This is a genomic window from Microbacterium oleivorans, assembly GCF_023715745.1.
Classification (GTDB): domain Bacteria; phylum Actinomycetota; class Actinomycetes; order Actinomycetales; family Microbacteriaceae; genus Microbacterium; species Microbacterium oleivorans_D.
Genome location: NZ_JAMBOV010000007.1, coordinates 1 through 55,543, shown reverse-complemented (window position 1 = coordinate 55,543; position 55,543 = coordinate 1). Strand labels below are relative to the sequence as shown.

At 71.6% G+C, this 55,543-nt stretch carries 56 protein-coding genes (1 of these 56 cut by a window edge); 20 read left to right on the top strand and 36 right to left on the bottom strand.

The annotated features are described in order from the left end of the window. The 7 genes from pilM to M3190_RS14685 all read right to left on the bottom strand — a co-directional run. Positions 1 to 460, bottom strand: the start of a protein-coding gene (pilM, locus tag M3190_RS14715) for a type IV pilus biogenesis protein PilM (RefSeq protein ID WP_251583371.1). 560 nt of this gene lie to the left of the window's left edge; the window shows 460 of its 1,020 coding nt (coding positions 1–460); the start codon lies at positions 458 to 460; the stop codon falls past the left edge of the window. Next, on the bottom strand, positions 460 to 1,293 hold the full coding sequence (locus M3190_RS14710) for a prepilin peptidase (RefSeq protein ID WP_251583365.1): 834 nt from the start codon (positions 1,291 to 1,293) through the stop codon (positions 460 to 462). Before M3190_RS14710 ends, pilM begins: the two co-directional genes overlap by 1 nt. Beyond that, on the bottom strand, positions 1,290 to 2,888 hold the full coding sequence (locus M3190_RS14705) for a hypothetical protein (RefSeq protein ID WP_251583363.1): 1,599 nt from the start codon (positions 2,886 to 2,888) through the stop codon (positions 1,290 to 1,292). Before M3190_RS14705 ends, M3190_RS14710 begins: the two co-directional genes overlap by 4 nt. Beyond that, positions 2,879 to 3,502, bottom strand: coding sequence for a PulJ/GspJ family protein (locus M3190_RS14700; protein WP_251583361.1), 624 nt, complete (start codon positions 3,500 to 3,502; stop codon positions 2,879 to 2,881). Before M3190_RS14700 ends, M3190_RS14705 begins: the two co-directional genes overlap by 10 nt. Beyond that, complete coding sequence (locus tag M3190_RS14695; RefSeq protein ID WP_251583360.1) at positions 3,499 to 3,921, bottom strand: type IV pilus modification PilV family protein; 423 nt, start codon at positions 3,919 to 3,921, stop codon at positions 3,499 to 3,501. The genes M3190_RS14700 and M3190_RS14695 overlap by 4 nt, the downstream gene beginning before the upstream one ends. Positions 3,922 to 3,997: 76 nt before the next feature. After that, a complete protein-coding gene (locus tag M3190_RS15450; RefSeq protein ID WP_285876472.1) occupies positions 3,998 to 4,384 on the bottom strand; it encodes a type II secretion system protein in 387 nt (128 codons plus the stop codon). Positions 4,385 to 4,539: 155 nt separating this feature from the next. Further along, on the bottom strand, positions 4,540 to 5,091 hold the full coding sequence (locus tag M3190_RS14685; protein ID WP_251583358.1) for a GNAT family N-acetyltransferase: 552 nt from the start codon (positions 5,089 to 5,091) through the stop codon (positions 4,540 to 4,542). A 166-nt stretch (positions 5,092 to 5,257) separates the two neighbouring features. Between M3190_RS14685 and dnaK the strand changes: the two genes are divergently transcribed. The 4 genes from dnaK to M3190_RS14665 are packed head-to-tail and all read left to right on the top strand — an operon-like array spanning position 5,258 to position 9,163. After that, the gene (gene dnaK, locus M3190_RS14680; protein ID WP_251583356.1) at positions 5,258 to 7,117 is read left to right on the top strand and encodes a molecular chaperone DnaK; all 1,860 of its coding nucleotides are present in this window, start codon (positions 5,258 to 5,260) and stop codon (positions 7,115 to 7,117) included. A gap of 2 nt (positions 7,118 to 7,119) precedes the next feature. After that, positions 7,120 to 7,719, top strand: coding sequence for a nucleotide exchange factor GrpE (locus tag M3190_RS14675; protein ID WP_251583342.1), 600 nt, complete (start codon positions 7,120 to 7,122; stop codon positions 7,717 to 7,719). Positions 7,720 to 7,734: 15 nt separating this feature from the next. Continuing rightward, positions 7,735 to 8,712, top strand: a complete 978-nt coding sequence (locus tag M3190_RS14670) for a DnaJ C-terminal domain-containing protein (protein WP_251583339.1) — start codon at positions 7,735 to 7,737, stop codon at positions 8,710 to 8,712. Between the two features lie 10 nt (positions 8,713 to 8,722). Next, complete coding sequence (locus M3190_RS14665) at positions 8,723 to 9,163, top strand: heat shock protein transcriptional repressor HspR (RefSeq protein ID WP_251583331.1); 441 nt, start codon at positions 8,723 to 8,725, stop codon at positions 9,161 to 9,163. Positions 9,164 to 9,197: 34 nt separating this feature from the next. Here the strand turns inward: M3190_RS14665 and M3190_RS14660 are convergent, their stop codons facing one another. After that, on the bottom strand, positions 9,198 to 9,788 hold the full coding sequence (locus M3190_RS14660; RefSeq protein ID WP_251583329.1) for a hypothetical protein: 591 nt from the start codon (positions 9,786 to 9,788) through the stop codon (positions 9,198 to 9,200). Positions 9,789 to 9,819: 31 nt separating this feature from the next. Between M3190_RS14660 and M3190_RS14655 the strand changes: the two genes are divergently transcribed. The 3 genes from M3190_RS14655 (at position 9,820) to M3190_RS14645 (ending at position 13,477) form a co-directional block, all read left to right on the top strand. Further along, the gene (locus tag M3190_RS14655) at positions 9,820 to 11,034 is read left to right on the top strand and encodes an endonuclease/exonuclease/phosphatase family protein (RefSeq protein ID WP_251583327.1); all 1,215 of its coding nucleotides are present in this window, start codon (positions 9,820 to 9,822) and stop codon (positions 11,032 to 11,034) included. Positions 11,035 to 11,181: 147 nt separating this feature from the next. Next, on the top strand, positions 11,182 to 12,381 hold the full coding sequence (locus tag M3190_RS14650; protein ID WP_251583325.1) for a glycosyltransferase: 1,200 nt from the start codon (positions 11,182 to 11,184) through the stop codon (positions 12,379 to 12,381). A gap of 1 nt (position 12,382) precedes the next feature. Further along, positions 12,383 to 13,477, top strand: coding sequence for a glycosyltransferase family 4 protein (locus M3190_RS14645; RefSeq protein WP_251583542.1), 1,095 nt, complete (start codon positions 12,383 to 12,385; stop codon positions 13,475 to 13,477). Here the strand turns inward: M3190_RS14645 and M3190_RS14640 are convergent, their stop codons facing one another. The 3 genes from M3190_RS14640 to M3190_RS15445 are packed head-to-tail and all read right to left on the bottom strand — an operon-like array spanning position 13,478 to position 14,247. Then, positions 13,478 to 13,684, bottom strand: a complete 207-nt coding sequence (locus M3190_RS14640; protein WP_251583323.1) for a hypothetical protein — start codon at positions 13,682 to 13,684, stop codon at positions 13,478 to 13,480. It lies immediately after the preceding gene. Between the two features lie 24 nt (positions 13,685 to 13,708). After that, positions 13,709 to 14,089 (bottom strand): hypothetical protein, encoded by a 381-nt coding sequence (locus M3190_RS14635; protein ID WP_251583321.1) that lies wholly within the window; start codon positions 14,087 to 14,089, stop codon positions 13,709 to 13,711. A gap of 26 nt (positions 14,090 to 14,115) precedes the next feature. After that, positions 14,116 to 14,247, bottom strand: coding sequence for a hypothetical protein (locus tag M3190_RS15445; protein ID WP_285876468.1), 132 nt, complete (start codon positions 14,245 to 14,247; stop codon positions 14,116 to 14,118). 97 nt (positions 14,248 to 14,344) lie between these two features. Here M3190_RS15445 and M3190_RS14630 point away from each other — a divergent pair, with 97 nt between their 5' ends. The 4 genes from M3190_RS14630 (at position 14,345) to M3190_RS14615 (ending at position 19,015) form a co-directional block, all read left to right on the top strand. Further along, positions 14,345 to 15,328, top strand: a complete 984-nt coding sequence (locus tag M3190_RS14630) for a GlxA family transcriptional regulator (RefSeq protein ID WP_251583540.1) — start codon at positions 14,345 to 14,347, stop codon at positions 15,326 to 15,328. Positions 15,329 to 15,379: 51 nt separating this feature from the next. Next, positions 15,380 to 17,593, top strand: a complete 2,214-nt coding sequence (locus M3190_RS14625) for an ATP-dependent Clp protease ATP-binding subunit (RefSeq protein WP_439958040.1) — start codon at positions 15,380 to 15,382, stop codon at positions 17,591 to 17,593. After that, positions 17,590 to 18,123 (top strand): GNAT family N-acetyltransferase, encoded by a 534-nt coding sequence (locus M3190_RS14620; RefSeq protein ID WP_251583317.1) that lies wholly within the window; start codon positions 17,590 to 17,592, stop codon positions 18,121 to 18,123. The genes M3190_RS14625 and M3190_RS14620 overlap by 4 nt, the downstream gene beginning before the upstream one ends. Before the next feature lie 61 nt (positions 18,124 to 18,184). Continuing rightward, positions 18,185 to 19,015: a UbiA family prenyltransferase gene (locus tag M3190_RS14615; protein WP_251583315.1), complete on the top strand. Its 831-nt coding sequence runs from the start codon at positions 18,185 to 18,187 to the stop codon at positions 19,013 to 19,015. Between the two features lie 16 nt (positions 19,016 to 19,031). On the opposite strand, the gene M3190_RS14610 is transcribed toward M3190_RS14615, so the two are convergent. The 6 genes from M3190_RS14610 to M3190_RS14585 form a co-directional block, all read right to left on the bottom strand. Then, positions 19,032 to 20,153 (bottom strand): FAD-dependent oxidoreductase, encoded by a 1,122-nt coding sequence (locus M3190_RS14610; protein WP_251583313.1) that lies wholly within the window; start codon positions 20,151 to 20,153, stop codon positions 19,032 to 19,034. Further along, positions 20,146 to 20,838 carry a methyltransferase domain-containing protein gene (locus M3190_RS14605; protein ID WP_251583311.1) on the bottom strand — a complete coding sequence of 231 codons (693 nt, stop codon included), beginning with the start codon at positions 20,836 to 20,838 and terminating at the stop codon, positions 20,146 to 20,148. Before M3190_RS14605 ends, M3190_RS14610 begins: the two co-directional genes overlap by 8 nt. Next, positions 20,835 to 21,956 (bottom strand): type III polyketide synthase, encoded by a 1,122-nt coding sequence (locus M3190_RS14600; protein ID WP_251583310.1) that lies wholly within the window; start codon positions 21,954 to 21,956, stop codon positions 20,835 to 20,837. Before M3190_RS14600 ends, M3190_RS14605 begins: the two co-directional genes overlap by 4 nt. Before the next feature lie 97 nt (positions 21,957 to 22,053). Further along, positions 22,054 to 22,737, bottom strand: a complete 684-nt coding sequence (locus M3190_RS14595; RefSeq protein ID WP_251583309.1) for a hypothetical protein — start codon at positions 22,735 to 22,737, stop codon at positions 22,054 to 22,056. Positions 22,738 to 22,798: 61 nt separating this feature from the next. Beyond that, entirely contained in the window at positions 22,799 to 23,371 is a 573-nt protein-coding gene (locus M3190_RS14590; RefSeq protein ID WP_251583308.1) for a nitroreductase family protein, read from the bottom strand. 43 nt (positions 23,372 to 23,414) lie between these two features. Further along, on the bottom strand, positions 23,415 to 24,779 hold the full coding sequence (locus tag M3190_RS14585) for a glucose-6-phosphate dehydrogenase (RefSeq protein WP_251583307.1): 1,365 nt from the start codon (positions 24,777 to 24,779) through the stop codon (positions 23,415 to 23,417). Between the two features lie 79 nt (positions 24,780 to 24,858). Between M3190_RS14585 and M3190_RS14580 the strand changes: the two genes are divergently transcribed. Continuing rightward, positions 24,859 to 26,658: a glycoside hydrolase family 15 protein gene (locus tag M3190_RS14580; RefSeq protein ID WP_251583306.1), complete on the top strand. Its 1,800-nt coding sequence runs from the start codon at positions 24,859 to 24,861 to the stop codon at positions 26,656 to 26,658. Between the two features lie 84 nt (positions 26,659 to 26,742). Next, the gene (locus tag M3190_RS14575; RefSeq protein WP_251583305.1) at positions 26,743 to 28,161 is read left to right on the top strand and encodes a serine/threonine-protein kinase; all 1,419 of its coding nucleotides are present in this window, start codon (positions 26,743 to 26,745) and stop codon (positions 28,159 to 28,161) included. A 49-nt stretch (positions 28,162 to 28,210) separates the two neighbouring features. Here the strand turns inward: M3190_RS14575 and M3190_RS14570 are convergent, their stop codons facing one another. Beyond that, positions 28,211 to 29,296: an ABC transporter permease gene (locus M3190_RS14570; RefSeq protein ID WP_251583304.1), complete on the bottom strand. Its 1,086-nt coding sequence runs from the start codon at positions 29,294 to 29,296 to the stop codon at positions 28,211 to 28,213. Beyond that, positions 29,293 to 30,177: an ABC transporter ATP-binding protein gene (locus M3190_RS14565; RefSeq protein ID WP_251583302.1), complete on the bottom strand. Its 885-nt coding sequence runs from the start codon at positions 30,175 to 30,177 to the stop codon at positions 29,293 to 29,295. Before M3190_RS14565 ends, M3190_RS14570 begins: the two co-directional genes overlap by 4 nt. Before the next feature lie 215 nt (positions 30,178 to 30,392). Here M3190_RS14565 and M3190_RS14560 point away from each other — a divergent pair, with 215 nt between their 5' ends. Further along, positions 30,393 to 30,962 carry an NADPH-dependent FMN reductase gene (locus M3190_RS14560; protein WP_251583299.1) on the top strand — a complete coding sequence of 190 codons (570 nt, stop codon included), beginning with the start codon at positions 30,393 to 30,395 and terminating at the stop codon, positions 30,960 to 30,962. Between the two features lie 61 nt (positions 30,963 to 31,023). Here the strand turns inward: M3190_RS14560 and M3190_RS14555 are convergent, their stop codons facing one another. The 3 genes from M3190_RS14555 to M3190_RS14545 all read right to left on the bottom strand — a co-directional run bounded on the left by M3190_RS14555 (position 31,024) and on the right by M3190_RS14545 (position 33,860). Then, positions 31,024 to 31,686, bottom strand: coding sequence for a response regulator (locus M3190_RS14555; RefSeq protein ID WP_251583297.1), 663 nt, complete (start codon positions 31,684 to 31,686; stop codon positions 31,024 to 31,026). After that, entirely contained in the window at positions 31,683 to 32,942 is a 1,260-nt protein-coding gene (locus tag M3190_RS14550) for a sensor histidine kinase (protein ID WP_251583295.1), read from the bottom strand. The genes M3190_RS14555 and M3190_RS14550 overlap by 4 nt, the downstream gene beginning before the upstream one ends. A gap of 75 nt (positions 32,943 to 33,017) precedes the next feature. Next, positions 33,018 to 33,860 (bottom strand): exodeoxyribonuclease III, encoded by an 843-nt coding sequence (locus tag M3190_RS14545; protein ID WP_251583293.1) that lies wholly within the window; start codon positions 33,858 to 33,860, stop codon positions 33,018 to 33,020. Between the two features lie 52 nt (positions 33,861 to 33,912). On the opposite strand from M3190_RS14545, the gene pyrE reads away from it, so the two are divergent. After that, positions 33,913 to 34,491 carry an orotate phosphoribosyltransferase gene (gene pyrE, locus M3190_RS14540; RefSeq protein WP_251583284.1) on the top strand — a complete coding sequence of 193 codons (579 nt, stop codon included), beginning with the start codon at positions 33,913 to 33,915 and terminating at the stop codon, positions 34,489 to 34,491. A gap of 17 nt (positions 34,492 to 34,508) precedes the next feature. Here the strand turns inward: pyrE and M3190_RS14535 are convergent, their stop codons facing one another. After that, a complete protein-coding gene (locus M3190_RS14535) occupies positions 34,509 to 34,655 on the bottom strand; it encodes a hypothetical protein (protein ID WP_251583282.1) in 147 nt (48 codons plus the stop codon). A gap of 83 nt (positions 34,656 to 34,738) precedes the next feature. On the opposite strand from M3190_RS14535, the gene M3190_RS14530 reads away from it, so the two are divergent. Further along, positions 34,739 to 35,692: an SDR family NAD(P)-dependent oxidoreductase gene (locus M3190_RS14530; protein WP_251583280.1), complete on the top strand. Its 954-nt coding sequence runs from the start codon at positions 34,739 to 34,741 to the stop codon at positions 35,690 to 35,692. Between the two features lie 59 nt (positions 35,693 to 35,751). Continuing rightward, a complete protein-coding gene (locus tag M3190_RS14525) occupies positions 35,752 to 36,003 on the top strand; it encodes a hypothetical protein (RefSeq protein WP_251583271.1) in 252 nt (83 codons plus the stop codon). A 94-nt stretch (positions 36,004 to 36,097) separates the two neighbouring features. On the opposite strand, the gene M3190_RS14520 is transcribed toward M3190_RS14525, so the two are convergent. Next, a complete protein-coding gene (locus M3190_RS14520; RefSeq protein ID WP_251583269.1) occupies positions 36,098 to 36,742 on the bottom strand; it encodes a metal-dependent transcriptional regulator in 645 nt (214 codons plus the stop codon). Positions 36,743 to 36,752: 10 nt separating this feature from the next. Then, positions 36,753 to 38,033: an Nramp family divalent metal transporter gene (locus M3190_RS14515; protein WP_251583267.1), complete on the bottom strand. Its 1,281-nt coding sequence runs from the start codon at positions 38,031 to 38,033 to the stop codon at positions 36,753 to 36,755. Between the two features lie 82 nt (positions 38,034 to 38,115). Between M3190_RS14515 and M3190_RS14510 the strand changes: the two genes are divergently transcribed. Beyond that, complete coding sequence (locus tag M3190_RS14510) at positions 38,116 to 38,757, top strand: TrmH family RNA methyltransferase (protein WP_251583264.1); 642 nt, start codon at positions 38,116 to 38,118, stop codon at positions 38,755 to 38,757. Between the two features lie 122 nt (positions 38,758 to 38,879). Here the strand turns inward: M3190_RS14510 and M3190_RS14505 are convergent, their stop codons facing one another. The 5 genes from M3190_RS14505 to M3190_RS14485 form a co-directional block, all read right to left on the bottom strand. Beyond that, complete coding sequence (locus M3190_RS14505) at positions 38,880 to 40,199, bottom strand: MATE family efflux transporter (RefSeq protein ID WP_251583263.1); 1,320 nt, start codon at positions 40,197 to 40,199, stop codon at positions 38,880 to 38,882. Positions 40,200 to 40,268: 69 nt separating this feature from the next. Further along, positions 40,269 to 41,687, bottom strand: a complete 1,419-nt coding sequence (locus M3190_RS14500) for a rhamnulokinase (RefSeq protein ID WP_251583262.1) — start codon at positions 41,685 to 41,687, stop codon at positions 40,269 to 40,271. After that, on the bottom strand, positions 41,684 to 42,541 hold the full coding sequence (locus M3190_RS14495) for an alpha/beta hydrolase fold domain-containing protein (protein ID WP_251583260.1): 858 nt from the start codon (positions 42,539 to 42,541) through the stop codon (positions 41,684 to 41,686). The genes M3190_RS14500 and M3190_RS14495 overlap by 4 nt, the downstream gene beginning before the upstream one ends. A 7-nt stretch (positions 42,542 to 42,548) precedes the next feature. After that, a complete protein-coding gene (gene rhaI, locus M3190_RS14490) occupies positions 42,549 to 43,715 on the bottom strand; it encodes an L-rhamnose isomerase (RefSeq protein WP_251583258.1) in 1,167 nt (388 codons plus the stop codon). Then, a complete protein-coding gene (locus M3190_RS14485; protein ID WP_251583255.1) occupies positions 43,712 to 44,077 on the bottom strand; it encodes an L-rhamnose mutarotase in 366 nt (121 codons plus the stop codon). Before M3190_RS14485 ends, rhaI begins: the two co-directional genes overlap by 4 nt. A 106-nt stretch (positions 44,078 to 44,183) precedes the next feature. Here M3190_RS14485 and M3190_RS14480 point away from each other — a divergent pair, with 106 nt between their 5' ends. Further along, entirely contained in the window at positions 44,184 to 45,185 is a 1,002-nt protein-coding gene (locus M3190_RS14480) for a LacI family DNA-binding transcriptional regulator (protein WP_251583253.1), read from the top strand. A 150-nt stretch (positions 45,186 to 45,335) separates the two neighbouring features. Here the strand turns inward: M3190_RS14480 and M3190_RS14475 are convergent, their stop codons facing one another. The 6 genes from M3190_RS14475 to M3190_RS14450 are packed head-to-tail and all read right to left on the bottom strand — an operon-like array spanning position 45,336 to position 52,793. Further along, positions 45,336 to 46,334, bottom strand: coding sequence for a phosphotransferase family protein (locus tag M3190_RS14475; protein ID WP_251583251.1), 999 nt, complete (start codon positions 46,332 to 46,334; stop codon positions 45,336 to 45,338). After that, a complete protein-coding gene (locus M3190_RS14470; protein ID WP_251583249.1) occupies positions 46,331 to 47,392 on the bottom strand; it encodes a phosphotransferase family protein in 1,062 nt (353 codons plus the stop codon). Before M3190_RS14470 ends, M3190_RS14475 begins: the two co-directional genes overlap by 4 nt. Next, positions 47,389 to 49,257, bottom strand: a complete 1,869-nt coding sequence (locus M3190_RS14465; RefSeq protein WP_251583247.1) for an ABC transporter ATP-binding protein — start codon at positions 49,255 to 49,257, stop codon at positions 47,389 to 47,391. Before M3190_RS14465 ends, M3190_RS14470 begins: the two co-directional genes overlap by 4 nt. Continuing rightward, positions 49,254 to 50,390: a glycosyltransferase family 4 protein gene (locus M3190_RS14460; protein WP_251583538.1), complete on the bottom strand. Its 1,137-nt coding sequence runs from the start codon at positions 50,388 to 50,390 to the stop codon at positions 49,254 to 49,256. Before M3190_RS14460 ends, M3190_RS14465 begins: the two co-directional genes overlap by 4 nt. Beyond that, entirely contained in the window at positions 50,390 to 51,622 is a 1,233-nt protein-coding gene (locus M3190_RS14455) for a glycosyltransferase (protein WP_251583245.1), read from the bottom strand. Before M3190_RS14455 ends, M3190_RS14460 begins: the two co-directional genes overlap by 1 nt. Next, positions 51,612 to 52,793, bottom strand: a complete 1,182-nt coding sequence (locus M3190_RS14450; RefSeq protein WP_251583243.1) for a glycosyltransferase family protein — start codon at positions 52,791 to 52,793, stop codon at positions 51,612 to 51,614. The genes M3190_RS14455 and M3190_RS14450 overlap by 11 nt, the downstream gene beginning before the upstream one ends. A 360-nt stretch (positions 52,794 to 53,153) precedes the next feature. On the opposite strand from M3190_RS14450, the gene M3190_RS14445 reads away from it, so the two are divergent. Continuing rightward, a complete protein-coding gene (locus M3190_RS14445) occupies positions 53,154 to 55,448 on the top strand; it encodes a rhamnogalacturonan lyase (RefSeq protein ID WP_285876466.1) in 2,295 nt (764 codons plus the stop codon). The last annotated feature ends 95 nt before the right edge of the window (positions 55,449 to 55,543 follow it).

Sequence of the window (55,543 nt, the reverse complement as noted above, 5' to 3'; positions counted from 1 at the left end):
TCGCGCGCAGCTTGGCGTGCGCGAGCGCGCCCACGAGCTCCTCCATGTGCTCCGCGACCGCTGCGACGAGCAGGCCGTGGACGCCCTCTGCATCCTGCCGCGTCGGCACGAAATCGAGTACGGCCTGATCGACGGGGACGGGCAGACGGTCCTGGACCTCGAACGGCAGCGCCTGCCGGATGTGATCGGGATTGCTCAGCTGGGTGGAGTGCTCCCGCACGAGGATGCGGCGATTGCCGACACCGAGCACCACCTCGCGGCTCGAGATGCGGGCATCCGCCCACAGGCGCTGGAGCGCCACGGCCACGGCATCCCGATCGAGGATCTCGGAGTCCTTCGCCGCCCCGGGCGGCAGTGCCACCTCGCCGGCGGCGAGGATCACGGGCGCACGGCCGATCGTCGTCTCGACGGCGCGGACACCCGCCTCCGTGATCTCCAGCGCCACCTGCGTCTTCGCCATCATGCTCCTCCGTACAGCGAGCTGTAGGCCGTGCTCAGGGTGTCCCCGGCGAAGACCCCGATCCACGCGCCGACGACGATCCACGGTCCGAAGGCGATCGCGGTCCGCCGACCGGCGCGCCCGCGGGCCATCAGGGCGATGCCGACGGTTCCACCGACGACGAACGCGGCGAATGCGCCGACGAGAAGCGGTCCCCAGCCGAGCCAGCCGAGCATGAGGCCGACGACCGCGGCGAGGCGGACGTCTCCGCCTCCCATTCCGTCCGGACGGATGAACCTCAGCGCGGCGTAGAACCCGCACAACGAGACCGCGCCGACGCCCGCTCTCAGCAGAGCTCCCCAGTCGGCTCCCGCCAGGCACGCCGCGAGGAGGAGTATCGCGCCGACGAGCAGTGCCGGCCCGGTCACGGCGTGGGGCAGCCGCCGGGTGTCCAGGTCGATGAGCGTCAGGACGATGCCGCACGCGGCGAACCACAGGAATGCGGCGAGCACGAGCAGTCGGGCGGGCAGGGGCGCCGGCGCCGCGGCGGTCATCACCGACCACCACAGGGCGACCGCGGCGAACGCGAGGCCGGTCGTCAGTTCGACCAGCGGATAGCGCGCCGAGATGGTGCCGCCGCACGAGGCGCAGCGGGCGCGCAGCAGCATCCACGACAGCACCGGGACGTTCTGCCACCACAGCACCCGCGCTCCGCAGCCCGGGCAGCGGCTCGGGCGCAGCAGCGAGTGACCGGCGGGGAGCCGGTACGCGACGACGTTGAGGAACGACCCGACGACGAGGCCCAGGACTCCGATGGATGCGACGAACGGCACGAGGAGGTAGAGCGGCGTCATCGTGCCCCCACGTCCCGCCGTGAGACGACGGTGCCGAGCGCGTAGTCCCCGGTCTCCACGACGACGGGCGTCCCGCCGTACCCGCCGTCGGGAGGGGCCATGCCCGGCAGGCCCATGAGCTCGCCCTTGATGGTGATCTGCCCGCCCGAGTTGAAGCCGTTCGTGTACAGCGACCCGAGCAGCACGCCGCCGCCCGAGACCGACAGCCGGCAGGGGGTGTAGACCAGTGAGCGGACGCCCTCGAGGTTGGCGCCGTTGGTGTCGAAGTTGGTCGCCGTCGCCCCGAGCGGGCACGAGGGCTTGCCGTCGGCCACCGTGTCCTCGGTGACGAAGAACACCTTCGGCGCGGCGCCCGCGGCGGATCGCATCGTGAGCCCGGTGGTGTTGAACTTCTTGGCGAGGAGCACGACGTTCGACGCTTTGATCGTCGGCGCGGGGCTGCCCCCGGCGTTCGAGGTCAACTGACTGCAGGCACGGCCGTCCACGACGACCGTGCCGGTGTAGTTGGCGAGGTCCTTCCATCCCTGGTTGGCGAAGGTGCCGTTGTTCTCGTTGAAGTAGCGGCACGAATCCGTCGACATCGTCGAGACGTCACGGAGGGTGATGACGGCAGCGCCCGGCCAGTCGGATGCCCGGTAGACGTAGTCGAACCAGCCGGGCAGGCCCGGAGCGGGGACGGGGCTGATGGAATCGCTCTTCACGACACCTCCGTCGATGCGGCCGCCGTTGATCGACGGCGAGTGCGCCGTCGGGAGCGTGACGCGGCCCTCGATCACGCGGTCGTTGACGGTCACCTCTCCTCGCGCGGTCGCGTCGGCGCGGAACGGCGCGCCGCTCCACAGGAGGTCCAGGGCGCCGTTGACCCGCACGCTCGAGCGCGGGCCTCCCGCCCGCCCCACCGTGCTGTTGATCTTGGACGTCCCGGTGCCGGCCGCCAGGATGTCGCCCAGCACGGTGGTCGCTCCGCCGTTGAAGGTGACGTTGCCCGCGGCGTAGAGGTCGCCCGTGATGTTGCAGCCGTCCGACGACGTGACATCGCCGCCGACGATGAGGTTGCCCGGGATCGTGAGCCGGCAGCCGAATGGTCCTTTCACCGACACGATCTGCGGCTCGTTGCCGCCGTGGGCGAGCAGGGTGACCTGCCCCATGGTCGAGCCCTCGTAGAGCACCAGACCGACGGGCGTGAGCGACGGATCGACGACCTCGGTCGTCTCGGGGACGAGGCTGTACACGGTGCGGACGGTCGCGGACGAACCGTCCGCCGTGCCGATGGCGGTGAGGGTGACCGAGCTCCGGGTCTCGTCGCAGACGACGGTCGCGGTGTAGGACGCGCCGCCGCCGCTGCCGGGGATGTCGCCCGGAGGCACCTCGGTCGCGCAGACCTCGTCCGCTTTGGCCGCTGCGACGGCGGCCGCCATGCCGGCGTCTGCGGCCGACTGGGCCTGCAGACTGCCGCGGACGCCGACGGCCGTGGCCGTCGTGTTCACGACCGCGGCGGACAGCGTCACCACGATGAGGCCGAGCACGAGCGCGACGATGATCACCGTGATGAGGGCTGCGCCGTCGTCGTCGGCCCGCGTGCGGCTCACCAGCATCGCGCGGTCCCCTCGTGGCGGGCACGGACGACGGCCGAACCCGCGACGGATGCCGAGTCGCCGGAACTCAGGCGAGGTTGCTGCGACGTCGACACGGCCAGATTCCACGACGCGCGACCCGCGGCGACGGTGAAGTAGGCGGCTCCCGGAGCCGCAGGTCTCACGCTCTCGGCGAGCAGGCCCCACGCTGCGGTCGGCTGCGGCGGCGACGCGGCTGCCGACAGAGGAGCGTAGGAGCGGGTGCGGAGCTCGAAGAGACCGTCCGCGCCGGAACGGCGGCCGCCGGCATCCGTCGTCTCGAGGTCGGTGACCGCCCAGGCGCGGCACGTCCAACCCGACTCGCCCGTGGCCACGAGGGCGCGCAGCACCGCGCCGCCCGCGGCGGGCGATTCGACCGTGACCGAGGCGGCGGTGCGGAGGCTGGTGGTCAGCGAGGTGCTGATCGCCTGCACCCGCCCGGTGGCGAGGTCGCGGTCACGGGTCGCCGCGGTCGCCTGAAGCGTGGTGGCCAGGATGGTCGCGACGAGTGCGAGCAGGACCGACCCGACGAAGACGGCGATCATCAGCTCGACGAGCGTCATGCCCGCGTCGTCCTCCGCCGGCTCGCCCGTCACGGGGCGGTCACCACGATCTTGGTCGCCATCGTGACGAGGGCGGCGGCGGGGTCGGATGCCGCAGGGTCCCGCACGTCGACGGTGACGGTGAGGGCGGCGGGGTAGGCGGTCGGGCAGCTCGCCGCCGAGGAGCGGGCGACGAGGCCGGTGTCGGCGGGATCGACGGTCGTCGTCGCCGCCGCGCGGACGGCGGCGCAGGAGTTGGCGGCCTCGTCGGGGAACCGGGCCCGCATCGCGGCCAGTTCGGACGAGGCGAACGCGTTCGCGGCGACGCGGTCGCGGTTGCCGGCGCTCAGCGTGGTCGCCTGCACGGCGAGAGGGAGGATCGCCATCGCGATCACGGCGAACAGCAGCATCGCGACGACCACCTCGACGAGGCCGAAGCCCTCGTCGGAGTCGGGGGTGCGCGTGCCGGTCATGGGTGACCTTCGGGGGAGGAGAAGGCGGAGGCCGGGCCGACGCTGGGGGACGTCGACCCGGCCGGGGGTGGTTCGGTCAGCAGCCGGGGCCGGAGCCCTCGATCGGGTCGTCTGCTGGGGCGCTGTAGCCGGACTTCGTTCCTGTGACGCAGAAGTTCTCGATGGTGGCGCCGGTCGCAGGCGTGATCGTCAGGACCACGCCGTCCGTGTTCAGGTTCGAAAGCGACTCGCTGGTGGGCGTTTCCCCCTGCGCGAAGTCGGCCGCGGCCTGGCTGGCGCCATTGGCGATTGCTGTCTCCAGGGTGCCGCGGTTCGCCTGGTCCTGCAGTCCCATGAACACGGGCACGGCGATCGCAGCGAGGATGCCGAGGATGACGACGACGACGATGAGCTCGATGAGCGAGAAGCCGGACTCGCCGGTCTCCTCCTTGCGACGCTTCAGGGCGTCCAGGTAGTTCTTCATGCTTTCTCCGATGCGGTGGGGGCCGACGCGGGTGCGGGGGAGCGCATCCGCCAGGGAATCCACTGTCGCGAGGCCACCTCAGATCGCCGTTACTGCGGCGGTCAGCGCTTCCTCAGCCTTTGCTCAGGTCGCGGCGGGTCACCGGAGAGTCGGGGTCAGCCGCCCGTCGGGAGATCCCAGACGACCGGGGTGACGGTGCCGTCGCGCCAGTCGCGGCGCAGGATGCTGTACGCGACGGATGCCACGAGCCGCCCGTCGTCCACGGGCCAGCCTTCGCGGTAGTAGGCCTCCTGGACCCACCCGCACCGGAGGAACACGCGCCGCATCGCGATGTTGTCCTCCCGCGTCTGCCCTTCGAACCTGTTGACCTCGGGCATCGTCGTGAACACATGGTCGCTCGCGGCGCGCAGCACCTCCGCGGCCAGTCCGCGCCCGCGATGCGCGGTGTCGAGGCGCAGGTCGAACAGAGGTGCATCGTCACTCAGGTCCTCGAGGCGGAAGAAGCCGAGGCGGCCGTGCTCGTCGGAGTCGATCCAGAACGACGCGTGGTCCTCGTCCGCGTACGCGCCGTCGTCGATCGCCCGTGCGATCTGCTCCGCCGTGGGATTCGTCCGCACGTGGAACGGAAAGGACTGCGAGCTCATGAAGGCGATGAGCTCGTCGCGGTCGGAATCCGTGGGGTCGAGGGGCGTGAAGCGGATCGGCATCCGTCCACGCTAACCGGCATCCAGCCTGCAAACTTGATATGAGTGGACTCAAGTTGCTTTGACACCGGGAGACCGTCGGAGTAGCCTTGAGTCATCGCGGCTCAGGTTGTGGCCAGGGCCGCGGAGAGACTTCAGATCTACGCAACGCCACACGAAGGAGAATCACATGGCACGTGCAGTGGGAATCGACCTCGGAACGACCAACTCGGTCGTCGCCGTCCTCGAAGGTGGCGAGCCGAAGGTCATCGCCAACGCCGAGGGTCTGCGCACGACCCCCTCGGTCGTCGCATTCACGAAGGACGGCGAGGTGCTCGTCGGTGAGACCGCTAAGCGCCAGGCCGTCACGAACGTCGACCGCACCCTGACCTCCGTCAAGCGCCACATGGGCACCGACTGGAAGACCCAGGCGATCGACGGCAAGAACTACACGCCGCAGGAGATCTCGGCGCGCATCCTCCAGAAGCTGAAGCGCGACGCCGAGCAGTACCTGGGCGACACGGTGACGGATGCCGTCATCACCGTCCCCGCCTACTTCAACGACGCCGAGCGTCAGGCCACCAAGGAGGCCGGTGAGATCGCGGGCCTCAACGTGCTCCGCATCATCAACGAGCCCACCGCCGCTGCGCTCGCCTACGGTCTCGACAAGGGCAAGGAGGACGAGCTCATCCTCGTCTTCGACCTCGGTGGTGGAACCTTCGACGTCTCCCTCCTCGAGGTGGGCAAGGACGACGACTTCTCGACCATCCAGGTGCGGGCCACCGCCGGTGACAACCGCCTCGGTGGTGACGACTGGGACCAGCGCATCGTCGACTACCTGATCAAGCAGTTCAAGGACACCAGCGGCGTCGACGTCTCGAACGACAAGATCGCCCTGCAGCGTCTGAAGGAGGCTGCGGAGCAGGCGAAGAAGGAGCTCTCCAGCTCGCAGTCGACCTCGATCAACCTGCCTTACCTCTCGCTGACCGACTCCGGCCCCGTGTCGCTGTCCGAGACGCTGAGCCGCGCCAAGTTCGAGGACCTCACCAAGGACCTGCTCGACCGCACCAAGAAGCCGTTCGAGGACGTCATCCGCGAGGCCGGCATCAAGGTCGCCGACATCGACCACGTCGTGCTCGTCGGTGGATCGACGCGTATGCCCGCCGTGAGCGAGCTCGTGAAGAAGGAAGCCGGCAAGGAGCCCAACAAGGGCGTCAACCCGGACGAGGTCGTCGCCGTCGGCGCCGCCCTGCAGGCCGGTGTCCTCAAGGGTGAGCGCAAGGACGTGCTGCTCATCGACGTCACCCCGCTGAGCCTCGGTATCGAGACCAAGGGCGGCATCATGACGAAGCTCATCGAGCGCAACACGGCGATCCCGACCAAGCGCAGCGAGACCTTCACGACCGCCGACGACAACCAGCCGTCGGTCGCCATCCAGGTCTTCCAGGGCGAGCGCGACTTCACCCGCGACAACAAGCCGCTCGGGACGTTCGAGCTCACAGGCATCGCGCCGGCACCCCGCGGCATCCCGCAGATCGAGGTCACCTTCGACATCGACGCGAACGGCATCGTGCACGTGTCCGCCAAGGACAAGGGCACGGGCAAGGAGCAGTCGATGACGATCACCGGCGGCTCGTCGCTGCCGAAGGACGACATCGAGCGCATGGTCCGCGAGGCCGAGGAGCACGCGGCCGAGGACAAGAAGCGCCGCGAGGCCGCCGAGGTCCGCAACCAGGCCGAGACGCTCTCGTACTCGATCGAGAAGCTGCTGAGCGAGAACGCCGACAAGCTGCCCGAGGACGTCAAGACCGAGGTCCAGGGCGACGTCGATGCGCTCAAGACGGCGCTCGCCGGTGACGACGACGACGCGGTCAAGAACGCGTACGACAAGCTCAACTCGTCGCAGACCAAGATCGGCGAGGCGATCTACGCCGCGAGCCAGGCCGAGGCCGCGCAGGCCCCGACCGACGCGCCGGCCGGCGAGCAGGCGGCATCCGATGAGGACGTCGTGGACGCTGAGGTCGTCGACGACGAGGACGAGAAGAAGTAAGCATGGCGGACAAGGACTTCGACAAGCCGGACGACGGCGACGAGGTCGCGGACTCCGGGGCTGCCGACCAGGCGGCCCCGGAGGGCGCCGCCGAGGGTCCCGACACGCAGCCCGAGCAGTTGACGGTCGACGACATCCTCGGGGCCGCCCAGTCCGACGAGGCCGCGGTCGCCGATGCTCCCGCCGACGAGCACGACCTCGTGCTCGACCTCAAGCGCGTCCAGGCCGAATACGCCAACTACCGCCGCCGCACCGAGGAGCAGCGCGAGGTGGAGATCGCGCGCGCCAAGGGCTCGGTCGCCAAGGGGATGCTGCCGGTCCTCGACGACCTCGACCGCGCCGAGAAGCACGGTGACCTCCAGGAGGGGACTCCGCTCGCCGCGATCGCCGACAAGATCCGCACCGTCGTCGCCCGTCTGGGCGTGGAGCGCTACGGAGCAGCCGGTGAGGCCTTCGACCCCCAGCAGCACGAGGCGATCTTCCAGGCGCCGACCCCCGGCACCACCGAGGCGACGATCCTCGAGGTCGTCGAGGTCGGCTACCGCCTGGGAGACCTCGAGCTGCGTCCTGCCAAGGTCGTCGTCGCCGTCCCGGCCGAGTAAGGGAAGGGAGGGGCAATGGCCAGTCAGGACTGGTTCGACAAGGACTTCTACAAGGTCCTCGGTGTGTCGAAGGACGTCTCGGATGCCGAGTTGAAGAAGACGTACCGCAAGCTGGCGCGCACCTACCACCCCGACTCGAATGCGGGGGATGCCGCGGCCGAGGCGAAGTTCAAGGAGATCAGCGAGGCGTACTCGGTGCTCAGCGACAAGGAGCAGCGCGCCGAGTACGACCAGCTGCGCGCCATGGGCTCGGGAGCACGCTTCCAGCCCGGCGCCAGCGGCGGCGGGTTCGAGGACGTCTTCAGCCGGTTCTCGACCGGCGGCGGTCAGCAGGCCGACTTCGACGACCTGTTCGCGATGTTCGGTCAGCAGGGCGGCGGCCGGTTCGGCTCGGGCCGCTTCGGGCAGTCCAGCGGTGGGTTCCGCGGTTTCGGCGGCCCGCAGCGCGGTTCGGACGTGACCGCCCGCACGACGCTGGACTTCACGACCGCCGTGAAGGGCGACACGATCACCCTGCAGGGTGAGGACGGCAAGCCGATCAAGGTCAAGATCCCCGCGGGGGTCTCGGACGGCCAGAAGATCAAGCTCCGCGGTCGTGGCCGCCCCTCGCCGGACGGCGGGGAGGCCGGTGACATCGTGCTGACGGTCGGCGTGCGCCCGCATCCGGTCTTCACGCGCGAAGGACTGAACCTCCGCATCCACGTCCCCGTCACGTTCACCGAGGCGGCCCTCGGCGCGACGATCGAGGTGCCCACGCTCGGTGGCGATGTCGTCAAGCTGCGCGTCGCTCCCGGGACCCCGTCGGGGCGCGTGCTGCGCGTCAAGGGGCGCGGAGTGCAGACCACGAAGGGCACCGGCGACCTCCTCGCCGAGGTGCAGGTCGCGGTTCCCACGCACCTCGACGGACCGGCGCGCGAGGCGTTGGAACGCTTCCACGAGCTGGAACCCAAGGAGAATCCCCGCGCCGATCTGATGGCCAAGGCGCGCGAGTGAGGTGAGAGGCATGGCGAACGAGCAGGTCGACGAAGAAGCGCCGATCCTCGCGATCGCGGTGGCTGCGGAACTCGCCGGCATGCACCCGCAGACGCTGCGCCAGTACGACCGGCTGGGACTCGTGGTACCGGCGCGCACCCGGGGCGGGTCGCGCCGGTACTCCCTCCGGCACGTCGCGCAGCTGCGCGAGGTGGCGCAGATGTCGGCCGACGGCGTGAGCCTGCCCGCCATCTCACGCATCATCGAGCTCGAGAACGAGGTGCGGATGCTGCGCCGCGAGGTGACGGGGCTGCAGGCGCGGCTGCGCGACGAGGTCGCCGCCCGCCGGGGCGCACGGGTCTTCGCCGCGGGCGCGACCGGCTCGGTCGTCACGCTCCGCCAGGGCACCCGCGTGCGCCGCGCGACGGACGTCGTGCTGTGGCGCCCGCATCCGTCCCCGTCCGACGACTGACGTCGGGTCGGCGACCGCCGGCGGATGCCGGGGGTCAGGCGGGGTCGATGCGCAGGGTGCCGGGGCCCTCGCCGACCGTCAGGTCGTCGACCAGGCGCAGGGAGCGGGCCAAGGCGTCGACGGCGGGGATGACGGTGCCGAACCGCTCGCGGTCGGAGACGACCGCGGTCAGCGTGACCAGGTGCGTGCCGGTGTCCCAGGTGTAGGACGCGAACGGCGTCTGCCGGGGGTTCGGCGGCAGCGGCATCTCGAGCTTCTCGCCCACGCCGAGCGGCGAGCCCGTGAACGTGACGGTGTCGTCGTACTCGATCGGCATGCTCGCGCGCATCGTGCGCAGCTGCGGCGTGAGCTCCTGGACCTGGGCCATCGCGACGAGGAGCTCCGGGTCCTCCTTCCACACCCAGGCGAGCAGTCGTCCGTCGGCTCGGCGCATCAGCGCGGGGATCGCCTGGCTCATCGCCCACGCGGCGACCCTGCTGCCGGGCTGCTCGCGCCCGAAGGCGGCGTTGGCCTGGGCGAGCAGCATCCCGATCGCCTTCTTGCGGGCGCGTCGTCCACGGAACCCGAAGGACCCGGTGATCGGGACCCATCGCGCCGGGTCCGCCTGGGCAGAGATTCGCGTCATGCCGACCAGCGTAGGTTGCTATCATCCGCCTATGCTGCGCGTCCCCCACGCTCGCGGCGCCGTCGCAGTGGTCGTCGCGATCGCGCTCGCCCTCGCCCTCCCCGTCTCCCCCGCCTCCGCCGCGGCCGTCGTGCCCGTCAAGCCCGGGCTGGTGAATTACGTCGGAGCCTCGACGACGTCACTGACTGTCGACTGGGCGGACATCCCGGGCGCCACGAGCTACTACGTCTACGCGAACACCAGTCACGACCTGGTCACCCGGCCCGCCCAGCCGATCAACCAGAAGGTCACGTCCTCGAAGGCGACCGTGACCGGACTGAAGCCAGGGGTGGCCTACTTCATCCAGGTCCGCGGCGTCTCGTCGGCCGGGATGGGTCCGCGCTCGTCCCCCGTCGCGCACGAGACGATCACGGCGCAGGCGAGCCTGCCGTCGACGTGGCCGAGCTACCACGCGGTGAGCTGGAACGTCTGCTCCAACGTCTGCTCGGGCTTCTCGTCGCGCAAGACCGTCATCGACAAGAGGATCGCGGAGCTCGCCCCGGACATCGTCGGACTCCAAGAGGCGTCGAAGTACACCGCCGCGCCGTCGGGCTACCGCTTCGCCTACAACGGGCAGAACGACATCCTCATCCGCAACGGCCGCTTCACCCCCGTCGCGGCGAAGTCCGGCGGCGCGACCTCCGGCGCAGCGGTCTTCGCGTCGACCTACGCACCCGCCGGCAAGGGGATGTCGTGGGCCGCCGTCCGCCACAGCTCGGGTGCCTACCTGCTCGTCGTGGACACGCACCTCGTGGTCGGCACCTCGGCATCCCTCGTCCGTCAGCGCGAGTACGAGGCCGGCAAGCTGGCGGACGCGATCTCGGCGACGCTCACGAAGCTCAACAAGACCCACCGGTCGCTCACCGACTGGACGAAGGCGCCGGTCATCGTCATGGGCGACTTCAACACGCACAAGTCCCGCACGGGCGACAAGACCATGTCGATCCTCGAGCAGCGCGGATGGCACGACGCGTACGACCAGGCGCGCGTGCTCAGCCTGCAGCACTACAACACCGCGAACCCGTCCATGTCGCTCACCCCGTTCGTCAGCGTCACGTGGGGCGACCACATCGACAAGGTGCTCGTCCGGCCGTCGCGGTCGGTCGTGTTCCGGTGGGCGAACGCGGGCAAGACGGCGAACGGCAAGTGGATCGGGCCCCTCGGGTCGGACCACCACCCGCTCTCGGTGCGCCTCGGTCTGCGCTGACCCGGGGCGAGGCGCGCCGGGACCCCGGCGGGTGACTGCCCGGTCCCGGGCTAGAATCGAGCCCCGGCGCCCCCGCATCCCTGCGCCCCACCGGCGGGAAGAGACAGTCCCGCCATCGACGCACAGATTGGCCCGTACCCCGTGACCATGACGCCCCCGGACGATCCCGCTTCTGCGCGCGGACCCCTCACCATCGCGATCGCCGCCGACACGTTCGCGCCCGACGTCAACGGCGGCGCACGCTTCACCGAGCGCCTCGCGGCCGGGCTGGCGGAGCGCGGTCACGACGTGCACGTCGTGACGCCGAGCGTCGGCCACCGCAACCACGGCGTGTTCACCGAGGACATCGAGGGGCAGTCGCTCACCGTCCACCGTCTGCCCGGCTGGCGCTACCGGCCCCACGACTGGCTGCGCTTCGTGCTGCCGTGGCGCGGCAAGCACTACGCGCGGCAGATCCTCGACACGGTGGACGTCGACGTCGTGCACAGCCAGTCGCACATCGTCATCGGTCGTGCGCTGACACGCATCGCGAACCAGCGCGGCATCCCGGTCGTGGCGACGAACCACATCATGGCCGACAACATCCTCGACTTCACGCTGCTGCCGAAGTTCCTCTACGACATCTTCCTCAAGATCGCGTGGGCCGACGCGGAGCGCACCTTCAAGATGTCGCGCGCGGTCACGACCCCCACGCGCAAGGCCGCGGAGTTCCTCGAGAGCACGATCGACATCCAGGGTGTCATCCCGATCAGCTGCGGCATCCGCAAGAGCAACTACACACCGGACCTCGCGCCGCGTGAGAAGCGCCGCCGCGTCCTGTTCGTCGGACGCCTCACGACCGAGAAGCACGTCGAGGTCACTCTCGAGGCGATCGCGAAGCTGCCCGACCTCGACATCGAGTTCGAGATCGTCGGGGGCGGCGACCAGCGCAAGAACCTCGGACAGGTCACGCAGCGCCTCGGCCTCGAGGACAGGGTCACGTTCCGCGGACGGGTGTCGGAGGACGAGCTGCGCGCGGCGTACACCCGCGCCGACGTCTTCGTCATCGCCTCCGTCGCCGAGCTGCAGTCGATCGCGACGATGGAGGCGATGGCCTCCGGCCTTCCCGTCGTCGCGGCGAACGCCGTCGCCCTGCCGCACCTCGTGCACGACGGCGAGAACGGCTACCTCTTCGAGCCCGGGAACGTCGAGGAGCTCGCGGCGAAGATCCGCACCGTGCTGACCGCCGATCAGGCCGAGTACTCGCGCATGCAGCGGGCGTCGCTCGACCGCGTCGACATGCACGACATCGAGCGCACCCTCGACACGTTCGAGAAGCTCTACCGCGGTGAGCCGCTCGACGCCTGACATGCGGCTGTTCTTCGACGCGCGCTACATCCGCACCGACTTCCACGACGGCATCAGTCGCTACTCCGCGGAGCTCGCGCAGGCGGTGTCGGATGCCGCATCCGCCCACCGCACCGAGGTCACCTACCTCATCCACGACGAGCGCCAGCGCGCATTCCTGCCGGAGGGTGCCGTCACGCTGACGATCCACTCGCCGACGTCGGCCAAGGAACCGTTCGCCGCGCTGCTGCTGAACCGCCATCGACCGGACGTGCTGTTCTCGCCGATGCAGACGATCGGGTCCGCGGGACGGCGGTTCCGCCTGATCCTGACGCTCCACGACACGATCTACTACCGGCACCGCACACCGCCGCGCGCATTGCCCTGGTACGTCCGGCTCGGATGGCGGCTGTTCCACCTGTCGTACTGGCCGCAGCGTTTCACCCTCAACGCCGCAGACCTCGTCGCGACGGTGAGTGAGACGAGCGCACGCCAGTTCGCGCGGGTGCGGCTGACGAAGCGACCGGTCGTGGTGATCCCGAACGCGCCGCAACGGCTCGCCGAACTCCTGCCCGAGGGGACGACCGTGGGCGCGGGTCCGGTGCGGAACCTCGTCTACATGGGGTCGTTCATGCCGTACAAGAACGTCGAGACGCTCGTGGCGGCGATGCGTCAGCTGCCCGGGCACACGCTGCACCTGCTCTCGCGCATCGCGCCCGAGCGTCGGGCCGAGCTGACCGCCCTCGCCGACGGGGCGTCGGTCGTGTTCCACGACGGGGTGACGGATGCCGCCTACGCGGCGCTCCTCGCCGATGACGCCGCCCTCGTCACGACGAGCCTCGACGAGGGCTACGGTCTGCCGGTCGCCGAGGCGCTGGAACTCGGGGTGCCCGCGGTCGTGACGGACATGGAGATCTTCCGCGAGGTGGCGGGCGACGGTGCGCTGTACGTCGATCCGCTCGATCCGGATGCGGTGGCGAGGGCTGTGCGATCGCTCGACGAGCCCGGCGTGCGCGAGCGGCTCATCGAGGCGGGGACCGCCCACATCCGCACGTTCGACTGGGGTCGGTCGGCGCACACCCTGCTCGCGGCCGCGCGCGACCTCGTCACGCGCTGATCAGATCGGGCCTCCGGCGTTGTGGCGACCGTCGACGTAGACCGCGGTCGCCTTCGCGAGGCGCGCCTGCGACTCGGCTTCGCGCCGCGCGGCCGCGCCCGGTCCCTCGGCGTCGACGACAGCGCGGTCGCGTCGTGCGCGACGCGCCGCCACGAACAGGCTCGTGGCGATGACGGCCGCGACAGCGACGGCGAATCCGATCTCCATGGCCGGAGCCTAACCGACCCGGGGTCAGTAGAGGGCGGAGCCGATCGTGGATGAGGCGAAGCTCAGCACGGTGCCGACGATCTGCGCGGCGGCGAGGCCGATCGCGATCCCGCCCAGGAGGCGGTTGCCGACGTTCCGTCGCGCGGCGAGGATGCCGAGGACGAGCGCGACGGCCGCGACCAGGCAGGTGAACAGCGCGAAGGCGGCGTTGGCGACACCGGCGAGGGTGTAGTTCGACGACGTGTAGAGCGAGATCGAGATCGCGGGCCACAGCCCGCCGAGCAGGATCGGCACAGCGCCGACGATGACGGCCGCGACGGCGGTGCCCCGAGCAGGCGCCGGCGGTGCCGTGCGGTAGGGCTGCTGCGGATAGGGCGGTTGCGACGGCGGGATGGGGACGCTCATGGGGATCCTCTCGCGAGGACCCGAGTCTAGGGGAGCCGGGGAGCCCGGGGGCAGGTCGGCTGGCGACGGTAGCCGTCGACGGCGACGAGGCGGATCGCGCCGATGACGGCGGCCACGATGACGAACAGGAGGGCGATGAGGAGGAGTGCGGCGGTCATGGCAGAAACGCTATGATTGCCGGTATCCTGCCACGAGTGGCCGTGAAGACACCGGTCGCAGGAATCCTGCCAACGCCTGTCCCGGAGGTCCGTCGTGATCCGCACCGTCGCCTGCATCGTTCAGCCGGGCTTCGCGCCTTTCGAGTTCGGGCTCGCCTGCGAGGCCTTCGGGCTCGACCGCAGCGACGACGGCATCCCGAACTTCGACTTCCGGATCGTGACCCCCGCACCCGGCGCCGTGCCGAGCAACCTGGCGTTCTCGATCAACGTCGACCAGGACCTCGCGTTCGCCGATGAGGCGGACGTCGTGGTCGTGACCCCCATCCCGCGCGAGGCGTGGGCGAGCGTCGACGAGCGGGTGCTCGATGTCATCCGGCGTGCGGTGGACCGCGGCGCGTGGGTGCTGACGGTGTGCAGCGGGGCGTTCGCGGTCGCGGCATCCGGCGTGCTCTCGGGGCGCCGCGCGACGACGCACTGGCGATACGCCGAGACGATGGCCCGCATGTACCCCGACATCGAGGTCGACCCGAACGTGCTCTACGTCCAGTCGGATCGCATCATCACGAGCGCCGGGACCGCTGCCGGTCTCGACGCGTGCCTGCACCTGCTGCGCATCGAGCTCGGCGCCGAGGCGGCGAACACCATCGCACGCCGCATGGTCGTGCCCCCGCAGCGCGACGGCGGGCAGGCGCAGTTCATCGCAGCGCCCCTGCCGGTGTCGACGTCGCTCTCGCTCACGCCGGTGACCGATTGGATGCTGCAGAACCTGAGGCTCGATCTGTCGGTCGATCAGCTGGCGGCCAAGGCGCACATGTCGCCGCGGACCTTCGCGCGCCGCTTCAAGGCCGACTACGGCACGACACCGGGCGCATGGCTGGGGCGGCAGCGGATCCTGCACGCACAGCGGCTGCTGGAGCAGACCGATCTCGGGCTCGATGCGATCGCCTACGAATGCGGGTTCGGATCCGCAGCCGTGCTGCGCCAGAACTTCGCGCGGGTGCTGGGGACGACGCCGACGGCCTATCGCGCCCGATTCGCCTGCGCGACGGAACTCGTCGGCGCCGGTGAGATGGCGTCGTGATAAACTTGAGTCAGACAGGCTCAAGTTTGAAGCGACTTCCAGGAGCAGATGATGAACGCACAACCGGCCCCCGGGCAGGGTGACCAGGGCAGCGCCCTCGAACAGTTCGGCATCAACCTCACCGACCGCGCCCGGCAGGGCAAGCTCGACCCCGTCATTGGTCGGGATGGCGAGATCCGCCGGGTCAGTCAGGTGCTCACGCGGCGTACGAAGAACAACCCCGTCCTCATCGGTGAGCCGGGCGTCGGCAAGACCGCCGTCGTCGAAGGCCTCGCGCAGCGGATCGTCGCCGGCGACGTCGCCGAATCGCTCAAGGGCAAAGAGCTCATCGCGCTCGACATCTCCGCTCTGGTCGCCGGGGCGATGTACCGCGGCCAGTTCGAGGAGCGCTTGAAGAGCGTCCTGAAGGAGATCACCGAATCCGAGGGCCGCGTCATCACCTTCATCGACGAGCTGCACACCCTCATGGGCGCCGGCGGCGGCGAGGGGTCGGTCGCGGCATCCAACATGCTCAAGCCCATGCTCGCGCGCGGCGAGCTGCGCTTGATCGGCGCGACGACCCTCGACGAGTACCGCGAGTTCATCGAGAAGGATGCTGCGCTGGAGCGGCGCTTCCAGCAGGTGTACGTCGGCGAGCCGAGCGTCGAGGACACGATCGCGATCCTTCGCGGTCTCAAGGAGCGCTATGAGGCGCACCATAAGGTCGCGATCTCGGATGGGGCGCTCGTGGCTGCCGCCGCGCTGTCGAACCGGTACATCCCGGCGCGGCAGCTGCCCGACAAGGCGATCGACCTGATCGACGAGGCGGCGTCGCGGCTGCGGATGGAGATCGACTCCGCGCCACTCGAGATCGACGAGCTGCGGCGGCACGCCGACCGGCTGAAGCTCGAGGAACTCGCGCTGAAGAAGGAGAAGGACGACGCCTCGAAGGAGCGTCTCGCGGCGCTGCGGGATCAGCTCGTCAAGGTGCAGCAGGAGCTCGACGACCTGCAGGCGCGGTGGGAGCGCGAGCGCGCGTCGCTGAACGCTGTCGGCGACTACAAGACGCGGCTGGACGCGCTCCGCGTCGAGGCCGAGCGCGCACAGCGCGAGGGCGATCTCGAAAGGGCGTCACGGCTGCTCTACGCCGAGATCCCGGCGCTCGAGCGCAAGCTGGCCGAGGCCGAGAAGGCCGAGGGTGCCGTCGGCGACGGCGCCGAGCGGATGGTGGGCGACCGGGTGACCGAGGAGGACATCGCGGAGGTCATCGCGGCGTGGACCGGCATTCCGGTCGGAAAGCTGCTGCAGAGCGAGAGCGCTCGGCTCGTGCACCTGGAGTCGGAGCTCGGCAAGCGCCTCATCGGGCAGAAGCCGGCCGTGAAGACGGTGTCGGATGCGGTGCGCCGCTCCCGCGCGGGCATCAGCGACCCGAACCGGCCGACGGGGTCGTTCCTGTTCCTGGGGCCGACGGGTGTCGGCAAGACCGAGCTCGCGAAGGCCCTGGCGGAGTTCCTGTTCGACGACGAGCGCGCGATGGTGCGCATCGACATGAGCGAGTACGGCGAGAAGCACGCCGTCGCGCGCCTGGTCGGTGCCCCTCCGGGGTACGTCGGGTATGAGCAGGGCGGTCAGCTGACCGAGGCGGTGCGGCGCCGGCCGTACTCCGTCGTGCTGCTCGACGAGGTCGAGAAGGCCCACCCCGAGGTGTTCGATGTGCTGCTGCAGGTGCTCGACGACGGTCGGCTGACCGACGGTCAGGGCCGCACGGTGGACTTCACGAACACGATCCTCGTGCTGACGAGCAACATCGGCTCGCCCGTGCTGATCGACCCGACGCTGACCGACGAGACCAAGCGCGAGCAGGTCATGACGATGGTGCGGCAGGTGTTCCGCCCGGAGTTCCTGAACCGTCTCGACGACGTCGTCATGTTCTCGCCGCTGACCGAGTCCGATCTCGCGCAGATCGTCGAGCTCGCGGTGGATGCGCTGCAGCGTCGTCTGCGAGAGCGTCGCCTGACGCTCGCGGTGACGCCGGACGCGCGGGCCTGGCTCGCGGAGCGGGGATACGACCCGCTGTTCGGCGCGCGGCCGCTGCGGCGGCTCATCCAGTCGGAGATCCAGGACCGGCTGGCGATGGCGCTGCTGTCCGGTGGCGTGCACGATGGCGACGTCGTGCGCGTGGATGTGGCGGTCGACGGGTCACAGCTCGTGCTGACGAGCAGCGGGCCGTCGCCGGCGGACCCGACCGACGACGACGTGATCGACGCGGAGCTGCTCGACGGATGACCTCGCTCGGTGCGGGGGTGCTGCTGCGTGAGCCGGCGGTGGCGGATGCCGCCGCCCTCGCAGAGGCGTACCGCCGCAACCGCGAGCGCCTCGCGCCCTGGGAGCCGGTGCGGGCCGAGTCGTTCTTCACCGAAGCGGGGCAGCGAGCCGAGCTCGAGGCGGTGCTGCGGGAACGGACCGCCGGGGTCGCGGCGCCGTTCCTGCTCGTGGCGGGGGAGCGCGTCGTCGGGCGGGTGAACCTGTCCGGCATCGTGCGGGGCGCCGCGCAGAGCGCCAACCTCGGGTACTGGATCGACGCGGAGTTCGCCGGCCGCGGCGTCATGACGGCGGCGGTGGATGCGGTGGTGCGCGCCGCCGCAGGCGAGTGGGGTCTGCATCGGGTGCAGGCCGGCACGCTGCTGCACAACGCGCCGTCGCAGGCGGTGCTGCGCCGGTGCGGGTTCACCGAGATCGGCGTCGCCCCGCGGTACCTGAAGATCGCCGGACGCTGGCAGGATCACCTGCTGTTCCAGCGGATCCTCGAGCACTGAGGCGGGCGCGGGCGGTCAGCCAGGCGGCATCCGGCCGACCCGCGGCGTGAAAGGATCGAGCATGCGAACCGCCCGGGCCCTGTGGGGTGCCACCCACCCCGGTCCCTCGATCGTGGTCACGGTCCTCTCTCTCGCGCTCGGCCTCGCGGCGGGACTCGAGCCGTGGCGCCTCGTGATCCTCGTCGTCGCGGTGTTCGCCGGTCAGATCTCGGTCGGGCTGTCCAACGACGCGATCGACCTGTTCCGCGACGCGAAGGTCGGCCGGTCGGACAAGCCCCTCGTCCGCGGCGACACCCGCGTCCGCACCGCCTGGATCGCGGCGTTCGTGTCGCTGGCCGTCGCCGTCATCCTGTCCGCCGTCCTCGGATGGGGGATGCTGCTGGCGCACGTCGTCGCGCTCGTCTCGGCGTGGAGCTACAACGCCGGGCTGAAGGCGACGCCCGCCTCTCTCCTCCCGTTCCTCGTCAGCTTCGGCATCTTCCCCTCTCTCGCCACCCTCTCGGCCGCCGATCCGCAGCCGGCCGCGGTCTGGGCCACCCTCGCGGGCGCCGTCCTCGGTGCCGCCGTCCACCTCACCAACGTCTTGCCCGACCTCGACGACGACCACCGCACGGGCGTCCGCGGCCTGCCGCACCGGATCGGGGCCGCGGCATCCGTCCTCCTCGCGGTCGTCGCCACCGTGGCTGCGGCGATCGCGGTCCTCTTCGGCAGCCTCGCCGACGGCGCGCCGGTCGCCGCGATGATCCCGTTCGCCGTCGGCGTCGCGCTCATCGCCGCCGCGGTCGTGGTCCGGATGCGGCGGCGCGGGCCGGACCGCGTGGGATTCCGGCTCGTGATGGCCGCTGCGCTCGTCCTCGCGGTGCAGCTCGTCGCGGCATCCGCGCTGTCCTGACCCGCGCGCGGGCGCCTCACCGTCCCGCGCGGTCGAGTCCCATCGCGTAGGCGTGCGGCACGAGCGCGCCGGTCGCGGCGAGCACCGACCCGAGCAGATGCGACCGTGCGGCGTGCGCCGCACCGGACACCGGACGGCCGAGCGCCATGTTCACTGCCGCCAGCCGGCCGGCGATCCGCGCCGACCTCAGCCGGTCGCCCTCCCACTCGGCGAGGTCGGCGTCGGGCGCCGATCCGAGCCGGATCCACGCGGCCAGGAGTGGTGCGAGGGTCGCGGCATCCAGCAGCCCGAGGTTCATGCCCTGACCGCCGATCGGACTGATCTCGTGAGCGGCGTCCCCGATCACGAAGAGTCGGTCGCGGCGCATCGCGCGTCCCAGCACGCGCCGGACCCCGAACGCGGTCGCCTCACCCACCGCGTCGGCCGCCGCCGCCTCACCGCGCTCCTGCATCGCGCGCACCAGCCTGGCCGTCCGCGTCTCGACACTGCCACCGGCGTCCCACGCGACGAAACGCCGCTGTCCGCCCGGCAACGGGAACGACTCGAGGACTCCGCCGGGAGCGAGGTGCACGAGGGCGGTCTCGGCGTCCTCGCGCGGTGGGACGGCGGCATCCGTCATCAGATACCGATCCGCGTATGCCGTCCGCCGCAGCGCTGCCGGGCGATACACGAGATCCCTGGCGCCGACCCCGCCGGCGACGACGACGATCGGCGCGCGGCGCTCTCCCTGATCCGTCTCGACGCGCATCCCGCCCCGCTCCGGCCGCACGCCTGTGACCGTCACCGCGCGCTCGGGCTCGGGACCGTCGCCCCGCAGCGCGCGCTCGGTCTCCGCCTGCGGGAGGGTCGCGACGTACGGATGCCGTGCGTCCAGTCGCCCGAAGTCGACCACGCCGATCGTGCGCCCGTCGCTGCGGGCCTCGCCGCGTCGCACCCGCACGGCTGCGCTCAGGATGCGATCCGTCGCCCCGCCCGCCTCCAATGCGGCGAGCACCGGGGCGTGCAGTCCGATCGCCCGGGACCCGCCACCCGCCGTCGGGCGTCGCTCGACGACGTCGACCTCGACGCCGAACCGCGTCAGCTCGGCGGCGAGCAGCGTGCCCACCGGGCCCGCGCCGACGACGAGGACCTCAGCCATCGCCGTCCGCCACGGCGAGCAGCCGGAACGGCGCCGGTGACGCCACGCGCCAGGGGTCGCCCAGTGCCGACGCGAGCTCGTCGGCTCGGTAGCTGCGTCGGATCGAGCGCAGACCGTCCGTCCGCAAGAACGTGCCGCGCTCGAGCGCCGTGACGCCTATGCCGTACAACGCATACGCCATCGCGCTGCGCTCGATGTCGGCGTGCAGGACCGTTCCCGTGGCGAGCGCGCGCGTGTCCGCCGCGAACCCGACGAGCTCGTCGTCGGTCAGATGGTGCAGGACGTGATTCGACAGCACGAGATCGAACCGCTCTCCGGCCGCGCGGAGACCCGCGGCATCCGTCGCAGCGAACGACACCCGCGCGCTCTCGCGCTGGCGCGCCACCTCGAGCGCCCGCGGGTCGGGGTCGATCCCGAGCCAGTGCACGTCGAGCCCGTCCCGCTCCGCCCACCCCGCCAGGCGGGCCAGGACGTCGCCGCCTCCGCTGCCGACGTCGAGCACGCGGGCAGGACGCCCCAGTTGCTGCAGTCGCGGACGGATGCCGCGTCGCCACACCCGGCCCCATCCGCCGATCGCGCGGTTCACGAGGTCGAACCGACGCAGGGTCTCGGCGAGCAGGACGGGGTCGCAGTCGGGGTCGTCCATCAGCTCGAGCAACGCGGTGTCGCGCACGGCGAGGGTCATGCCGGCCCCCGCCGGAACGTCAGCCGCGCCGCTTCCAGCGTGAGCCCCGGCCCGAAGGCCAGTGTCGCCACGCGGTCGCCGTCGTCGAGACCCGACGCGAGGAGGGAGCCGAGGATGAAGAGGATCGTCGCGCTCGACATGTTCCCGTAGTCGCGCAGCACGTCGCGCGAGACGGTCAGCGCGTCGGCCGACAGCCCGAGCCCTGCTTCGACCCGGTCGAGCACGCTCCGCCCACCGGGGTGCACCGCCCAGGTGTCGACGCTCTCGTCCCCCAGGAACGACTCGACCGCCGCGCGGATCTCACGCCCGATGATGCGCGGCACCTCCGCCGACAGGATCATCTCGAACCCGGTGTCGCCGATCGTCCAGGCCATGTCGTTCTCGCCGTCGTCGGTCAGCACGGTCGCGAAGCCGTCCAGCTCGAACGAGCTGCCGCGCGCCCGCGACGGATCGGCGCTCACGACGGCGGCGGCCGCGCCGTCGGCGAAGACGGAGGCGGCGACGATCTCGTCGTGGTCGGCGGGTGTCCGGACGTGCAACGAGCACAGCTCGGCGCACACGACGAGCACGACGGCCGCGGGGTCCGCCGCGCACGTCTGCGCCGCGGTGCGCAGCGCCGGTACCGCTGCCGCGCACCCCATGAACCCGAGGTGGGCGCGCGCGACCGTCGTGGGGAGGTCGAGGTCGCGCACGAGCCGGTAGTCCGGTCCGGGCGCGAACATGCCCGTGCACGAGACGGTGATGACGTGCGTCACCTCGGCGGCGTCGACGGATGCCGCAGCGAGCGCCTTGCGCGCGGCCTCGGCGAACAGGGGCGGAGCGAGCCGGATGTAGGCGTCGTTGCGCGCGCCGGTCGACGGAGCCAGCAGCGCGCCCGCATCGGTGACCGTCGGCATCCGCTCATCGCCCTCGGGTGCGGAGGCCGCGGCCGCGGCGGCTGCCAGGTCGCTCAGGACGGTGTGGCGGGTGTCGATCGCCGACGCGTCGAACGCGGCGCCGATGAGACGGCGGGTCAACCGGTCGGCGCCGGGCTGAGCGGCGAACAGATCGCGCACCTGGTCCTGTCGCAGACGGGCCTCGGGCACGGCGGTGCCGATCGACAGGATGCGGGTGGTCATGCCTCACCGTAACCGCCGGACGGACACGGGGGGCCGAGGGTTGACCATCCCGGTCGTGTCTGAGCGGTGCACGGGCGTGCGGGCGGGTGCTCCGCGCTCAGCGTTCTGCGACCCAGACCTCGACCCCCGCGTTCGTGAGGGTGAAGTTGAGGACGGTGCCGGAGCGGTACGAGGTGCGCGCGGCATCCGGACTCTGCTCGCTGACCACCGTGGTCACGGTGACCGGGAACGGCGCGGCGCCGCACGTGGACAGGGATTCGTCCGCCGACTCCTGCGGGCTCACGACGCTCATGCACTCGGCGTTCGGCCGGTCGGGGCTCGTCGCCGTGAAGGCGAACACCGAGTAGCCGCGGAAGTCCGCGTACCGGCGCCCGGCCGAGGCGTTCGCCTGCGCGCCTCCGCCGTCGATGACGGCGAGCGTCGTGACCCGCTCGGCGCCGGGGTAGCGCGTCTTCTCCTCGGGAACCGCCCGCGTGATCGCGACCGTCGCCGCGACGAGCACCACCGCCGCGACCGTGGCTCCGACGAGGAGCACCCACCGCGGCGCTCGCCGAGGCGGCTCGACCGGAAGCGCCGTCGCCACCTCGGAATCCTCGACGGCCGCATCCTCGACGGGGAGCGCAGGGTCGTCGACGACCGGTTCCATCGTCTCGCCCCGTAGGGCACGCTCCTCGAGCTCGCGCAGGCGCGCCAGCGCGGCAGTGTCGCCCGCGATGTCGGGGGTGCGCCCGTAGGCGCGCTCGCGCAGTCGGGCGAGCTCGGCGGCCTCGTCGTCGTCCATCGGGATCACTCAACCAACAAACGGAGGGGATGCGGGCCGAATCGACGTCCGCCGCGCCGAATCAGTCGTCGACGAGCAGCGACTCAGCGATCGGGCGACGCTCCCGGGGGGCGTCCTCTCGGGCGCGCAGCTCTTCCGATGCCGCGTCGGGGTCGCCCAACGGGCCGACCGCCATGACGGTCAGCGCGCGCTGGTCGTCGCCGAGCCCGAACGACTCCGCGATGCGGTCCGCGTGGAAGCCGCCCATCTGGTGCGTCCCGAGGCCGTCGGCGTGCGCCTGCACGGTGAAGTGCGCGGCGGCCTGACCGACGTCGTAGGCGGCCCAGCGCAGCGCCTTCCCGTCCTGCTCGGTGGTCGCGACGAAGACGACGAGCGCCGCGGCGTCCGCTGCCCAGGAGCGGTTGAACCCCATGAGGCTGTCGACGACGGCAGTGTGGGATGCCGACCCTCGCCGCGCCACGATGAACCGCCACGGCTGCGTGTTCGACGCCGACGGCGACCACCGCGCGGCCTCGAGGGCGGACTGCAGTGCCTCCTCGTCGATCGGCGCGGACGCGTCGAAGATGCGCGTGCTCCAGCGCTCGGTGAGCACGTCGAGGATGGGGGCGTCGGTGGTGGCGGTGCGGCTCGGCATCCCTCTATTCCATCACCGCCCGCACGGGTCGGCGTCGCCCGCGTCAGGAGGTCGGCCAGTCCGGCGGCCCGGCCGTGCCGGCCGCGTAGTCGTCGAGCGGTACGCGGCCGTCCCGCCACGCGTCGATCACGGGCTGCACGATGTGCCAGCAGTCGACGGCCGCGTCGCCGCGCACCGAGAGCATCGCGTCGCCGTCGAGGATGCCCGAGAGCACCTCGGCATACGCCTTCAGCGCTCCCGCGCCGAGGTGGGCTTCGAGCGTCGCGCGCTCGAGCTCGAGGGGGTCCGCTTCGCCGTTGACGTTGAGCTCGAGCGAGATCGAGTCGGGGCCGAGCGAGAAGCAGAGCACCGTGGGTCCGGGGTCGCCGGTGAACCCGCGGGGGAGGTGGCGCACCGGATGGAAGCGCACCTCGACCTTCGCCTCGGCGTGCCCCAGGGCCTTGCCCGAGCGCAACGTGATCGGTACTCCCTGCCACCGCGCGTTGCGCACCTCGACCGTCATCTCGGCGAGCGTCTCGGTCTCGCGCGCCGGGTCGACTCCGGGCTCATCGACGTAGGACGGGAACTCGCGACCGTCGACCGAGCCCGCGGTGTATCGCGCCCGTCGCGATGAGGCGACCGGGTCGTCTCCCCACACCGCCGTCGCACGCAGAGCGGCGCCGGTCGCGTCGCGGAGATCGCGTTCGTCGAGGGATGCCGGAGGCTCCATCGTCACGAACGCCATCACCTGGAGCAGGTGGCTCTGGATCATGTCGGTGAGCGCCCCCGCTTTGTCGTAGTAGCCGGCGCGGCCCTCGAGCCCCAGCGGCTCGTCGAACTGCACGAGGATCGAGGCGATGTGATCGGCCGACCACGCCGGTTCGATGAGGCGGTTCGCGAAACGCACGCCGAGCAGGTTGAGGACGGTCGACCGGCCGAGGAAGTGGTCGACGCGGAACACCTGTCCCTCGGGGACGAGGTCGGCGAGGGTCGCGTTGAGTCGTTCGGCGCTCGCGGCATCCGACCCGAACGGCTTCTCGAGCGCGAGGATCGTGCCCTCGGGGATCGTGACCGACCGCAGTGCCTCGCACGCCTTCGCGGCGACGGCGGGAGGGACGGCGAAATACAGTGCGGGGCGACCCTCGGCCGCATCCAGCAGCTCCTGCAGCTGCGCGGTGTCGGTGATGTCCGCCTGCGTGTAGGTCGTGTCGGAGAGGCGGTCGAACGCGGACTCGGAATCGGTCGTCGCGAACGCCTTCCGGACGGTCTCGCGCCACGCGTCGTCGGTCCACTCCTCGACGCCCGCACCCGCGAGGCGGACGCTGCGGTCGGGCTCGCGCGCGAGCAGCTGCCCGAGCGCCGGCAGGAGCAGGCGCGAGGTCAGGTCGCCCGAGGCGCCGAGGATGAGCAGGGTCGTGTCCGCCGTCATGCGCGTCACCCTAGCCCGAGGATGTATGCCGATCCGAGGCGGGAGCTATCTCTTGCCCCAGCCCGACGGCGGGGCCACAATGACGACGATGCCTGCCCCGATCGAGTCCTATGCCCTGCTCAGCAACTGTCGGACGGCGGCGCTGGTGTCGGATGCCGGGAGCATCGACTGGCTCTGCCTGCCTCGGTACGACGCGGCATCGATCTTCGGTGCGCTGCTCGGTGACGAGGATCACGGCCGGTGGAGCGTTCGACCCACGGACCCCGACGCGACCGCGACGCGGCGGTACGACGGCGACACGTTCGTGCTCGTCACCACGTGGAAGACGTCGACCGGCGTCGCCGAGATGATCGAGTTCATGCCCATGGACGAGGACGCCGTGGTGCGCCGGGTCGTCGGGGTCGAGGGCTCGGTCGGCTTCGAGAGTGAGCTGCGCCTGCGCTTCGACTACGCGCGGGCCCTGCCGTGGGTGCGTCAGATCGGTGACGACGACGCCGCGTCGGTGCTCCTTGCGATCGCCGGCCCCGACGCCGTCGTCGTCCGCGGGCCGCGACTGCGCCCCGACGGGACGACGCACCGGGGAGTGTTCACGGTCGCGGCGGGTGCGACGGTCGACTCGGTGCTCGCGTGGGACCGGTCGTACCACCCCCATCCGGTCGCACGGGACGTCGATGCCGTGCTGGCACGCACGCGCGGCTGGTGGACCGACTGGGCGTCTGGGGTCGAGGGGCACGGCCGGTGGGCGGAGCACGTGATGCGCTCGATGCTCGTGCTGCGCGCCCTCACGCATCCCGACACCGGCGGGATCGTCGCGGCCGCGACGACCTCGCTCCCCGAGGACCCCGGCGGGTCGCGCAACTGGGACTACCGCTTCGTGTGGCTTCGCGACGCCGCACTCACACTCGAGGCCTATCTGGCCCACGGGTACACCCGCGCGGCCGAACGCTGGCGCGGATGGCTGCTGCGCGCGGTCGCCGGGGACCCCGCCGACGTGCAGATCATGTACGGCCTCGGTGGCGAGCGCGACCTGCCCGAACGCGAGCTGATGAGCCTGCCCGGGTACGACGGCTCCGCCCCCGTCCGCATCGGCAACGGCGCGGTGGACCAGTATCAGGGCGACGTGATCGGCGAGGTGCTCGTCGCTCTCGAGGCGGCGCGCCTGGCGGGCGTCGCCGAGACGCCGTCGTCCTGGTCGCTGCAGCGGGCGCTGCTCGCGCAGGTGGTGGAGTGGGTCGACCGTCCCGATCACGGCATCTGGGAGATGCGCGGCGACCTGCACCACTTCACCCATTCGCGGGCCATGGTGTGGGCTGCGCTCGATCGCGGCGTCCGGGCGGTCCGCGAGCAGGGCCTCGACGGCGACGCGGACACCTGGGCACGGCTGCGCGACCGCGTCCGCGCCGAGATCGACAGCACCGGAGTGGATGCCGCGGGCGGCCACTTCACGCAGCACGACACCACCGACGAGGTCGACGCCTCCCTGCTGCTCCTGCCGCTCGTCGGGTTCTGCGCGGCCGACGACCCGCGCATGCTCGCGACCGTCGCCCGGATCGAGCGCGACCTGCTCCGCGACGGCTTCGTCATGCGCTACCGGACCGACGCCGGCACCGACGGGCTGCCGGGCGACGAGCACCCCTTCCTCGCGTGCTCGTTCTGGCTCGTCGAGCAGTACGCGGCGACCGGGCGCCTCGACGACGCAACGCGTCTCATGGACCGGCTGTGCGCTGTCGCCAACGACGTCGGCCTGCTCTCGGAGGAGTACGACCCCGCCACCGGGCGTCACATCGGCAACACCCCTCAGGCGCTCTCGCATCTCGCCCTCGTCGGTGCCGCCGACGCGCTCGCCGGGCACGTCGGACGAGCCGCGCACCGGACCTAGTCACCTCGTCAAGTGCCCTGCACCGAGTGGGTGCCCGGGGTAACGTCGTGGACGACGCCGCCGACCCGGGCGGAGGAGGAGACGATGACGGACGCACCCGAGCCGCTCGTCGGCGACACGCTGGCGGAGCGATACCGACTGACCGCGCAGGTCGGTCAGGGCGGCATGGCGCGCGTCTTCCGCGCCGATGACACCGCACTCGGACGCACCGTCGCCGTCAAGGTGCTGCGACCCGGCGTCGAAGGAGCCGCGGGCATGCCCGAGCGGGCGCGGAGCGAAGTGACGCTGCTCGCCTCGCTGAACCACCCCTCCCTCGTCACGCTCTTCGACGCCCACCTGACCGGCTCGCCCGAGTACCTCGTGATGGAGTTCGTCGACGGGCCGACGCTGAGCGCCCGCATCGCCGAGGGGCCGATGCCCCCGGCCGAGGTCGCCGCGCTCGCTGCGGAACTGGCCGAGGCTCTTCACATCGTCCACGCCTCGGGCGTCGTGCACCGCGACATGAAGCCCTCGAACGTGCTGCTCGCCCCGCCGCACCTGCCCGGCGGGCGGTCGCGGGCCAAGCTCGCCGACTTCGGCATCGCGCTGCTCCTCGACAGCGCTCGGCTGACGACGCCCGGCACGATCATCGGCACGGCCGCGTACCTCGCGCCCGAGCAGGTCCAGGGCGGCGACCCGGCGCCTCCGGCCGACATCTACGCACTCGGACTCGTGCTGCTCGAAGCGCTGACCGGCGAGCGCGCCTACCCGCATACCGACGGGGTGGGCGCGGCGCTCGCGCGCCTGACGACGCCGCCCGCCATCCCCGACGCGCTCGGCCCGGGATGGACGTCCCTCCTGTCGCGGATGACCGCCACGACGCCGCAGGAACGGCCGACCGCGCTGGAGGTCGTCGAGGCGGCCGAGCGACTGCGCACCGCCCCGGTCGACGGCGCCCCGCCGCTCCCGCCGGTGCGTGCGGCGGTGGCCGCGGGCATCCCGATCATCGCCGCCGGCGACCCGGAGGTGACGCGAGCCGACACACCGGTGGAGGACGACGCCCCGACACTGCTCGAGCCCGCGGCCGCCCGCGCGGACGGTGACGCCCCGACGCGCCGCTATCCGACCGCGGCGACGGTCGCCTTCGCCTCGGCGGCGCCGGCATCCGCCCAGGAAGAGCGTCCTCGACGGTTGCGGCGTCCGTTCGTCATCGGGCTGGCGGTCGCCGCGGTCGCGCTCATCGCCGGTGCCAGCATCTGGGCCGCGTCGCTCGTCGGCGGGCAGCAGTCGGGCACGACCGATCCCGCACAGACCGAACCGACGCCGGCGAGCACCGTTCAGGTGAGTCCGACCGAGCCGGCACCGACCCCCACCCCTACGGTCACGACCGTCGACGACCCGGTCACGGACGACACGCCCGCGGACGACACGCCCGCGGATGACAAGGGACCCGGTAAGCAGGACAAGCCCGAGAAGCCGGGCAAGCCCGACAAGCCGGGCAAGGGGAACTCCGGAAGGAACTGAACCGCCCCGCCGCGTATAGCGGACGGAGCGGTTCAGCGGATGCCGCGGCTCAGCGCGACAGGGCCTCGCGCAGCTTGACGCGCGCCCCCATGCGCAGGAGCGAGTTCTCGTAGATCTTCGCGCCCACCAGGATCGCCCCGACGCACGCGGCGAGCATCACCACGAGCGCCAGCAGCGGCTCCCACCACTGCGCCTCGCCGACGAAGATGCGCACCGGCATCCCGACCGGGGCCGAGAACGGCACATACGACATGATCGTCAGCACGACGGGGTTGTCGTTGAAGAAGATCACGAGGAAGTACGGCGCCATCACGATGTAGGTCAGCGGTGTGATCGAGGGGCCGATGTCCTCCTGCCGCGAGACCATCGCCCCTGCCGCCGCGAACAGTGCGGCCAGCAGCACGAAGCCGAACAGGAAGAACACCGCGAACCACGCGATCGGGCCGCCGAGCCCCGCGATCAGGAAGTCCTGACCCGTCACCGTGAGTCCGATGATCGCGACCGCGGCGATCCCGACGATCTGCCCCATCGCGAGCACGGTGTTGCCGAGCACCTTCCCCGCCAGGAGAGCGCGGGTCGGGATCGCCGAGATCAGCAGCTCGACCACGCGGGTCTGCTTCTCCTCGACGACGCTCGTGGCGATCGTCGTCCCGAAGGTGAGGGCCGCGGCGAAGAACACACCGCCGAAGGCGATGGCGATGATGTAGCGAAGGAAGCCGTCGGTGCCCGCCGGCTCCAGGATCTCGACCTCGGGCGCGATGCTGAGCTGCTGCAGCAGGCTGTTCGACACCTGCTCGTCGAAGACGACCGTGTACCCGAGCGGCTCGGCGCCACCGGGGACGACGGCCGCGTCGACCGTGCCGTCGCGGACGAGGTCGCGCGCCTCGTCGGCGGTCGCGGCATCCGTCACATCGAAGGCGTCGGGATCGGCGATGACGGACGCGGTGTCGGCGGTCACCGCGATCGGGGTGCGGTTGTCGCTCTGCGCAGTGAAGCCCGCCCACAGGACGGCGGCGAGCACGATGACGAACATGACGACGGTGGAGATGATGAACGACTTCGAGCGCAGCTTCGAGCCGATCTCGCGCTCGGTGACGAGCCAGACGCTCTGGCCGAAGGACGGTGACGTGTTCACTGGATGACCTCCGTGAAGATCTGGGCGAGGGTGGGGCGACGGGGGGCGAAGCTCGTGACGGCGCCGGCCGCGACCGCGCGCTGCAGAACCCGCTGCACGGTCTCGTCCGAGTCGGCTTCGAACACCGCGTACCCGCCGTCGAAGTCGACGACTTCGATGCCGGGCTCGTCGCGGAGCCAGCCCGCGTCGGTCGCGGAGACGAGCTCGAAGCGCCGCGAGGCGTGCTCGGCGCGCAGACCCTCGCGGGTGCCGGCGGCGCGGATCGTGCCCCCGGCGATGATGACGAGGTCGTCGCACAGCCGCTCGACGACGTCGAGCTGATGCGACGAGAAGAGCACCGACACACCGCGGGCCGCGCGGACCTGCAGGACGTCGGCGACGACGTCGACCGCGAGCGGGTCGAGTCCGGAGAACGGTTCGTCGAGGATCAGCACCTCCGGGTCGTGCACGAGGGCCGCCGCGATCTGCGCGCGCTGCTGATTGCCGAGCGACAGCGTCTCGACGTTGTCCTCGAGGCGTTCACCGAGCCCGAGTTCCTCGAGCAGAGCCGTCGCGCGGGTCGTGGCATCCGCCTTCGAGAACCCGTGCAGCCGCGCGAGGTAGACGATGTGCTCGAGCACCTTCATCTTCGGATACAGGCCTCGCTCCTCGGGCATGTAGCCGAAGCGACGGCGGTCGGCGGTCGTGACGGGCGCGCCGTTCAGCGTGACCTCGCCGCTGTCGCGACCGAGCACGCCGAGCATGATGCGCATCGTGGTGGTCTTGCCGGCACCGTTCCCGCCGACGAACCCGGTCAGGCGGCCGGGCGCGACGTCGAACGCGACGTCGTCGAGCACCCGCCGCGAGCCGTAGCTCTTGGTGATCCCGCGTAGCTGCAGCATCCGTTCCTCCTGTGATCCATGCGCCACCGGCGGTGGCACGTGTCCCACGTTAGGAAGATCGGATGCCGCAGACCTCCCCCGGGCGGGTGATCCCGCAGGCCCACCGCAAGGGGGACCGTGACGTCAGATTGCATTCACAGGAATAGGAACCCCGGACGGCTCGTTGACTCACACGGTGCCGAACGGCATCCGTTTCGACTTTTTCTGGAGGACCCATGACGAACCGCACCATCGGCTACATCGTCGGCAGCATCTCGTCGACGTCGATCAACCGCCGCCTCGCCAAGGCGCTCGAGCGTCTCGCTCCCGAAGGCACCACGTTGGTCGAGATCCCGATCAAGGACCTGCCGTTCTACTCGGTCGACCACGACGCGGACTTCCCGCAGGCGGCCGTCGACTTCAAGCAGGCGATCGCGGACGTCGATGGCGTCATCATCGTGACCCCCGAGTACAGCCGCTCGATCCCCGGCGTGCTGAAGAACGCGCTGGACTGGGCCGCTCGTCCCTATGGTCACAACGCCTTCAACCTCAAGCCCACCGCCGTGATCGGCACGTCGGGCAGCGGTATCGGCACCGCCGCCGCCCAGCAGCACCTGAAGGCCATCCTCAGCCACTTCAACGCCCCGACGCTCGGACAGCCCGAAGGCTACGTGCAGAGCACGCCCGGCCTGTTCGGCGAGGACGGCGAGGTCACGAGCGACGAGACCGCGGGCTTCCTCACCGGCTACCTGGAGGCCTTCGGCGACCTCATCGACCGCTACGCGAAGGTGCCCGCGGGCGTCTGACCCGCGCTTCGACGGGAACGGCCCCGCCCCGACTCGGGCGGGGCCGTTTCGCGTCTGCGCGTCAGGCCAGGCCGTGCCGATAGGCCCAGACCACGGCGGCCACGCGATCGCGGGCGCCGAGCTTCTGGAGCACGTTCGACACGTGGGTCTTGACCGTCGCCTCGCCGATGAAGAGGTGCTGCGCGATCTCGCCGTTGCTCATCGCCCGCGCGAGCAGACGCAGCACTTCGGCCTCGCGCTCGGTGAGCTCGACCGGCAGGGCGGGCGCGGCATCCGTCTCACGGGGGAGCGGCTCCCTCTCCGTCTGCGCGAACCGCTCGATCACGCGGCGGGTGACGGACGGCGCGAGCAGCGCGTCGCCGGAGTGGGCGACCCGCACGGCGTTCGTGAGCTCCTCGGGCCCGGCGTTCTTGAGCAGGAACCCGCTCGCGCCCGCGGACAGCGCCTGGAAGAGATAGTCGTCGCGGTCGAAGGTCGTCACGATGACGACGGATGCCGGGGTCCCCGCATCCGCCACGATCTGCCGCGTCGCCTCGAGTCCGTCCATCCCGGGCATCTGCACGTCCATGCAGATCACATCCGGGCGCAACTCGCGGGCTGCGACCACCGCGGCATCGCCGTCGCCCGCCTCACCCACGACCTCGATGTCGCCCGCGGCCTCGAGGATCATGCGGAACCCCGCCCGCATCACGGCGTGATCGTCGACCAGCAGCACGCGGATCATGCGGGCACCGCCTGCGTCAGCGGCACGCGTGCGCGCACGAGGAAGCCGCCGCGGTCGCGCGCGCGTGCCTCGAGCGTTCCTCCGGAGGATGCGGCCCGTTCGCGCATGCCGACGAGCCCGAGGCCGGCCCGTCCCGAGATCGGTGCGCGGCCCGTGTTCGAGACCTCGAGCTCGACCGCGTCGTCGGCGTAGCGCAGGCGCACGTCCGCGGTCGCGCCGGGGCCGCCGTGGCGCCGAGCGTTGGTCAGCGCCTCCTGCGCGATGCGGTACAGGTTCACCTGCACGAGATCCGACGTCGGCGTCGCCGCGCCCACGACCGACAGCGTCGTCGGCAGGCCGTTCTCGTTCGCGTGCGCGACGAGGGCGGGCAGGGCATCGAGGCGCAGCGTCGACCCGCCGAGCGCGTCGGCGTCAGGGGCGTCGGTGTCGGGCGTGCGGAGCGTCTCGAGCAGCTGCCGCAGTTCGGTCAGGGCCTCCCGGGCGGAGGACTCGATACCGGTCAGGGCGGTGCGAGCGGCATCCGGGTTCTGCTCGAACACCGTGCGCGCCGCGCCCGCCTGCACCCCCATCGCCGACACGTGGTGGGCGACGACGTCGTGCAGCTCGCGCGCGATGCGCACCCGGTCGAGGGCGACCGCCTGTGCGGCCGTGCGCTCGCGCTCGACCTCGAGTTCCGCGGTGCGCTCCTCGAGGGCGGCGCGCTCCATCGCCCCGGTGTAGGCGCGCTCGCCGAAGAGGTAGGCGCCCCCGAAGAAGGCGACGTTCACGAGGAACTGGATGAGCGCGAACGCCGCGAACGGCGAGAAGGGGCCCTCCTGCGAGAATCCGTCATCGGATGCCGCCGACTGGAACATCGTGACCAGCAACCACACGAACATCGCGACGATGAGCAGGATCCGCACGAGCGCTGCGCGCCGGCGGTCGGCGACCCAGGCCCCGACCGTGTACATCGCGATGAAGAGCGCGACGTTGCCGACGTACACCTCGGGGATGCCCGCCGACATCCCGACGAAGAAGGCCACCGAGACGCCGATGAGCACCGTGTTCGGAAACCGGCGCCGGAGCGCGAGGGGCGCGGTGATCGCGACGGCGTAGAGCAGCGCCCAGTGCAGAGCCGGCGGGTTGCCCCCGTAGATGTTCGAGACCGTGCCGAGCGCGGTGCTGATCAGGCCGGCGACCAGCATCCCGGCGGCGAGCCAGGCGTCGTGACGCCGTTCGGTCGCGGTGACGGCGCGGCGGAGCGTCGAATCGGGCATGCTCCCCACGCTAGAGGGGCGGATGCGGCGCGGCATCCGTCGTGCGGGGGAGACCGACGACCGTTCGCCGCGTCGTCAGAAGATCATCGGACGGTCGTCGTCCTCGTCCTCGCCCCCGAGCTCGAGGTCGACGACGACGGGGACGTGGTCGCTCGGGATCTCGCCCTTGCGCTCGTCGCGGTGGATGGAGGCCCCGACCACTCCGTCGGCGAAGGCCGCCGAGCCCAGGATGAAGTCGATGCGCAGCCCCTCGTTGCGCGGGAAGCGCAGCTGCTTGTAGTCCCAGTAGGTGTAGCCCGTCGGGACGAGCGGACGGACCGTGTCGGTCAGACCCGCGTCGAGCAGGGACTGGAACGCGGCGCGCTCCTCGGGGGAGACGTGTGTCGTCACTCCCTCGACCACCGTCGGGTCGCCGTTGTCGGCATCCGTCGGAGCGATGTTGAAGTCGCCCACGAGCGCCAGCGGCAGGTCGGGCTGCGCGGCGAGCGAAGACTGGGCGTAGGCGCGGAGCGCCTCGAGCCAGTGCAGCTTGTACTGGAAGTGGGGGTCGTCGAGGCCGCGGCCGTTGGGGACGTAGAGGCTCCAGACCTTGACCCCGTCGATCGTCGCGCCCAGTGCCCGCGCCTCCTGCGGGGCATCCGGGCCCTCGTGTCCCTTCAGGAACCCGGGCATGTCGGGGAAGGCGTACTCGACCTCGGTGAGGGGCTCTCGGCTCGCGATCGCGACGCCGTTCCACTGGTTCAGACCGTGCGCCTCGACGTGGTACCCGGCCTCTTCGAACGCCTCATAGGGGAACTGCTCGGGCTTGCACTTGATCTCCTGCATCGCGAGCACGTCGATGTTCTCGCGTACGGCGAAGTCGACGGTGCGCACGACGCGCGCGCGGATCGAGTTGACGTTCCAGGTGGCAAGCCGCATGGTTCCCAGCCTAGATCGGGCGTCGGACGCCGCCGGTCGTAGACTCGGTGCCGTGACCGTCGCCTCCACGCCCGAACTCGAAGCCGACCGCCAGCGCCTCATCTCGCTCATCCAGGAGGAGGCCGTCTTCCACGGCGACTTCACCCTGTCGAGCGGCAAGAAGGCGTCGTACTACGTCGACATGCGCAAGCTGACGCTCGACCACCGTGCGGCCCCCGCGATCGGACGCATCATGCTCGACCTCATCCGCGACGTCGACGGCATCGTCGCCGTCGGCGGACTCACCCTCGGCGCCGACCCGATCGCCAACGCCGTCATGCATGAGTCGGCGCGCACCGACGCCCCGCTCGACGCGTTCGTCGTCCGCAAGGAGCCCAAGGACCACGGCCGCGGCCGCCAGGTCGAGGGAGCGGATGTCGCGGGCAAGCGCGTGATCGTCGTCGAGGACACCTCGACCACCGGACAGTCGGCGCTGAAGGCCGTCGAGGCGCTGCGCCGCGAGGGTGCGGAGCCGGTCGCCGTCGCCGTCATCGTCGACCGCAAGACCGGCGCTCAGGCCGCGGTCGAGGCCGAGGGTCTCACCTGGCTCGCCGCGATCGACCTCGACGATCTGGGACTGGCGCCGCAGTAGTCACCCGAGCGGGCGGCTCACTTGGGCTCGAGGTCGTCCCACGGCTTGCGGTCGCGCCGGTCGTCGCCGCGCCGCCGGAAGGCGCGGACGATGATGATCACGAGCGAGGTCAGCATCGTCAGCCCGACGACGCTGTACAGCAGGTTCTGCTCGAGGTCGTTCATGCGTCCACTCTTGCACGACAGGTCCCGTGGGGGCTCGCGCAAGAGGATGTCGCTCACAGACGCCCGCGCGTAGGGTCGAGGATGTGGCGCGCGATGACTGGGACCCGGACGATCTGCCCGATCTGAGCGGCCGTCGCTACCTCGTCACCGGGTCGAACACGGGCGTCGGATTCTTCTGCTGCCTGCAGCTCGCCGCCGCCGGCGCTCACGTCGTCATGACGGCCCGTAACCCCTCTCGGCTGTCCCGTGCCCGGGCCGCGGTCCTCGCCCAGGTTCCGGATGCCGACCTCGAGACCCTCGCCCTCGACACGAGCAATCTCGGCTCGGTCCGTGCCGCGGCCGCGACCGTCCGCGGACGAGTCGGACTGCATGGTGCCCTCTTCAACGCGGGCATCGTCCATCCCCCGAAGGAGCGCGAGGTGACCCGTGACGGGCACGAGCTCGTCATCGCCACGAACGCCCTCGGGCACTACGCGCTCGCCGGGGCGCTGCTGCCCGCGCTCGCCGCCGCGCGCGGTCGCATGGTGTGGCTCGGATCTGTCGCGACGACGCTCTTCCCATGGGATCCCATCGACCCGGAGCTCGTCCACGACTACACGCCGTGGCGGGCGTACGTGCAGTCCAAGGTGGCGACCGCCGCACTCGGGTTCGAAGCGGACCGTCGGCTGCGCGCGGCATCCGTCCCCGTCCAGAGCCTCGTCGCGCACCCCGGCTACTCGCTCGGCGGACGGACCCGGAGGATCGCGGGCGTCAGCGCGCCGTCCCGCCGTAAGCGCCTGCTCGGCGGGCTGCAAGCGGCCGTCGCGCAGTCGAAGGAGCGCGGCGCGTGGGCTCCCGTGCGGGCACTCGTCGACCCGGATGCGGACGGCGGCCAGTACTGGGGTCCGGCGCGCACCTACACCGGGGCGCCGGTGCGCCAGCGCGCGCCGCGCATCGCGATCGATCCCGACGTCGGAGCCCGCATGTGGCACTACGCCGAGCACGCGACGCGCACCGAGTGGCCGTATCTGAAGGGCCGCCGGTTGCGCCTGCGCTGAGCCGCGTCGCCGGTGCGGCCGTGCTTGCTCTGCCGGGCTCGGGGCGGTAGGGATGGCACATGGCTGACACGGCGCGGGCGAGGCCCGAGGTGCGCGAGGTCCTCGACGAGGCGCGCGCCATCATCGGGGACCGCGCCGTGCGCGAGATCGCGATGTTCGGGGCCGTCGCGCTCATGGTCGACGACTCCATGGCCGTCGCGGTCTTCACGGCGAGTCACTGCTCGTACGGGTGCGCGATGACGAGGATGCCGCGCTGCTGGCAGAACCCGATGCGTCACGCGCGCACATGGGCGAGCGGTCGATGGGGCTGAGCTGGCTGCGGATCGCGCTCGACGCCGAGCACTCCCGCCTGGAGTTCTGGGTCCGAGCGGCGCTGCGGCGCCCCGGCAAGAGCGCGAACTGACCTCAGGCGGTCAGCCAGACCGCGTGCGCAGCGGCGGGCGGTAGTTCGATCGTCGCACCGCCGTCGAGCTGCACGGCATCCCGGCCCGTGATCTTCACGGTGTGGCCGACGTCGATGCGGAGCTCCTCGAGCGAGCGCAGCAGTGCGGGGTCGCGGTCTGAGACGCGCAGCACCCGCCCGGTGTGCCCGATCGTCGCCTCGGCGAGGAGGACGAACGGCTCCCGTTCGACGCTGCCGTCCGGACCCGGGATGGCGTCTCCGTGCGGGTCGAAGCGCGGGTGGCCGAGGCGGGCGTCGATGCCGGCGAGGAGGCGGTCGCTGATCGTGTGCTCGAGCACCTCGGCCTCGTCGTGCACCTCGTCCCACGCGTAGCCGAACTCGCGCACCAGCCACGTCTCGATGAGGCGGTGCCGGCGGATCACCGCGGTCGCGCGGGAGGTCCCGGCATCCGTCAGCGAGATCGGGCCGTAGGGACGGTGCGACACGAGGCCCTGCGCGGCGAGCTTCTTGATCATCTCCGTGACGGATGACGGCGCGAGTCCGAGTTCGGCGGCGAGCACGGAGGGGGTCACGGGATCGGTCTGCCACTCGGTGTGGTGGTAGATCGTCTTCAGGTAGTCGTCGACCGTGGACGCGGAGGCGGGCACGGTCCTCAGGCTATCCGCCGGAGAGGGTCAGCCAGAGCAGCAGACCATTGAGCGTCACGAGGAAGATCGAGGCGAGGATGCCGGCGATCGTCGTCCACACGCGGTTCCGGTAGCTGCCGAGCAGGTCGCGCTTCGCGGTCAGCGCGACGAGCGGGATGAGGGCGAACGGGATGCCGAAGCTCAGGATGACCTGGCTGAGGATCAGCGCGAACGTCGGGTCGACGCCGAGGGCCAGCACCGCGAGCGCCGGCACCAGTGTCACGAGGCGGCGCGCGAGGAGGGGGATGCGCACGCGCAGCAGTCCGTGCATGATCTCGGCGCCGGCGTACGCGCCGACGGCGCTGCTGGCGAGTCCGCTCGCGAGCAAGCCGACGGCGAACAGGGTCGCGACGACCGGCCCGATGCCGTTCCGCAGGGCCGCGTAGGCGCCTTCGAGACTGTCGGTGCCGGGCACGCCGGAGAGGTTCGCCGCCGCCAGCAGCAGGATGCAGAGGTTCACCGAGCCGGCGATCGCGAGGGCGATCGTGACGTCCCAGCGCGTGGCACGCAGCACCCGGCGGGTGTCGATGGACGCGTCGGCGGCCGCGGCATCCGTCTTGGTGCGGTCCTCGGTGGGCCGGAACCGGTCGCGGGCGAGCGAGCTGTGCGCGTAGATCGCGTGCGGCATGATCGTCGCGCCGAGGATGGATGCCGCCAGCAGCACCGAGTCCGTGCCGTCGAAGCGGGGGATCAATCCTTCCACGACGCCGGTGGCCTCGGGTGGTCCGACGAAGACGCCGTACGTGAAGCCGAGGGCGATGATCGCCATCAGGCCGATGATGACGAACTCGAAGCTGCGCGCGCCGCGACGCGACTGGATGAGCAGGAGGGCGATCGAGACCGCGCCGGTGATGAGGCCGCCCCACACGAGCGGGACGCCGAACAGCAGCCAGAGGGCGACGGCGCCGCCGATGATCTCGGCGACGTCGGTCGCCATGGCGACGAGCTCGGCCTGCAGCCAGTAGGCGCGGCGCGCGGTGTTGCTGCGGATGCGGGTGCCGAGCACCTCGGGCAGGCTCTGCCCGGTGACGATGCCGAGCTTGGCCGAGAGGTACTGGATCAGCCAGGCCATGACGTTGCCGAGGACGACGACCCAGACGAGCAGGTAGCCGTAGCGAGCGCCGGCGGTCATGTTGCTCGCGACGTTGCCGGGATCCAGGTACGCGACGCCCGCGACCAGCGCTGGTCCCAGCAGCCACGCCGCGCGGGTGCGTGCGCGTGCGGGGGTCGGGTCGACGGCGGTTTTCGGCATGCCGAAAACGCTAGCAGGATTTTTCGGCGTACCGAAAGATCGACGACCTCGTGAGGATCGCCGTCCGGACTAGCCTGGACCGGTGCCCGATCCGACCGACGCCGCCGACGCGGAGCCGCAGCTCCCGGTGGGGGTCGGGCCCTGGCCGGGCGGTCCGGACGCCTGGCCAGACGATCCGCGCTACGACCGCGACCTCCTCGAGCACGGCGATCGCCGCAACGTGATCGACCGATATCGCTACTGGACGATGGCGGCGATCGTGGCGGACCTCGACGAGAAGCGGCATCCGTTCCACGTCGCGATCGAGAACTGGCAGCACGACATGAACATCGGCTCGATCGTCCGCAGCGCGAACGCGTTCGGCGCGGCCGAGGTGCACATCATCGGCAAACGGCGCTGGAACCGGCGCGGCGCGATGGTGACCGACCGGTACCAGCACGTCCGTCACCACGAGGACGTCGCGGCTTTCGCCGCATGGGCGGATGCCGCCGGGCTCCCGATCCTCGCGATCGACAACGTCGACGGGTCGGTGCCGGTCGACCGTGCGGACCTGCCGGAGCGCTGCGTGCTGCTGTTCGGGCAGGAGGGTCCCGGGCTGTCGCCCGAGGCGCTGGCCGCGGCATCCGGTGTGCTCGAGATCACCCAGTACGGGTCGACCCGGTCGATCAACGCCTCGGCCGCGGCGGCGGTCGTCATGTACGAGTGGTGCCGCCGCTACGCCTGATACTCGGCCGGGTCAGTCCTCGATCGTGAGGTCGACGGTGTAGGTGGCGTCGGTTCGACCGACGACCAGCAGGGCGAAGCCGGGTCGTGCATCCGTCGGGAGGCTGGGGGCGGGCGGTGACGTCACACCGCGACGGTCAGCCACTCGGCCCGGCGCACCCGCCAGCCGAGCGTCGCGAGGCGCGCGAGCATGTAGACGCCGAAGAAGCACGCGGCGAGCCAGGCGAGCCCGCCCGCCCCGGCCGGGTGTACGGCGATGAGGATGAGCAGCACCGGCAGGTACGGCACGAGGTTGAGGCCGCCGGCGATCGCGAGATACTTCGCGTCGCCGGCCCCCATGAGCACGCCGTCGAGGACGAAGACGACACCGCAGATCGGCTGGGCGATCGCGAGCACGAGGAGCGCCGGCTGGATCAGCGCGGCCAGTTCCGGGTCGCCGGTGAAGGCGAGTCCGATCACCCCCGACAGGCCCGCGATGAGGGCGCCGACAATGACGCCGAACCAGGCGCCCCACGCGACCGTGCGGCCGAGCACGCGCCGCACGAACGGTTCGTCCCCGGCGCCGAGACCGCGTCCGATCAGGGCCTGTGCGGCGATCGCGAGCGCGTCGAGGGCGAACGCCGCCGTCGAGAAGATCGTGAACGCGACCTGCCACCCGGCGAGCTCGTCGGTGCCGAGTCCCGTGGCGACGCCGACGGTCGCGAGCAGCGCGGCGCGGAGGGAGACCGTCCGCAGGAACAGCCACCCGCCCGACCGTGCCGATCCGCGCACGCCCTCGCGCTGGGGCAGGACGGATGCCGAGTGCCGCCGCGCGAGCCGTCCGATCACGACGGCGTAGGCGGCGACCATGCCCCACTGCGCGGCGACCGTGCCGGCGGCGGAACCGGCGATGCCCCACCCGAACCCGTAGATGAACAGCCAGTTCAACAGGGCGTTCGCACCGAAGCCGAGGCCCGCGATCCACAGCGGGGTGACCGTGTCCTGCATGCCGCGGAGAAGTCCCGTCGCGGCGAAGACGATGAGCATGGCGGGCAAGCCCCACATCGACAGCGCGAGGTAGGTGACGGCCTGCTCGGCCACCTCTCTGCTGGGCCCGAAGAGGTCGACGAGCCAGGGCGTCGCGAGCGAGCCGGCCAGGGCGAGGAGTGCGCCGAGGCCGAGCGCCAGCCACAAGCCGTCGATGCCCACGCTGACCGCGCTCTTGCTGTCGCCGGCGCCGAACCGGCGGGCCACGGCGGGGGTGGTCGAATAGGCCAGGAAGATCATGAGGCCGACGATCGTCTGCAGCACGGCGCTCGCGATCCCGAGCCCCGCGAGCGGCACGACGCCGAGGTGGCCGATGAGTGCGGCATCCACGATCAAGAACATCGGCTCGGCCACCAGCGCGCCCAGCGCTGGCACGGCCAGGCGCAGGATCTCGCGGTTCAAGGTCTGCGCGGCCATGGTTTTCAGCCTAGGGGCGGGCGGCGACAGAGCCGCTGCGCCGTGTGCACTGGCGCCGGTCGCAGCGACTCAGCCGCCGCGCGGCTCGTACCGGCGGGGCCTGTGGGTGCGGGCGACGAGGTCGCGGAGCGCCTCGAGAGAGCCGGTCACGAGGCCGGCGGCCCGAGCCTGCACGAGGATGTTCCCGAGCGCTGTCGCCTCGACCGGCCCGGCCAGCACGGGAACCCCCGCACGGTCGGCGGTGCGTTGGCACAGCAACTCGTTGAGCGCCCCGCCGCCGACCACATGGATGACCCGCACATCGACCCCGCCGACGCGTCCGGCCTCGTGCGCCACGTCGGCGAACGCCTGCGCGAGCGACTCGATGATGCTGCGGGTGATCTCGGCGCGGCTGTGCGGAGCGGCGACGCCGTGCTCGGCGCACCAGGCGGCGATGCGGGCGGGCATGTCGCCCGGGGGGAGGAAGCGGGGGTCGTCGACGTCGAACACCGACACGGGCCCCGTCACCGAGGCCGCGGCGTCGAGCAGGTCGCCGAGGTCGATCGTCTCGCCCTCGCGCTGCCAGCCGCGGACCGTCTCGCTCAGGATCCACAGCCCCATGACGTTGCGCAGCAGGCGGATGCGGCCGTCCACACCGCCCTCGTTCGTGAACTTCGCCTCGCGCGCCGCGTCGGTCAGCACGGGGCGCGGGGCCTCGACCCCGACCAGACCCCACGTGCCGCAGGAGATGTAGGCCGCATCGCCGGAGGACATCGGCACCGCGACGACGGCGGATGCCGTGTCGTGCGACCCGACGGCGGTGACCGAGGCCTGGGTGCCCAGGGCCGCGGCGACATGCGCCGACAGGTCGCCGATCGTCTCGCCGGGGGAGACCAGCGGCGCGAGGAGGCTCGGCGACAGGCCCAGCGCGGCGATCAGATCGGCATCCCACTCGCCCGTGTCGGCGCGGAGGAGCCCCGTCGTCGACGCGTTCGTGCGCTCTGTGCGCGCCTGTCCCGTGAGCCAGAACCCGATGAGGTCGGGGATGAGCAGGGCGTGATCGGCGAAGTCGAGGAGGCCGCGGTCTTCGGCGGCGAGCTGGTAGAGCGTGTTGAACGGCAGGAACTGCAGACCGTTCCGGGCGAACAGGGCCGCGTGCGGGTGGCTCGCGTGGACCGCCTCGACACCCCTTACCGTCCGCTCGTCGCGGTAGTGGAAGGGCTCGCCGAGCAGGCGGGCCTTCGCGACGAGGCCGTAATCGACGGCCCACGAGTCCACGCCGATGCTGGTGACACCCGCGTCGCCGCGCAGGGCTTCGCGCAACCCGTCCAGAACCGATCCGTACAGACCGAGCAGGTTCCAGTGCAGCCCGTCGGGCAGGCGAACCGGATCGTTGGCGAAGCGCGCCACCGTCGTCGTCTCGAGCGTGTCGGCGCCGACGCGGCCGACGATGACGCGACCGCTCGTGGCCCCCAGGTCGACGGCGGCGACCGCCGCCGTGCGGCTCACGAACCCAGCGCCGCGAGGCGCGCGGCGAAGCGGGCGAGGGTGAGGGATGCGGCATCCCCCTCCTCCGGACGGTTCAGGTGCCCGTGCCCTGTGCCCGGCTCGATGACGTGCTCGACCTCGCGGCCGGCGGCGGCCAGCGTGCGGGCGAAGTGCTCGCTCGAGACGCGCAGCTCGTCGATGTCGCCCGCGACGATGAGCGTCGGCGGGAACTCGGCGAGCTCGTCCGAAGTCGCGAGGCCGGGGATCGCCGCCGTGGGCGCGCCCACGATGGAACCGCCGAGGTAGTTCTCGTACATGCCGAGCACGACCGCAGGGCCGAACCGGTCCGCGTCCGGGTCCGCGTCGAGCGCCGCACGCAGCGCGGCGTCGGGCGACGGCTGCTCGGCGAGGAGCGTCGGGTACGCGAGCAGCACGAGCGCCGGGAGTGCCCGGTCGTTCGCGATGAGACGCAGCACGGCGCCGGTCGCGATGTTCGCTCCTGCGCTGGCCCCGCCGATCGCGAGTCGCGCGGGGTCCACCCCGAGGGTGGCCGCCTCGGCGTGGAGCCAGTCCCACACCGCGAGCGTGTCGTCGGATGCCGCGGGGAACCCGGCGCGCTCGCGCCCGGGCTCGGCGAGAGGGGGCTCCCACCCGTCCGGCAGGGGCGCGAGGCGGTAGTCGACGGAGATGACCGTGGTCCCGGCATCCGCCAACGTCCGTGCGACATGGTCGGCCTCGGGCATGTCGATGTCGCCGGCGGCGAACCCGCCGCCGTGCAGCCAGACGAGTCCGGGGGTCGGCCGCTCGAGGACGCGCGCGGGGTAGACGCGGACGAGTCCGCCGGCCGCTCCGTAGGGGGGAGGGGTGTCGCTCATCGGTCGATCATGCACCCCAGCCGGCCTGCGTGCCGCCGACGCGCTCGTCGGCGATCCTCTGCAGGTGACCGGATGCCGCGTAGGCGGCCATCGGGTCGGAGGGGAGGCCGCGCGACTCGCGCCACTGGGCGAGCGCGGGGCGCACGTCGGTGTAGAAGGCGTCCATGAGGATGCCGTTGGCACCGAGGACGTCGTTGGCCTGCTGCGCCGCATCGAGCGCCGAGCGGTCGACGAGCAGCGCGCGGGCCGTCATCTCCTGCACGTTGAGGACCGAGCGGATCTGGCCGGGGATCTTGTCCTCGATGTTGTGGCACTGGTCGAGCATGAAGGCGACGTCGGGGTTGTTCAGTCCGCCGCCGCGCACGACCTCGACGAGGATGCGGAACAGCTGGAAGGGGTCGGCGGCGCCCACGATGAGGTCGTCGTCGGCGTAGAAGCGCGAGTTGAAGTCGAACGAGCCGAGCTTGCCGAGCCGCAGCAGCTGCATGACGATGAACTCGATGTTCGTTCCGGGTGCGTGGTGACCCGTGTCGAGGCAGACCATCGCCTTGTCGCCGAGGGCGGCCACCTGCGCGTAGGACGTCCCCCAGTCGGGAACGTCGGTGTGGTAGAACGACGGCTCGAAGAACTTGTACTCGAGCACGAGTCGCTGCTCCTCGCCCAGGCGGGCGTAGATCTGCTGCAGCGAGTCCTGCAGGCGGTCCTGGCGGCCGCGCATGTCGTTCTGGCCCGGGTAGTTCGACCCTTCGGCGAGCCAGATCTTGAGGTCGCGCGAGCCCGTCTCGTGCATGATGTCGATGCACTCGAGGTGGTGGTCGATGGCCTTGCGGCGGATGCGCTCGTCGTGGTGGGTGAGCGCCCCGAACTTGTAGTCCTCGTCCTGGAAGGTGTTCGAGTTGATCGTGCCGAGCTGCACGCCCAGGTCCTCGGCGTGACGGCGCAGCGCCGCGTAGTCGTCGACCTTGTCCCATGGGATGTGCAGCGCGACGCTCGGGGCCAGCGCGGTGTAGCGGTTGACCTCGGCGGCATCCGCGATCTTCTCGAAGGGGTCGCGCGGGGTGCCCGCCGTCGCGAAGACGCGGAAGCGCGTGCCGGAGTTGCCGAACGCCCAGCTGGGCAGCTCGATGCCCTGGCCTTCGAGCTGGGTGAGAATCTCGGGGGAGAGCGTGGTCATGACGGGTCGCTTTCTGAAGGGGCGTCGGCGGCGGCCGCCGACTGGTCGTGCAGGTTGAAGACTTCGACGAGAGGGGTCGCCGCCTGATCGGGGCGGCCCTCGAGGCCGACGAAGAAGCGGCTCATCTCGGCCTCCCATCGGGCGGCGATGGGCGAGGCTGCGAGGTAGGCCTGGGCGGCCGTGTCGTCGTCGACCTCGTAGTAGCCGAAGAGCCGCCCGCCGTCGCCGAGGAAGAGGGAGTAGTTGCGTCGCCCGGCGGCGGCGATCTCGGCGAGCATCTCGGGCCAGACCGGGGAGTGGCGGGCGACGTACTCGTCGATGAGCGCAGGGTCGATCTGCAACTGGAAGGCGACGCGGGGCATGTCACTCCTTCGTGAGCGCGGGTCGTTGATCGGGGAATCGTTCTATGAAACGATTCAAGAATTAGAACAGTAACGTGGGTGCGAAGCATCCGTCAAGGCAGGTCACGTGGCAGTCAGTGTGAAGGACGTCGCTCGCACCGCGGGCGTCTCGGTGGGGACCGTTTCGAACGTCCTCAACCGGCCTGCGAAGGTCGCCCCGGCGACCGTCGAACGCGTGCACGCCGCCATCTCGGCGCTCGGGTTCGTCCGCAACGACGCCGCACGCCAGCTGCGCGCCGGTCGTAGCCGCACCATCGGCCTCGTCGTGCTCGACTCGGCCAACCCCTTCTTCGCCGAGGTCGCGCGGGGGGCCGAGGAGCGGGCCGCCGAGCACGGCGTGATCGTGCTGTTCGGCAGCAGCGGGCAGGATGCCGCCCGCGAGAACACCTATCTCGACCTCTTCCGGGAGCAGCGGGTCAACGGCGTGCTGCTCACCCCGATCGCCCTCGACGACACCCGGGCCGCGATTCTCGAGACCGCCGGGGTGCCCGTCGTGCTTCTCGACGCCGAGGCCGACGGCGACCTGCCCTCCGTGGCCGTCGACGACGTCGAAGGCGGCTACCTGGCCGTGCAGCACCTGTTGCAGCAGGGGCGCCGGCGCATCCTGTTCGCCGGGGGACCGGCATCCGTCCGCCAGGTGGCGGACCGCCTCGAGGGCGCGAAGCGCGCGCTCGCCGAGGTGCCCGGGGCCACGCTCGAGGTCGCCTCGACAGACGAGCTCACCGTCCTCGCGGGCCGGCTCGTCGGTGAGCAGCTCGCCCATCGCGACGCGATCGACCGGCCCGACGGCGTGTTCTGCGCCAACGACCTGGTCGCGGTCGGGGTCCTGCAGGGTGCCGGCATCCTCGGATCCCTCCGCGTTCCGGAGGACCTGGCCCTGATCGGCTACGACGACATCGCCTTCGCGCAGTCCACGGTCGTACCGCTCAGCTCGATCCGGCAGCCCGCGCGGGAGATCGGCGCCGCCGCCGTCGACGCGCTGTTCGCCGCACTGGAGGACCCGGATGCCGCGCCGCAGCGCATCCGCTTCCGTCCCGAGCTCGTCGTCCGCGCCTCGACCGGGGGCTGACCGACCCGGCACCCGAGCGCGCCTCGGGCGTGAACGGGTGAGGTGGCCACATCATGTGCTCCGGACGACAACACCCGCTGTGAACGCGCCACAACGTGTGTCCTCGTCGAGAGCACATGATGTGGGCGGGAGGGCCGGCACGCCGCCGGCTCAGGTGAGGAGGGCGCGCTCGGCCCAGCCGCGCCAGCGCGGACGGAAGAGGTAGAGGCACGCGAGGCGCAGGCGGGTCGAGGCGCGGTAGGCGGCCATGCGCTCGGGGTCGGCGCCGACGGCGTACGCGGTCCGGTCGATCCAGGTGCGGGCGACATCGGCCCGGGCGGGCGTCCAGAGACCCTGCTCGGCACGCAGATCGACGTGCTCCTTCAGGTTCGCGAGGTCGAGCTCGGGCTCGGCGGCGCTGACGGTGTCGACGTCGAGAAGACCCAGGCGATCGCCGTCCCACAGCAGCTGCTTGTCGTGCAGGTCCCGGTGAGCCAGCACGAGACGCGACGACGGATGCCGCAGCAGCCGCGCCTGCACCGCATCGGCCCTCCGGCGGATGGCGTCGCCGTCAACGGGCAACGCGCGTGCGGCGTGCCCCGCCCACTCCCAGACGACCGCGACTTCGGCAGCGGCGTCGTGCGGGGTCGCGGCGGCCGCATCCGTCCCGGCGAGGGCGATCCAGGCGTCGTGCCAGGCGGCCCACGGGGCGTGCGGATCGCCGTGGTCGCTCGCGCCCCACGCGTGGAGCGTCGACCCCGGCAGCGCCGAGAACCGCACGACGCCGCGGCCCTCGGCGTCGGTGTCGCGCTCGAGCGCGGGCACCGCGAAGGCCGTGCCGAAGGGTGCCGCGCGCTCGGCCGCGGCGATCACGGCGGCCGCCTTCTTCGGGCGGACGATCTTCAGGTACGCCGTGCCGTCGGGAGCGCGGACGACGGCGCGCTTGCCGGGCCGGTGCGAGACCACGTCGCCGGTGATCCCGTGGAGCCCCGGAAGGGCGGGGTCCTCGCCGGCGGGAGCGACGGCGAGGCGTCCCGACGACCACCACGCTCCGCGCACGCGGTGGCCCGCGCGGAGCTCGACGGGCACGGGCCCCTCGGCGACCGGCCACGCCCGCGACACCGTCCACTCGAGACCGCGATGACGGACGCGCTCCGGCAGACCGATCATCGGACCGCCTCCTCGGCGACGTCGACGGCGGCGTGGAGACCCTCGAGCCAATCGGGTCGGCCGCTGCGGAACGGTTCGACCGCCCGCTGCAGGGCCGCTGTCGCCGTCCATCGCGCCACGGCGCGCTCGTCGACCGGAACCTCGTAGCCCGAGCGGAGGGCATCAGTCAGGGTGCGCCCGGCCAGCAGCTCGCCGGCGGCGAAGGATCCGAGGTCCCGCTCGGGCTCGCCCCAACCGGCGCGGTCGAAGTCGATGAGGCGCACATCATCACGGTCGCGCAGCACCTGGTCAGCGGTGAAGTCGCCGTGGACGAGCGCACGTCGGTCGCCCGAGGGCAGTGCGCGGATGCGTCCAGCGACCGCGGTCGCGCGGGTCCCGGCATCCGCGTCGAGCAGGCGGATCGCGGCCACCGCCGTCGCCAGGTCACCCTCGGCGGAGGACGCGGAGGGCGCATCGCCCGCCGTTGCGGCGTGGACCGCCGCGAGCGCGCGGCCTGCGGCGGCGGCCGCGGGCGGCGAGGGCGACACGGCGAGATCGCCCGACCCCCACCACGGGGTGCGCTGCACACCGGCATGCACCTGATGCGCGGGCAGCACGGCGAGCCCGGCGGCGGCGAGGCGCTGCGTGAGGGCGGGGCGCCCGGCATCCGTCGCCGCGACCTTCACCACGTCGTCCCCGGCGCGCAGCACGACGCGGCGGTGCGGGTTGTAGCGCAGCACGGTCGCGTCGTCGCCCAGCACACGACGGGCACGGCGCAGGGTCTTCGCGAGCACGCGGTCGGCGGTGAGGGGGCCGGCGACACCGCCCGGCACCTGGGTCAGCCGCGCGCCCGTGTCGGCGGCGCGAGCGTGCAGCTTGGCGATCTTGGCGACGTCGACATAGGCGGCGACCCAGCCGTGCTCGCCCCGGGAGGTCACTCCGAGCACGATGCTCGTCGCCGGCTTGTACCGCACTCGGGTGATCCGCACGTCGCGTCCGAGCACCTCCGAGAGCCGCGTCGCGTCGAGCAGGACGTCGAGCGCGAGGGCCGGATCGCGCAGCATCGTCGTGGCGCTCACGAGGCGACCTCCTCGGCCCGCATCGCCGTCCGCGCGGTGCGGAACCACTGCGACAGGCGCGTACCCGGATCGGCGAGGAGGGCGGCCGGATCTCCGTCCTCGACGATGCGGCCGTCCTCGAGCCACAGCACACGGTCGGCGCCCGTGACGGCGGCGGGGTCGTGGGTGATCGTGAGGGTCGTCCGGCCCGCGGTGAGCTCGTCGAGCGAGCGCTGCACGGCGTGCTTGGACTCGGGGTCGAGGCCCGTCGTCGCCTCGTCGAGGATCACGATCGGGGCATCGCGCAGCAGTGCACGCGCGATGGCGACGCGCTGCCGCTGCCCGCCCGAGAGCGTGTTGCCGCGTCCGCCCAGAACGGTGTCGTAGCCGTCGGGCAGGGCGGCGATGAACTCGTGCGCCCGAGCCCGGCGCGCGGCGGCCTCGACCTCGGCGTCGGTCGCGCCGAGGCGGCCGTGCCGGATGTTCTCGCGCACCGTCGTGGCGAACAGCACCGTCTCCTGCAGCACGACCGATACGGCACCGCGGACGCTGTCGAGCGTCGCCGCGCGCAGGTCGACGCCGTCGATCGTGACGCGACCCCACGCGGGGTCCATCGAGCGGCCCACGAGTGCGGCGAGCGTCGACTTGCCTGCGCCCGAGGGACCCAGCAGGCACACCGACTCGCCCGCGCGCAGGTCGATCGACAGTCCCCGGAACAGCGGCGTCCCGCGCCCGTCGGCGAGGGTCACGTTCTCGAACGACACGGCGCCGGCGTGCGGGCGGAGCGGTACGGCATCGGGGGATTCGACGACCTCGACGGGCGTCTCGAGCAGGTCGGCGACGCGCTCACCGGATGCCGCGGCCCGGGCGATGCGCCCGGTGTACTTCGCGAGGTCCTTGAGCGGGCGCATCGCGAGCTTGAGGTACGCGGTGAACACGACCAGGTCACCGGGCGACATGCGGTTCTCGAGCACCTGCCACCCGCCGCCGACGAGGACGAGCGCGAGGGCGAGACCCACGATGACGTCGGTGCGACGCTCGAGCGCGGCGGCGAGGCGTCGCGCCTTGACGCCCTCGCGCAGAGCGACGGCGTTGCCTCGGGCGAACACGCTGCCGCGCTCGCGCTCGAGACCGAAGGCCTGCACGACGCGGATCGCGTCGAGCGTCTCGGCCGCCGACTCCGCGAGGCGGCCCTCGCCCTTGCGGGTGGTCCGCGACGCGGCGGTGATCGCCGTGCCCGACCGGCGCGAGAGCAGCCAGTAGGCCAGAGCGGATGCCGCGACCACCACCGTCAGCATCGGGTCGAGCCACATCATGACGGCCGCCAGGGTCACGAGCGTGATGACGTTGCCGATCAGCGGCAGGCCGGCGCTCACCGCGACCTCCTGGAGCCGCCCGACGTCGCCGACGAGCCGCTGCACGATGTCACCCGACGGCGCCGTCGCATGGAAGCGGATCGACAGTGCCTGCAGGTGGTCGAAGACCCGAGCCCGCAGGGCCGTCGCGACACGCGAGCCGACGAGGGCGAACGCGATCGTGCTCAGGTACGAGCTCAGCGCGCGCAGGCAGACGATCACGAGCAGTGCGACGCCGCACCCGACGAGCAGGTCGACGGTGGCCGGAGGGATGCCGGTCGTCGCCGCCCCCGTCGCGCCCAGGCTCACCGCGAGGGAGTCGACGACGAGTTTGAGGGGCCAGGGCTCGAGGACGCGGAACGCGACCTCGAGGAGGAGGACGAGGAGCCCGGCGATCAGGAGCAGCGCATGCGGACGCAGCAGCGGCCGGACGATCGCGAGGGTCCGATGGATCGGTCCGGCCGCCCGGGCCTCGGCCCGGGCGGCACGGGCTGCTGTGCGGTCGGGGCGGGCGGTGCGGAAGCGGCTCATGCGGGGACCTCCTCGTGGGGGGTGCGATCGGGGAGCGCGGTCAGGATGCGGTCGAGGACACGGGTCCAGTCGTGGTGGGCGACGGCATCCGCTCGTCCTTCGGCGCTGAGGCGGCCGGTGAGGCCTCGGTCGTCGGCGAGGCGGGCCAGCGCCGCGGCCAGGGCGTCGGCTGAGCCCGGCTCGACCAGCAGACCGGTGCGGCCGTGGTCGATGATCGCCGGCACCTGGCCGATGGCCGAGGCGACGACGGCGAGCCCGGCCGCCAGGTATTCGTAGACCTTGAGCGGCGAGAAGTAGCCGGCTCCGGGCGGGTACGGCGCGACGCCGACGTCGAGCGCTGCGAGCGCGGCGGGCACGTCGGCGGGGCGGAGTGCGCCCGTGGGGTGGACGGCGACGCCGCGCTCCGCGGCGCGGGCCAGCAGGGCGGGTCCCTCGGGTCCGTCGCCGACGAGGGTCAGCGTCGCGCGCTCATCGAGGGAGGCGACCGCATCGATGAGCACCTCGACGCCGTGCCAGGGCTTCAGGGTCCCGACGAAACCGATGCGCAGCGGGCCGTCGCTGCCGCGGTCACGGGGACGGATGCGGGCGGTGTTGACGCCGTTGGGGACGACCAGGGGGGAGCATGCTCCGTGAGCTGCAGCCCACGCCGCGACCGGCTCGGACACGCACGCGACGACATCGGCGGTCGCCAGGGCGTCGTGCGCTGCGGCGACGGCTCCGGTCTCGTCGATGAGGTCGCGGTGCTGCTTCTGCTCCTCGATGAGGGGTGCGTTCACCTCGAGCACGAACGCGGCGCCCGTCGCGCCGGCGACGACCGCACCGACGCGGCTGAACAGCGAGAACCGCTCGTAGACGAGGTCGCAGCCGTCCGTCACGATGCGGGCGGCGAGTTGCCGGGACGCCTCCGCGACCGACCGCTCGCGCTCTGCGGGCTCACCCTTGCCGACGGCGATCTCGACGACCGGGACGTCGGCGAGGTCGCCCGGGACGTGGTCGCCGCGACGTGTGCAGTAGAGGGTGACCTCGTCGCCGCGGGCGCGGAAGGCGCGGACGATCTCCTGCACGTGCACCGACGCGCCCTTCGTGCCGAACACCGGGATGCCCGGGTCGACGCAGACATAGGCGATGCGCATCACGCCACCTCCTCGAGCACGCGGCGACCGGCAGTGAGCGCGGCGAGCTCCGACGCCTGCCGCCGCGAGTCGAAACGCTCCTCCACGAGGCGACGGGCACGGGAGGCGAGGCCCGCGGCATCCGTCGTCCCGTCCGCGAAGCCGCGCAGCGCGGCGACGAGGTCCTCGACCGAGCCGGCGCGGCAGAGGACCCCGGTGTCGCCGTCGCGGACGATCTCGGGAATCCCGGTGACGTCGGTCGAGATGCAGGGGATGCCGGTGGCCATCGCCTCGAGCAGGACCGTGGGCAGACCGTCGGCGTTGCCGTCGTCCGAGACGACGCACGGCGCGACGAAGACGTCGGACTCGCCGAGCAGCCGCGCGACGTCGTGCTGGGGGAGCGGACCGAGCAGGCGGACCCGGTCACCGACGCCCGCGCACTCGATGCGGGCGCCGAGATCGCCGGCGAGTTCGCCCGTGCCGGCGATCTCGGCCGAGACGTCGACACCGGCGTCGCGCAGGCGCACGACCGCGTCGACGAGGACGTCGAACCCCTTCTTCGCGACGAGGCGGCCCACCGCCGCGATGCGGAGCGGACCGCGACGCACAGGGCGGGGGCGGAAGCGGAACCGGTCGAGTTCGAGCCCGTTGTAGAGGCGGTGCACATCGCCCGTCGCGGGGAGCGTCTCGCGCAGGAAGGCGAGGTTGTAGTCGCTGACCGTGACGGTGAACGCCGCGTCCTCGAGCTTCTGTGCGAGGGCTGCGCGGTCGACGCTCTCGTGGAACAGGTCCTTCGCGTGTGCCGTGAACGAGTAGGGGATGCCGGTGAGCCGCGACGCGAGCCGTGCCACGGTCGTCGCGACCGAGCCGAAGTGCGCGTGCAGGTGGGTGATCCGCTCGCGACGGGCCGCGGCGGCGAGCAGCACCGCCTGCACGGCGTCGTCGACCTCGGCGGCGAGGAGATCGCCGAGGTGGGCGGCGATCGCGTCGGCCAGTGCCGGGTCGGCCGCGGCATCCCGCAGGACGGACCAGAGCGCGGACGGCTTCGTCGGGCGTCCCAGGTGGAACACCGGAGCCTGCACCCGGGCCAACTCGGGGTGGAAGCGGGTGTCGTCGGTGGGGCGCAGGGCGAAGACGGCGAGGTCCTCGCCGAGCGCCTCGCGGGCGAGGATCTCGGTGACGACGAACGTCTCGGAGAACCGTGGGTAGACCTTGACGACGTAACCGATGCGCGGTGCGGTCTCAGACGGCATGCTCCATCAGCTCCTTCCGGGTGCGGGCCGCGGCGACGAGCTCGGCGGCGTGGTCGGCGACGGTCGCGAGACCGTCGAGATCGATTCCGGCCCGCGCGACGCGGGAGCCGACGGCGCGGGCGAAGAAGGCCGACAGCGCCTCGGGGGTGGCATCCGCCGACGAGAGGGTCTCGACCGCGCCGAGCGAGGCGAGCGCCGCGGCCCGCAGCGGCTGCTCGACGCGACGGTTGTCGCGAGGCACGATCAGCGCGGGGGTCGACGTGCTCATGATCTCGGCGACCGCGTTGTACCCGCCCATGCTGACGACCGCGTCCGCGCGGCGGATGAGGGCCAGCGCGTCGGGCACTGATCGGGTCACGGTCGTCAGAGGCCCCGCCGCAGCGCGGATCGCTCGGCGGTCCTCGGCGGGCATCTCGGGCCCGGTGACGATGACGTGACGGATGCCGGCGGGCACGGTGGCCCGCGCTGCCGCCGTCGCGATCGCGCCGCCGTCCGAGCCGCCGCCGACGGTGGTCAGCACGAACGGCTCCTCGGCGACGGGGTGGCCGCGGCCGGGGCGACCGTGGCTGAGGTATCCGGTGTGGCGGACGAGAGGGACGAGGCCCGCCGGGATCTCGCCGGTGCGGGTGAGGTCGTGGACACCGGGGTCGCCGTACACCCAGATCTCGTCGAAGGACCGGCGCACGGCATCCGCTCCACCGATCGCAGCCCATTCGGCGTGCGTCACGGACGGCTCGTCGAGGACGTCGCGCAGGCCGAGGACGGTCGTGCACGACGGGCGGTGGTGGCGGAGCCAGTGCAGCGTCGGTGCGAGCTCCTGCTCGACACCGAAGGCGTGCCGGTCGACGACGAACAGGTCGGGGCGGAAGGCGGCCATCGCCGCCTGCACGCTGCCACCGCGGATGCCGGTGACCCGCTGGAGTCCCGCCGTGAGGTGCTGCGAGGAGTAGCCGCCGGGGCCGGTCGTGATGCTGGGGAGGATGAGCCAATCCCACCCGGGCGGGGTGGGGAAGGTCGTCGCGGCGGACTGTCCGCTGATGAGCAGGCCGGTCACCTCGTCGCCCAGCAGCGCGGGGAGGCGTTCGCTGAGTGCGTGGGCGATGGCCAGGTTGCGGCGGACGTGGCCGAGGCCGACGGAGTCGTGCGAGTAGAGCGCGATACGGATCACCATGGTGAAGCCTCCGGGGCCGAGGGGTGGACGTCGATGTGTCCACCGTGCCGACGGCCGCTAAGCCGGATGTGAGCCGTGTGTGAGAGCGCACTTATGTCGGGTGTGTTTCATGCGGCATCCGCCCCTCGCGAGAGTGCGCGCTCGAGCCGAACGGCGCGCGCAGCCCGGCCACATCATGTGCTCCGGACGAGAACACACGTCGTGGAGGGCTCACATCGTGTGGTCTCGTCGCGAGCACATGATGTGGACGTAGGAGGGGATGCCGGGACGCAGCGCCCGTTGACACGATTCAACCCCGCACGTAGGCTCGCGGTGCGACTGGGGAAAGCGCATTCCATCACGAGTTCGAAGGTGAACAGCATGAGAAGACCCGTCCGCACGTCCGTCGTCGCCGCGCTCGCCGCAGCGGCACTGCTGGTCCCGGCTCAGGCCGCGATCGCCCACCCGGGTCACGGTCCGGGAAAACCGAAGCCCGGTGCGTCGCCACAGCTCGAGACGCTCGACCGCGGCCTCGTCGCCCTCCCCGGCGAGGACGGGATCCACCTCACGTGGCGCCTGTTCCGCAGCGAGGCGACGGGAGCGACCGAGACCGGCCTCACCGGCACCGACTTCGTCGTGAAGCGCGACGGAAGGCGCATCGCGACCGTCACCGACTCGACGACCTACGTCGACCCGGACGGCACCGACCGGTCGCGCTACACCGTCTCGCCGCTGCAGGGGAAGCGCGAGGGCAAGCCGTCCGAGAAGGTGGCGGTGCAGGGTTCGCCCTTCCTCGACATCCCGCTCACGAAGCCCGCGGACGGCATCACGCCCGCCGGCGAGGCGTACACCTACTCGGCGAACGACGTCTCGGTAGGCGACGTGGACGGCGACAGAGCGTATGAGTACGTCGTCAAGTGGGACCCGTCGAACTCGAAGGACGTCTCGCAGGTCGGCTACACCGGCCCGGTCTACATCGACACCTACGAGCTCGACGGCACGCTGCTGAACCGCATCGACCTCGGTGTGAACATCCGCGCCGGAGCGCACTACACGCAGTTCCTCGTCTACGACTTCGACGGCGACGGCAAAGCCGAGATCATGATGAAGACGGCCCCGGGAACCAAGAGCACGGAGTACAAGAAGGGCAAGGCGAAGAAGTCCGCGTTCGTGACGATGCCGAAAGCCGACCGCAAGGCCGGCTACTCGCACAGCGACGACTACCGGCTGAGCGCCGAGGGCTACGCCGCCCACCTCGCCGACGTGTTCCAGGGCTGGTCGGAGCGCGACGAGGTCGTGTCGGGCCAGTGGCCCGCCACGATCGAGGAGGCGCTCGGCACCGAGCCGACGCACGACTACCCGCTGTCGCGCGCCGACGCCGAAGAGCTCGTCGACTACTTCATCGACGTCTACGCCCCGTCGCGCTCGGCTCGGAACGTCCTGCGGAACTTCGAGGGCTTCATCGTCGACGGTCCGGAGTACCTCACGGTGTTCGAGGGCAAGACCGGCAAGGAGCTTGAGACCGTCCGCTACGAGCCGAGCCGCGGCGACGACGGCCTGCTGTGGGGCGACTACGCCATGTCGCGCATCGAGCCGGGCAACCGCGTCGACCGCTTCCTCTCGGGAGTGGCCTACCTCGACGGGCAGCATCCGTCAGCGGTGTTCGCGCGGGGCTACTACACGCGCTCGACCGTCGCGACCTACGACTGGAACGGCAAGCACCTCACGAAGCGCTGGTTCGTCGACAGCGGCCATGTCCCGATGACCAACCCGTTCAACGACGGCCCGCACGGCCGCGACGGCACCGACCCCGAGTACGGCACGCTCACGACGCAGGGCTTCCACAGCCTGAGCGCGTCGGACGTCGACGGCGACGGCAAGCAGGAGATCGTCTACGGCTCGGCGACGCTCGACGACGACGGCAGCCTGCTCTACTCGTCCTTCGACACGATGCCCGAGGGCAGCGCGACGCCGGGTGAGAACGTGCGGCTCGGTCACGGCGACGCGATGCACGTCGGCGACTTCGACCCGAACCGTCCCGGCAAGGAGATCTTCACGGTCCACGAGGGCGGCGCGTACGCCCCGTACGGGACGGCGATGCGGAATGCCGCGACGGGCGAGGTGCTCTTCGGCGCCTACTCCGGCCGCGACACCGGCCGTGGGATGGTCGGCGACGTCCGCTCCGACATCCCGGGCATAGAGGTGTGGTCGAGTATGCCCGCAGGGACGGATGCCTCGGGCCTCCTCTCCGCCGAGGGTGACATCCTGCAGCCCACCAACCCCGGCACGAACATGTCGATCCGGTGGGCCGGTGACCTCACGACGCAGATCGTGAACGGGGCGCAGACCGTGACCCCGACGATCGACGACTGGACGCGCGGGACGCTGCTCACGGCATCCGGCACCCTCACGAACAACGGCACGAAGGGCAATCCGTCACTCGTCGCCGATGTCCTGGGGGACTGGCGCGAGGAGCTGCTCGTGCGGACGGCCGACTCGTCGGCGCTGCGCATCTACGTGTCGACCGAGCCGACCGAGCACAAGCTCTACACGCTCATGCACGACCCGCAGTACCGGGCCGAGATCGCGCGTCAGCAGACGACGTACAACCAGCCCGCGTACACGGACTTCTACCTGGCGTCCGACATGTCCTTCGCGGACGTGCCGCTGCGCTGACCGGTGGACTGAGAAGGGGCGGATGCCGGTGGCATCCGCCCCTTCGTCGTGCAGTGCATGGAGGCGAGCGGGTGTCCACGTGCGTTGCGTGCATG

Coding starts and splice junctions, on each gene's coding strand:
- M3190_RS14460 (WP_251583538.1), bottom strand. CDS start 50,390: ATGCGCATCGCCTATGTCTGCGTCGACCCGGGCATCCCGGTGTTCGGC.
- M3190_RS14545 (WP_251583293.1), bottom strand. CDS start 33,860: ATGCGGCTTGCCACCTGGAACGTCAACTCGATCCGCGCGCGCGTCGTG.
- M3190_RS14465 (WP_251583247.1), bottom strand. CDS start 49,257: ATGAGCCGCTTCCGCACCGCCCGCCCCGACCGCACAGCAGCCCGTGCC.
- M3190_RS14595 (WP_251583309.1), bottom strand. CDS start 22,737: ATGGACGACGACGAGGCCGCCGAGCTCGCCCGACTGCGCGAGCGCGCC.
- M3190_RS14625 (WP_439958040.1), top strand. CDS start 15,380: ATGAACGCACAACCGGCCCCCGGGCAGGGTGACCAGGGCAGCGCCCTC.
- M3190_RS14585 (WP_251583307.1), bottom strand. CDS start 24,779: ATGACGGCGGACACGACCCTGCTCATCCTCGGCGCCTCGGGCGACCTG.
- M3190_RS14670 (WP_251583339.1), top strand. CDS start 7,735: ATGGCCAGTCAGGACTGGTTCGACAAGGACTTCTACAAGGTCCTCGGT.
- M3190_RS14450 (WP_251583243.1), bottom strand. CDS start 52,793: ATGGTGATCCGTATCGCGCTCTACTCGCACGACTCCGTCGGCCTCGGC.
- M3190_RS14695 (WP_251583360.1), bottom strand. CDS start 3,921: ATGACCGGCACGCGCACCCCCGACTCCGACGAGGGCTTCGGCCTCGTC.
- M3190_RS14590 (WP_251583308.1), bottom strand. CDS start 23,371: ATGCCGAGCCGCACCGCCACCACCGACGCCCCCATCCTCGACGTGCTC.
- M3190_RS14660 (WP_251583329.1), bottom strand. CDS start 9,788: ATGACGCGAATCTCTGCCCAGGCGGACCCGGCGCGATGGGTCCCGATC.
- M3190_RS14655 (WP_251583327.1), top strand. CDS start 9,820: ATGCTGCGCGTCCCCCACGCTCGCGGCGCCGTCGCAGTGGTCGTCGCG.
- rhaI (WP_251583258.1), bottom strand. CDS start 43,715: ATGACCACGCTCTCCCCCGAGATTCTCACCCAGCTCGAAGGCCAGGGC.
- M3190_RS15445 (WP_285876468.1), bottom strand. CDS start 14,247: ATGACCGCCGCACTCCTCCTCATCGCCCTCCTGTTCGTCATCGTGGCC.
- M3190_RS14525 (WP_251583271.1), top strand. CDS start 35,752: ATGGCTGACACGGCGCGGGCGAGGCCCGAGGTGCGCGAGGTCCTCGAC.
- M3190_RS14575 (WP_251583305.1), top strand. CDS start 26,743: ATGACGGACGCACCCGAGCCGCTCGTCGGCGACACGCTGGCGGAGCGA.
- M3190_RS14650 (WP_251583325.1), top strand. CDS start 11,182: ATGACGCCCCCGGACGATCCCGCTTCTGCGCGCGGACCCCTCACCATC.
- M3190_RS14455 (WP_251583245.1), bottom strand. CDS start 51,622: ATGCCGTCTGAGACCGCACCGCGCATCGGTTACGTCGTCAAGGTCTAC.
- M3190_RS14665 (WP_251583331.1), top strand. CDS start 8,723: ATGGCGAACGAGCAGGTCGACGAAGAAGCGCCGATCCTCGCGATCGCG.
- M3190_RS14640 (WP_251583323.1), bottom strand. CDS start 13,684: ATGGAGATCGGATTCGCCGTCGCTGTCGCGGCCGTCATCGCCACGAGC.
- M3190_RS14705 (WP_251583363.1), bottom strand. CDS start 2,888: ATGCTGGTGAGCCGCACGCGGGCCGACGACGACGGCGCAGCCCTCATC.
- M3190_RS14485 (WP_251583255.1), bottom strand. CDS start 44,077: ATGCCCCGCGTCGCCTTCCAGTTGCAGATCGACCCTGCGCTCATCGAC.
- M3190_RS14685 (WP_251583358.1), bottom strand. CDS start 5,091: ATGCCGATCCGCTTCACGCCCCTCGACCCCACGGATTCCGACCGCGAC.
- M3190_RS14560 (WP_251583299.1), top strand. CDS start 30,393: ATGACGAACCGCACCATCGGCTACATCGTCGGCAGCATCTCGTCGACG.
- M3190_RS14535 (WP_251583282.1), bottom strand. CDS start 34,655: ATGAACGACCTCGAGCAGAACCTGCTGTACAGCGTCGTCGGGCTGACG.
- M3190_RS14605 (WP_251583311.1), bottom strand. CDS start 20,838: ATGACCCTCGCCGTGCGCGACACCGCGTTGCTCGAGCTGATGGACGAC.
- M3190_RS14635 (WP_251583321.1), bottom strand. CDS start 14,089: ATGAGCGTCCCCATCCCGCCGTCGCAACCGCCCTATCCGCAGCAGCCC.
- M3190_RS14475 (WP_251583251.1), bottom strand. CDS start 46,334: ATGATCGGTCTGCCGGAGCGCGTCCGTCATCGCGGTCTCGAGTGGACG.
- dnaK (WP_251583356.1), top strand. CDS start 5,258: ATGGCACGTGCAGTGGGAATCGACCTCGGAACGACCAACTCGGTCGTC.
- M3190_RS14675 (WP_251583342.1), top strand. CDS start 7,120: ATGGCGGACAAGGACTTCGACAAGCCGGACGACGGCGACGAGGTCGCG.
- M3190_RS14495 (WP_251583260.1), bottom strand. CDS start 42,541: ATGAGCGACACCCCTCCCCCCTACGGAGCGGCCGGCGGACTCGTCCGC.
- M3190_RS14710 (WP_251583365.1), bottom strand. CDS start 1,293: ATGACGCCGCTCTACCTCCTCGTGCCGTTCGTCGCATCCATCGGAGTC.
- M3190_RS14550 (WP_251583295.1), bottom strand. CDS start 32,942: ATGCCCGATTCGACGCTCCGCCGCGCCGTCACCGCGACCGAACGGCGT.
- M3190_RS14515 (WP_251583267.1), bottom strand. CDS start 38,033: ATGCCGAAAACCGCCGTCGACCCGACCCCCGCACGCGCACGCACCCGC.
- M3190_RS15450 (WP_285876472.1), bottom strand. CDS start 4,384: ATGAAGAACTACCTGGACGCCCTGAAGCGTCGCAAGGAGGAGACCGGC.
- M3190_RS14610 (WP_251583313.1), bottom strand. CDS start 20,153: ATGGCTGAGGTCCTCGTCGTCGGCGCGGGCCCGGTGGGCACGCTGCTC.
- M3190_RS14505 (WP_251583263.1), bottom strand. CDS start 40,199: ATGGCCGCGCAGACCTTGAACCGCGAGATCCTGCGCCTGGCCGTGCCA.
- M3190_RS14555 (WP_251583297.1), bottom strand. CDS start 31,686: ATGATCCGCGTGCTGCTGGTCGACGATCACGCCGTGATGCGGGCGGGG.
- M3190_RS14600 (WP_251583310.1), bottom strand. CDS start 21,956: ATGACCACCCGCATCCTGTCGATCGGCACCGCCGTGCCCGAGGCCCGT.
- M3190_RS14565 (WP_251583302.1), bottom strand. CDS start 30,177: ATGCTGCAGCTACGCGGGATCACCAAGAGCTACGGCTCGCGGCGGGTG.
- M3190_RS14645 (WP_251583542.1), top strand. CDS start 12,383: ATGCGGCTGTTCTTCGACGCGCGCTACATCCGCACCGACTTCCACGAC.
- M3190_RS14620 (WP_251583317.1), top strand. CDS start 17,590: ATGACCTCGCTCGGTGCGGGGGTGCTGCTGCGTGAGCCGGCGGTGGCG.
- M3190_RS14580 (WP_251583306.1), top strand. CDS start 24,859: ATGACGACGATGCCTGCCCCGATCGAGTCCTATGCCCTGCTCAGCAAC.
- M3190_RS14445 (WP_285876466.1), top strand. CDS start 53,154: ATGAGAAGACCCGTCCGCACGTCCGTCGTCGCCGCGCTCGCCGCAGCG.
- M3190_RS14615 (WP_251583315.1), top strand. CDS start 18,185: ATGCGAACCGCCCGGGCCCTGTGGGGTGCCACCCACCCCGGTCCCTCG.